Consider the following 57,671-nt stretch of genomic DNA (forward strand, 5'->3'; position numbering starts at 1 on the left):
GGCTGGTCAACAACAGTGACGCCGGTCGTATTGCCAGCGCCATGGCCCTGACCGCAGTGGTCACCGGCCTGAACCAGACCAACGATGGCCGGTTGTACGGCAACGGTGATGTCAGCCTGGACCTGAGCAACGGCCTGCTGACTAACCAAGGCGGCCTGATCAACGCGCCGGGCCAGTTACTGCTGAAAAACCTGAGCGTGGTCAACAACCAGAGCGGTGAAATCTCCAGTGCCAATGGCTTCACGCTGGCCGCGACCACGCTGGATAACACCGAAGGTTCGGTGATCAGCGACAAAGCCTTGATCGTGCGTGTCGCCCAGTTGCTGACCAACCTGCGCGGCCTGATTTCCGCCACCGGTGTCGAGCTGAGTGCCGCGACGCTGGACAACCGCAACGCGGAGCTCTCCAGCCTTGGAGAGCTGACCGCAACCGTCGGCCAGTTCGATAACAGTGGCAAGGGCCGTTTACTGGCCAATGGTGCGTTGCTGCTCAATGCCGACAGCCTGAACAACCAGAGCGCTGGTGCCGTTTCCGGCCAGCAGAGCGTGCAGTTGAACGTCGGGCAACTGATCAACACGGGCGGTGGCAGCGTCTATGCCAAAAACAGTCTGGGTCTGAAAGACACGGGCGTCCTCAGCAACGATCAAGGGACATTGCGCAGCGATGGCACGCTGGTGTTGAGCGCCACTTCTCTGGGCAATACTGCCGGTAGTATCACCAGCTCCGGCAACTCGTCCCTGACGGTCGATGGTGCCGTGGTGAACCGTGGCGGGCAGATTCTAAGTGATGCAACCCTGACGCTGACCAGCGCCAGCCTGGACAACAGCCAGAACGGTCGTATCGCCGGCAAGGGCGTGAAGCTCGTCACCGGTGCTTTTGACAACCAGCAAGGCGGCCGCCTGACCAGTACCGGAACCCTTCAGCTCGATGCCGGGTTGGTCAATAACAGTGACGCCGGTCGTATCGCCAGCGCCATGGCCCTGACTGCCGTGATCACCGGCCTGAACCAGACCAACGATGGCCGTCTGTACAGCAACAGCGATGTCAGCCTCGATTTAAGCACAGGCATGCTGAACAACGACGGCGGTCTGATTACCGCACCAGGCCAGTTGCTGCTGAAAAATCTCAATGCAGTCAGCAACCGCAGCGGTGAAATTTCCAGCGCCAACGGCTTCACTCTGGCCGCTACGTCGCTGGACAATACCGCTGGCTCGGTGCTCAGCGACAAAGCGCTGATCGTGCGTGTTGACCAACTGCTGACCAACCTGCGCGGTCTGGTGTCTGGCAACGGCATCGATCTGACGGCCAATGAGCTGAATAACAACAGTGGCAGCCTGAGCAGCGATGCCGACCTGCTGGTAAACGTCACTGGCCAGCTGTCGAGCCGCAGCGGCGAGCTGACCAGCGCCGGTAACACGACCCTGAATGCGCTGAGCCTCGATAACGCCGCTGGCCAGGTCATGGCTGACCGGTTCCTGAAACTGGTGATCACTGAAACCATCGACAATCAGGCCGGAACGCTGGGCGCAGGGCAGGGTATCGACATCGGTGCCGCGAGTCTGGACAACCGCCAGTCCGGTGTACTGGTCACAGATGGCCAACTGACTCTGAAACTGAGCGGAGCGCTGGACAATCGCGCGGGTGGCAGCCTGCAAGCCAAAGGCTTGATGGACCTGTCGAGCAAGACGCTGGACAACCGCGGCGGCCGTATTGCCGCGCAGAACCTGTTGATCGTGCATAGCGACAGCGTCGACAACCGTGGCGGTTCGATTCGTGCCGAGAAAGGCCTGCAGTTGTTCGTCGATGCCCTCGACAATAGCCAGACCGGCCTGAGCGCCACGCAAAAAGGCCTGATCAACAGCAATGCCGGTCTTGAACTGGTCGGCACGCATCTGGACAACCAGAACGGTCTGCTCAACGCCGCTGGCCTGATGCAGTTGCAGGTCGACAGCGTTGTCAACGGCAACGGTCGTATCGCCAGTCAGGCAGATATGGTCGCCAATATCGGCAGTCTGACCCAGCAGGGCGGCGAGCTGGTTGCGCAGGGCAATCTGACCCTGACCGGCAAAACCCTCGACAACCGGTCGGGCGGCCTGGTGGGCTCTACAAAAGCGCTGAAAATCGATGTTGCCGACATCGACAACAAGGCCGGTGAACTGTCCAGCCAGATCGGTGTGGACATCATTGGTCAGACGCTCGACAACAGTGACGGCGGCAAGGTCCTCGCCGGTACGGCGCTGGGGCTGAAAGTGGCGCGTGTGATCAACCTCAACAAAGGCCTATTGTTCGGTAACACCCTGCGTCTCGACGGTGCGCGGCTGGATAACGCAGGCGGTACGCTGGCCAGCCAGAAGGACATGAACATTGATGTGTCCGGTGCGCTGGACAACAGCGCTGGTCTGCTCAGCAGTGAAGCGGCGTTGACGATCAATGCCGCCTCGCTGCAAAACGCAGCAGGCAGCCTGTCCAGTGCCGATGCCTTGAGCGTCACCACCACCGGCGCTCTGGAGAACCAGGCGGGCTCCGTTACTACCGACGCCACGCTGACACTGACCAGCGCCAGTCTGAACAACAGTCAGGCGGGCAAACTGGCTGGCAAGGGCGCCACGCAGGTCACCACCGGCACGTTCGACAACAGCCAGGGCGGTCGCCTGACCAGCAGCGATACCCTGCAGTTGACGGCAGGCAAGGTCATTAACCAGAGCGCCGGACGTATTGCCAGTGCGCTGGCATTGACGGCCAGCGTCACCAGCCTCGACCAGCAGGGTGGTGAGCTGTTCAGCAACACCTCGCTGAGCCTCGACCTGAACAACGGCCAGTTGAACAATCAGGGCGGTTTGATCAACGCCCCCGGCGTGTTGCTGCTGAAGAATCTCAACGGCGTGGCCAACCAGAACGGCGAAATCTCCAGCGCAAAGGCCTTTACCCTGAACGCCAACAGTCTCGATAACAGTGGCGGCAAACTGCTCAGCAGTCAGGCTCTGACGCTGATCGTCAACAAGGCGCTGAGCAACGTCAAAGGTACGATTTCCGCTGCGGCCCTTAATACTCGCAGCGACAGCCTGGACAACACCGAAGGCTTGATAAGCAGCCGCGCAGCTCTGGACTTGATGGTCAATACCGCCCTGACCAACGTCAAGGGCACGCTGGTCGGCGACGCTGACATGACGCTGAACGCCGCGACCGTGGACAACCGCCTCGGCCAGATCGCCAGCAAACAGAACCTCAACGCACGGATCGGCAGCCTTCTACAGCAGAACGGCCAGATGCTTGCCCAAGGCACATTGACCTTGCGTGGCGACGCGCTGGACAACCGTCAGAACGGTTTCATCGGCGCAACCCAAGCCCTCGGTATCAATGTCACCAGCATCGATAATCGCGGCGGTGAACTGTCCAGTCAGGACGTGATTACCCTGACCGGCCAGCAACTGAACAACAGCGACAGCGGTCAGGTGCTGGCGCAGAAAGCCTTGAATCTGAACGTTGCGCAGATCACCAACCGAACCAACGGTCTGCTCTCCAGCCAAGGCGGCTTGACGCTGGTCGGTAGCACCCTGGACAACACCGGTGGTGCGCTCAGTGCCCTCAAAGCCTTGGGTATCGACCTGTCTGCAGCATTCGATAACACTCAAGGCCTGATCAGCAACGAAGATGTCCTGACGGTAAAGACCAGCAGTCTGACCAATACCGCAGGCAGCATTTCCAGCGCTGGAAAACTGACCCTCGACAGCACCGGGGCAATCAGCAACCAGGGCGGCAAGCTTTTGACCGACGGCGCACTGGACCTGAAAAGTGCCAGTCTTGATAACAGCCAGAAAGGCAACATCAGCGGCAAAGGCCTGCTGACCCTGAAGACCGGGGATTTCGACAACAGCCATAACGGTCGCGTCAGCAGTAGCAATCGCCTGGACTTGACGACCGCACGACTGACCAACAGCGATGGCGGCAGCATCGGCAGCAGCCAGGCACTGACCGCGAGTGTCAGCCGCCTGAGTCAGCAGGGCGGCAAGCTGTTCAGCAATACGTCCCTGAGCCTGGACCTGAACAACGGCCAGCTGGACAACCAGGGCGGTTTGATCAACGCGCCGGGCGCACTGCTGCTGAAAAACGTCAACGAGGTTCTAAACCAGAACGGCGAAATATCCAGCGCTCAGGCGTTCACCGTCAACGCGCAACAACTGGATAACAGCGGCGGCAAACTGCTCAGCAACCAATTGCTGACCCTGCGCATCGCCCGTGCGCTGACCAACGTCAAAGGCATGATCGCCGCAGCCGGTGTCGATGCCACCGCCAATACCCTCGATAACACAGGCGGTACACTGACCAGCCGCAACAACCTGGACCTGACGGTTACCGGTCTGCTCACCAACCGTGACAAAGGACTGATCAATGCTGCTCAGGCGCTCAAGGTGGGCACGGCCAGTCTCGATAACCAGAACGGCCAGGTGCTGGGCGGCACCAGCCTGATCCTCAACGCCACATCGATCAACAACATCGCCAAAGGCCTGATCAACAGTACCGGCACCCTGAACCTGACGGCGGGCAGCCTGGATGCTGGCAACAGCGGCGAAGTGTCGGCCACGCGTGACATGACTCTGGTCCTCAATGCACTGTCGCTCAATGGCGGACGCGTGATGGGCGACGCCGGTCTGTCCATCGACATGCAAGGCAACGACCTCAACAACCTCGGCGGTTTGATCACGGCAGACGGTTCGCTGACCCTTAACCGCATTCGCGACCTGAATAACCAGTCTGGGGAGGTCTCCAGCGCGCAGAGTTTCAGGTTCGATGGCCGCACCCTCAATAACAGTAGCGGCAAGCTGATCAGCAGCAACGTGCTGACAGTCAACGCGACCAACCTGCTCAACCAGAACGGCCTGATATCCGGCTGGCAGGGTCTGAACGTTTCCGGCAATCGACTCGATAACCGTACCAACGGCACCTTGTCCAGCCGCAATGGCAACCTCGTTACGACCCTGACCGGTGAATTGCTCAACGGCAGCAACGGTGCGTTGGTCAGCCAGAACACACTGAGCGTAACCGCTGACAGCCTCGACAACAGCGGCGGCATCCTCTCCAGCGGAACCGGCCAGACCCTGACCGTCGCGGGCCTGCTGAACAACAGCCAGAACGGCCTGATCGACAGTGGTGCAGGGCTGACCATCAACGCCGATGCCCTGAACAACGCGGCCGGTAACCTGACGGCGCAGCAGGGTTTCAGCTTCGAAGGCAGCAGCCTCGACAACAGCGTCGGTAACCTGAGCAGCAAGGCCGATATGACACTCGACCTGCTGGGCAGCCTGACCAACACCAGCGGCAAACTGGCCAGCGGCGGTAACTTGCTGTTGCGGCGCAGCGCGGCGATCAACAACCAGGCCGGGCAACTGATCAGCCAAAGCCTGATGACCCTCAATACGTCCGGGCAACTGGACAACCGTAACCGCGGCACTGTTGCTGCCAACAACACACTAAAAGTCGTCGCGGGTGGCAGTGTCCTCAACGATGCTGATGGCTTGATCTATAGCCAGAACGCCGATGCGCATTTGAATGCAGCGAGCCTCTCCAACGTTCGTGGCGCGGTCCAGAGCGTCGGCGCATTGGTTGTCGATGTCGCTGATACCGTCGACAACCAGAACGGCCGGATCATCGCCCAGGGCGGCGACCTGAACCTGACCGGCGCCAACCTCTACAGTCAGGGCGGAGTGCTGTCCAGCCTGCAAGGTCTGTTCACCGCGAAACTGGCCGGCGTGCTGAAAAATGGCTATGACGCCAACCGCCAGGGCGGTGTCATTCAGGCGCAACGCCTCAACCTGACCGCGCTGGGCGGCTTCGACAACTACGGCGGGCGAGTCTCCGCACGCACCGGCGAAGCGCTGATCACCACCCCGGGTTTCGACAACCGCAACGGCGGCCTGTACGCCAAAGGCCTGGTGCAGGTCAACGGTGGCAACTTCGACAACAGTGGCGACAACGACGGCCAGATCGCCGGTGGCCAGGTTGAGCTGAACCTGAGCGGCGCACTGAACAACCGCTTCGGCATCATCGAAAGTGACAGCACCCTGGCCGTGACCGCTGCCAGTTTGGACAACCAGACCGGACAACTGCGTGCGCTGGGCGGTGGCGGTGCCACAAACTTCCAGATCGGCAACCTGTTCGACAACCGCAACGGCACCCTGGAAAGCGCCAACAGCGATCTGACTCTCAACGCTGGCAACTTCCTCAATGGTGGCGGTTCGCTGCTGCATACGGGTAATGGCACGTTTAATATTTCTACGGTTAACGTCACCAATGCTGGCGGCAGCATTGTTACTCGCGGTGGTTTGACGCTTAGTGCCGATAGCTGGACCAACAGCAGCGTTATTCAGGCCGGGCGTCTGACGGTGAATGTCGGCACCTTGAATCAGACTGCGGGCGGGCAATTGCTGGCGTCGAATTCGTTTAGTGGGAGTGGCGGTAACTGGACGAATGATGGGTTGATTGCGAGTGATGGCGGGGTAGACATACGTATTGGCGGGACGTTTACCGGTAGTGGCAGGACTTCTAGTGTCGGTGGTATGTATCTGTCTGCTGGGCAACTGAATCTGAACGGCGCCTTGAGCATCACGAGTGGTGGTAACAGCGAAATCAATATTGGTGGCCAACTTACAAATAGCGGACGCCTGACCTCAGCAGGCGATTTAGTCGTGAATGCTGGCGGCATTGCCAACTACGGAACCCTAGGCGCCGCGCAAAACCTGACGCTTGCAGCGCCGTCCCTCACTAATGATCGAGGTTTGATTTTTAGCGGCGGCGATACAACGCTGAGTGTTAATAGCTTCACCAACCAGAACGGTGACCTTTACAGTCAGCGAGCGCTATTTATCAAAGGCTATGGTGGCGGAACTCAGGCTAATGATGTTTCGAATATATCCGGGTCAATAGAAAGTGGCGGGACCCTCACCATCAATTCAGGAAGCTTTACTAACCGTACCTCTGACGCAGGTGGCGCTCAAGGGTTTGCTGTAGGTCGTACGCTGGTTTCCGGATTTATCGCCGTACTTTGTAATGATTGCAGTGGCGATCATTACAATGTTGATTACATCGCTAGAGAGTTTTACGAGGGTGGGCAGGATAACGACACTTCTGCCTCCTCTCTGCTGACCGCTGGAGGCGATTTCGTTTTCAGAGGCGGTGATTTCCTCAACAGCAAAAGCACCATCAGCGCGACGGGAAACATCGACATTCAGGCCAATAGTGTCAAAAACCTGGGTGCTGTCAGTGGCAGTATCGAGCGCACACGTACCTATAATTCCGGCAGGGTAACGGACGGTACGGTCAACCGATTCATGCCTCAGGTCGTTGCCTATAACCAGCGCAATAACCCTGATTTTCCCTATGTTTATTATGTTGATGCGGCAGGTGGTTTGAGCTTGGGCATTGCCTCATCCGTGATGAAGCGTGAGCCAGGGCGCGATGGTGGCACGATTAAAACGGTTGTGGTCAATGATAAGGAAACCAAAGCAGCCGTTACCAACACCTTGACAGGTTATGGCTACGGCGGGACCAGCCCGCAGTCTCAATATGACCGTAACAATTTAGTTCAACTGCCTGCAGGTTTGGAAAGCTACGCACTTATCAGCGACGTTGAAGTCGCCAAAGACGGCAGCGGTAACGGCGGACGCAGTGCAGTCATTCAAGCGGGCGGAAACGTTTCCATCACTGCCAAACAGGACCTGCAAAATAGTGTCATCCACCAGGACTATGCAGGCAGCGCAGGCACCAGCAAGGTTCAGGACACGCGTACCTCCGGCACTGGCGCCACAGTTATCAGGATCAATGCCCAGCTCCCCCCAGACCTGGCCCAACAACAAGTCAACCCGTTAAGCCTGCCAGGCTTCAGCCTGCCCACCGGCCAGAACGGACTGTTCCGTCTGAGCGGCCAGACCGGCACCGCAGCCGCTGTCGCCCAACCCGTCGGCCTGCCACAAAGCTGGACCATGGGCGGCGCGGCCGTATCCGTCGCGCAACGCGAGCATACCGTTTCCGATGCGCAGGCAAGCACCATCCAGATCGGCTCGGTAGGCCAGATATCCAACGCCACCCGCCAGCTTGCTTCGGTGATACGACAAGGTGCTGGTGTGAGCGCCAACGCATCCTCCTTCGACGCCAGCGCACCAGGTGCCGCGCCCATAGGCGGATTTGTACTACCCGGTCATACCTCTGATTCCGTAGGTGTCACCAGTGTCGACAGCGTTACAGGCATTGCAACTGGCAATCAGGGTAGCGGCGCTTTGCTGCCTGTTCAGAACGCTGGCTCTACATCTGGCATTCCGCTCATCACTGCCGTTTCTTCCGGCAGCTCGGCTGCTCAGAATGCCGGAATGGTGCAAGGCGCTCAGGTCAACAAGGCCGGTCAGGTTGTAAATGGGACTCAGGGTAACCCGCTCAGTGCGGTCAATCAGGCTCCAACAGGTGCCCAGTCAGGCGCGACTGCCGCCGTTACCCAGGTTGTCGTAAATACTCAAGGTGGTCCGGTTATTGCCGCTGTTCGCGACCCTGTTGCTGCTCAGGGCAGCCCTGTCACTGCCGCTGTTCCGAGCACGGTGGTTACGCAGAATAGCCCCGTGAGCGTCTCCAGTACTCAGCCCGCCATAGTGGCGCAAGCCAGTGCAATCACGCCGCTCGTGTCTGCCGCAGCACAAACCGTTACCCGAGTGCAGGGCCTGCCCAGCAGTTCGTTTGTTTCCAAACCGCAAAAATACCTGATCGAAACCAACCCGGTCCTCACCGAACTCAAGCAGTTCATGAGCTCGGATTACCTGCTCGCAGGTCTGGGCTACGACCCGGAAGTCAGCGCCAAGCGCTTGGGCGACGGCTTGTATGAACAACGCCTCGTTCAGCAGGCAGTCGTGGCCCGTACCGGTCAGGCGTTCATTGACGGGCAAACCTCCAACGAGGCGCAGTTCAAGTACCTGATGAACAACGCCATCGCCAGCAAACAGCAGCTGAACCTGGCTGTCGGCGTATCGCTGAGTTCACAACAGGTCGCAGCGCTGACCCACGACATCGTCTGGCTCGAAGAGCATGAAGTGAATGGCGAGAAAGTGCTGGTGCCGGTGTTGTATCTGGCTCAGGCTGACAATCGCCTTGGTCCGACCGGGGCATTGATTGCGGGTAACGACGTCTCACTGATCGCAGGCCAGAACCTCGACAACGTCGGTACCTTGCACGCCGCCAACAATCTCTCGGCGGTCGCAGGTAACAACCTGATCAACACCGGTCTGATAGAAGCCGGCAACCGGCTCGATCTGCTCGCGGGTAATGATCTGATCAACACCGCTGGCGGCATCATCAAAGGTCGCGATGTATCACTGACCTCGATCAATGGCGATGTGATCAACGAACGCAGCGTCACCTCGATGGACAACAGTGCACGCGGTCAGCGCCACAACGAGTTCGCCGACAGCGCCGCGCGCATCGAAGCTGCCAACGACATGAGCATTTCGGCAGGCCGCGACGTCATCAACAAAGGCAGCGTGCTGGAAAGCGGTCGTGACATGAGCATCCAGGCCGGACGTGACGTCACCATCGCCCCGACCGAAGTCACCAACAGCCTGTTCTCGGACAGTAAACACAACAGCAGCGACATTACCCAACTGGGCTCCACCGCCAGTTCCGGGCGCGACCTGACCGTTCAGGCCGGACGCGACATCTCCGTCATTGCCAGCCAGATCGACGCCAAACGCGACATCGCCATGGCAGCGACCGAAAACCTCACCATCAGCTCTGCGGCGGACGAAGAGCACTCCCTGTCCAAAAGCAAAAAACTGACCCGTCAGGAAGACCACGTCAGCCAGGTTGCCGCCGATCTTGAAGCGGGAGGCAGCGTTGCCTTGCAGGCTGGCCAGAACCTCGCCGTGATTTCTAGCCGTATTACGGCCGGTAAGGAGGCGTATCTGGTAGCCGGTGAGAATCTGGATATTTTGGCTGCGCAGGACAGTGATTATTCGCTGTATGACAAAAAGAAGAAGGGGAGTTTTGGGGCGAAGAAAACCAAGCGTGACGAAATCACTGATGTGAAAAACATCGGCAGTGAAATTACCACGGGTGGTGATTTGCTGCTGTCGAGTGGGGGAGATCAGAAGTACCAAGCTGCGAAGCTGGAGAGTGGCAAGGACCTGACGATTGAAAGTGGTGGTGCGGTTACGTTTGAGGGCGTGAAGGACTCGCATCAGGAGAGTCACGAGAAGAGTGACAACAACGCCTTTTGGGTTTCCTCCAAAGGTAAAGGTAATACCGACGAGACCTTACGCCAGAGCGAACTGGTTGCCGCCGGTGAAGTAACCATTAAAGCCGTCAATGGATTGCAGATCGATATCAGGCAGGTTGATCAGCAAACGGTCACCCAGAGCATCGATGCAATGGTCAAAGCCGATCCACAACTGGCCTGGCTCAAGGATGCTGAAAAACGCGGTGACGTGGACTGGCGGCAAGTGAAGGAGATTCACGACTCCTTCAAGTACAGCAACTCGGGCCTTGGTCCAGCCTCGCAAATTATCATCGCGATTATCATGGCTGCTGTTGTGGGGCCTATGGCAATGGGCGCGGTAGGTGCATCCACAGGGGCAGCAGTCACGGCAGGTACTATGGGTGCCAACACTGCAGCGTTCCTCTCTGCGGGCGCAGGTGCTGTTGCAGCGGGTGCCGCTACCAACGCAACGGTCAGCGTTATTAATAACCGTGGAAACCTTGGGGCGGTATTTAAAGATGTAACTTCTTCCGATGCCATAAAAGGGTATGTCATCTCGGGAGTGACGGCGGGTCTGACGGCTGCGTACTTTGATGGTTTGACGGGTACGCATAGTGATATCGCTTCCGGGAAAATCATTGGCCCAGAGCTCTCTACCTTGACTGGCGTTGGACAATTCGCCGCGAATCAGATTCTCCAAAATGGAACCTCAGCCATTTTGGGTAAGGCGCTGGGTACGGGTGGAAGCGGCAGTGATGCACTCAAAACCGCGCTATTCAATACCTTGGCGGCGGCGAGTTTCAATGCAGTGGGCGACTATACCCGCGGCACATTCGCGGATGGCACGCCTTCCAAGGTCATTATTCACGCGATGGTAGGCGGTCTGCTTTCAAAGGCCACAGGCGGAGATTTCAGGACGGGTGCCTTGGCCGCAGGTGCCAATGAAGCATTGGTCGTACACCTGAATGGTCTAGTCAATGGTAATGAAACCTTACTGACCATGAGTTCTCAGATAGTAGGCGCTCTGGCTGCTGCGACTCAGAAAGACGCTTACGCCAGCTCGATTGAAAAGGGTAGCTGGATAGCCAAAAACTCTACGCAATACAATTTCTTGAATGACCATGACACCAAGGAAAGAAACAGCGCACGAGAGGCTTACGAAAAAGATCAGGGGATTGACGCTGCGAGAAAACTGGTATCACTCGAGAAGTCGGATCAGCGCAGCAATAATCTGCTGGACGCTTACAAAACCAACCCCGAGTCTTTGACCAAGGCCGATCTTTCGGAGCTGCAAGCCTACCTTCAGGTATACGCTTACGAATTGACGAAAAGTGTCGGCCAAGAGCAAGCACAGGCTAGGCTGACGAGTCTTCTGCAAAGCACGACGCCTGCCACGCAGGGTTATTCATACGCAGGCACGACCGAAGCCAAAAACGCCTACAGCGACGCTGCTCGAGCTGAGCTTGATGGCGTATTCGCCCAGTTGAGCTGGTCCCGGACAAAGACTGCCGAGGAGCAGATCTACGCTAACGCAAAAGGCACTCTGCTGGTCAACAATGAGCAGCAAGGGTTGGCTAATATTGGCGGCCCTGCTATATATGCCTTGTCAGGGCCGTTGGGTATTGGAATCCGGGGCATTGCTGCGATCAATGGCGCTGCGCAATTCAAATATGGCGTAGGGCAGGCGGTCGATGGCGATACGTGGAATGCGGTAGGCAACATGGTGGTCGGTTCCCTCGAAATGATGGGGGGCCTGAGTGCAAAAGCAGCGGTAGGTGGGCAAAGGAGCGAGCCATTAGGACAAGGTGCAAAAGGCAAAACCGCATTAAATGAACCAAACTCTCGGCCTGTTGCGGAAAATGGCGGTGCGCCGTCAACACAAACTGAAACTTATTTCAGGGTTGAATCAGGTGGTTCAGGATTCCAGACTAGTCAAAATCGAATTACTGTGAAATCTGATGGGACGGTATCGATTGACTCTGGATGCAGTGGTCAGTTATGTGTCAGTACAAATGGCCCCAGCCATGCTGCTTATTATCTGTCTAATAAAAGGCCTGACGGTAACGTGGTTGTTTTTGAGGTTGATCAATCGTTGCACCAGAAAATTATGTCCGAAGCTATTGATCAACGACCTCTGCCCGGTCAGATAAGGAACCCTAACGCCCCCAAGATTGTGGATCCAAATCAAGGGAAGCCAAGTGTTTCACTAGAACTCCCGAAAGTATGGGATTCCTTGCTTGAGAAACACTCATCAAATGCACGAGTATTGACGCAGGAGGAGTTTTTTCATGAGTTTGGACGCTAAGCTTAGCTCATTAGAAAGTGAGCTGTTTGAAGGGCGCAAATCAATTGCCCTGTTTGTTTTGAAAGAGCAGCATTATTACGTTGTGGATGATAAGTCCAATTACTGTATCGATGTCCGGCCGGATTATTTGTCGTATATTGAAACAGGCCGGCTAAAGCAGGAAGATTATGAAAAAGCTCTTGGGCTCTTTCGGGGTGGGATCTCAGTTCTAGGAGCTCATAATTTTTATCAGTACATCGATAGTGCCGAAGCAGAAGTGATAAGTTTTACGATGATGCGCGATTTCTTTTTCAAAGGCTTAACTTTGGAAAGTGCCAAGAGTTTTTATAAGGATGTAGAGCGGTTCTTGTCTTATGGAGGAGAAATGGAATTGCGAAAATGGAATTTTTTGCGTATGAAATTGCCGAGCTTTTACGTAAATTTCGACCGTGGGATTTACCGACATACCGACTATGGTCGGTTGCATGAGGAATTGGCGTTGCCAAAGACACTGTGGGATGCTCGTTGTAGTAGCGATTTTGGATTGCTTATCCCTGACGATGTTCAATACTGGATCGTAGATAGAATGAATTTTTTTAAGCTTTATGGCGGTTAAAATATTCAAGTGGAAAGGGTTTGGTTTTATTTAATTAAAGCATTTGCGTTCTAAATAAAACTGTTTCGCTTTTTTATTCGTTTTGGGGCTGATTTGATAGAACCATTTCGGTAAGCGGAATAAAATGGTGCAAAAGAGGCAGATGCGGCTGGAAAGGTAGTAGACGCTATTCCGGCAACATCTCCACTTCCAGCATCTGCATTACCGATAAATCCCACCAAATGTGCTCCGTTGACAGTGCTAGAGAAGCACTATAGCGCTAAGTTTAGCAGTGTGTCTTCACTCGAGACTATCACCCAACACATGGCCGGTGGCGGGGACGGCGCGCGCGGGATTGTGTTGGGTTCCTATGGTCGAGGTCAGCCAGACCATGTATTCAAAGTAGTTAATAAGAATGGGGTTATCTGATATCTAGATGGGCAAAATGGGAGGCCAACTAATATGAATAATTTTAAGACGCTACAGTTGCTGAGAACTAATAATCACCTATGAGAGTGCGCTGGAACGAGCTAATGCGTATTTAAAAGACTCAGATATTCCTCTGCAGTTAACGCATGAGGAAGAGTGTTCTGCGGGGTGGTTCTTTTGCTATCAATCTAAAGAGTATTTAGAAATACGGAGTTTTTCGGCTCAGCTGGCTGGAAATGGACCGTTACTAATTGATAAGGAAACAGGAGAGCTTCATGTTCTAGGGGCTGTCAAGCCTTTAGAAGAATGTCTAGATCAATATGTGATGAGCAAGTTAAAAAGATAAGGTTGATTTGTTTGTGAAAAGGGCACGGTTGATCTCAATGCACAGGCCCCAATTTCTGTAAGTAAAATAACTGCGTCGATTGATTTTGATTGTCATATTATAGCCAAATGGCAATGTCGTTGGCGGACATTCAACCGCGACGGGTGATGTTAAGATGATCCTTGGCCCAGCCTCTATAGCGAATGCGCAAGGTGTTTATAATGCTAAAATCCAGGTGGGAGATCCAGTCAATCCAGGATAGTTTTTGCCCAAGACGAACAATGGCGGTATGTCTACAATATTTCCAGGCTCTTGGACCGCAGATCGAATAAAAGTTGAAGTGGACGGAGCCTTTCAGAACAAGAAAATTGTGGGTAACAAATGGACGGGAACCAGACCTAGTGGCGTCCAAGTCGAGGGATATATAAGTCCGAAAACTGCTGTATATCCAAAGCTTTAGGGGGGGTAAAATGAAATTTCATTTTTCATGGGAGGAGTCTGCTGGAGCTCTTTCACCGAGTGTTAGTTCAAGTATTGTCAACAAAGACGGCGTCAGCCCACTTGCTTGTCTCCTAACTGATGATGGAGGGCAACTGTTTTTAGACACCGTGCCGTGGTTGGATGAAGGTGTTGAGCGAATAAGATCTGTTAAAGGTTCTAAGATTAAATTTTCAGATTGGAGTCGCGATGCTTGGGGGGCTGAGTTAACTAAGGGGCAGGTAAGAATTTATTCGCTCTATGATGAAAATTACTTTGAGCTAATTAATATCGACTCGTTTGAGGGGGCGCTATTGGCGTGGTTGAATTTTATTCAACTGAAACCAGAGGTAGGAGTGACTCAGGAAGTTGAAATCTAAACTACCATTTGGTGAAGTTGGAGAGTTGGTGCAAAAGCAACTGGCGGGGCGGTAGACCGTGCTACTACTGGGATTGAGTGGGGCAAGGGTATTCAAGGTCAAGGAATGCCTTGGGAGGATTACCTTGGGACGCAACTGCCAGCAGGCTCTCGACTACCGCCTCACTTCAAAACGTTTGACTTTTTTGACGAAACCACTGGTATAGCGACCAGCGTCAAGACACTTGATACGACGACTGCTGCCAAACTTGCTAATCCGAGCCAAGTATATTCATCGCTCAAAGGAAATATTGATGCCGCTGCTAATTTTTCTGAATCTGGCTTGAAAGGTGTGACAGTTACTTCAAGTCAAATTACCACTCGCGAATTACAAGTTGCCATTCCTGAAGCCACGACTAGCGCTCAATGGGAACAAATCAATAGAGTCATTGAATATGGTCAGAGCAAAGGCATTACGTTAAAAATTACCAAGGTGAAATAAGATGAACGATGTCGTGAAAACAACCTGGGCGGATGCAGGAGTCAATAAGGAATTCATTTACGTTAAAACTTATTCTGGCTATCGGAGTAGTCGAGCTGATCCACAGGGTGTCGAGCATCACGCCAGCCCTGAAATCAGTGATCAAGAGTTAGGTGTTGTGGTATTGGATGCGTTGGCCCATAGCCGATTTGTGCTTCCCGAGCCGCGTAAGGATGTTTGGATTCATCCTGAAGCTACGTTTGATATGGATTTATATGACCACGACTTGACCAGTCAACGATATGATCAATGGGTTAGCAGTACTTTGGAGCGCTATAGCTACAAGAATAAGCTTGCATTATTTAAAGATATGAAAAAATGCAGTATCGAAAGTAAGGGAGACCAGATAACTATTCGTCCTAGCCATCACGAAAAGCTAGAAGCCTGGAGTGGTAAGGGACTAAGTGAGAGTGACTATGTCATTATCCCCAGCGGTAGTAGTCCTTCCGATGTAGGTGCGGCCTTACGCTTGGCTTTTAGTCGGTGCACCTAATGTGTAGAGGTTTCGAGTTGATCTGACACCGGCCTCGTGCCGGTGTTGTTTTATCCGCTTACTGCAAAACCTCCCGTCCTTCGCTGCTCGCTTTAGTTGTGGCCTGAGCGATCAGGGCATCAAGCATCTGCGCAACGAATTTCTGTACCTGGCACAGGCCGACAATCGCCTAGGCCCGACCGGGGCTTTGATTGCGGGTAACGACGTCTCACTGATCGCCGGCCAGAACCTCGACAACGTCGGTACCTTGCACGCCGCCAACAATCTCTCGGCAGTCGCAGGCAACAACCTGATCAACACCGGCCTGATAGAGGCCGGCAACCGGCTCGATCTGCTCGCGGGCAATGACCTGATCAACACCGCTGGCGGCATCATCAAAGGTCGCGATGTTTCACTGACCGCGATCAACGGCGACGTGATCAACGAACGCAGCATCACCTCGATGGACAACAGCGCGCGCGGTCAGCGACATAACGAGTTCGCCGACAGTGCCGCGCGCATCGAAGCCGCCAACGACATGAGCCTCTCGGCAGGCCGCGACGTCATCAACAAAGGCAGCGTGCTGGAAAGCGGTCGTGACATGAGCATCCAGGCAGGACGCGACGTCACCATCGCCCCGACCGAAGTCACCAACAGCCTGTTCAGTGACAGCAAACACAACAGCAGCGACATCACCCAACTGGGTTCCACCGCCAGTTCCGGACGCGACCTGACCGTTCAGGCCGGACGCGACATCTCCGTCATCGCCAGCCAGATCGACGCCAAACGCGACATCGCCATGGCCGCGACCGAAAACCTCACCATCAGCTCTGCGGCAGACGAAGAACACTCCCTGTCCAAAAGCAAGAAACTGACCCGCCAGGAAGACCACGTCAGCCAGGTTGCCGCCGATCTTGAAGCGGGAGGCAGCGTTGCCTTGCAGGCTGGCCAGAACCTCGCCGTGATCTCCAGCCGTATTACAGCGGGTAAAGAGGCGTACCTGGTTGCCGGTGAAAACCTGGACATCTTGGCTGCGCAGGACAGTGATTATTCGCTGTATGACAAAAAGAAGAAGGGGAGTTTTGGGGCTAAGAAAACCAAGCGTGACGAAATCACTGATGTGAAAAACATTGGTAGTGAAATCACCACCGGTGGAGATCTTTTGCTGGCGAGCGGGGGCGATCAGAAGTATCAAGCTGCGAAGCTGGAGAGCGGTAAGGACCTGACGATTCAAAGTGGTGGTGCAGTTACGTTTGAGGGCGTGAAGGACCTGCACGACGAAAGTCATACTAAAAGTAATAATGACGCTTTCTGGACCTCTTCGAAGGGCAAAGGCAATACAGACGAAACACTTCGTCAGACGCAAATGTCTGCTGAAGGAAGCATTGCGATTAAGGCTGTTAATGGGCTGACAATCGACGTCAAGCAGATAGACCAACAGACGGTTAGCCAATCTATTGATGCGATGGTCAAGGCCGATCCACAAATGGCCTGGTTAAAACAGGCTGAGGCGAGAGGCGATGTGGATTGGCGACTCGTGAAGGAGGTTCATGAGTCATTTAAGTATCAAAGCTCCGGATTAGGCCCCGCTTCGCAATTGATCATTGCAATTGCCTTGGCAGCTGTAATGGGGCCAATGATGGCCGGTATGAACTCGATGTTACAGGCTGGCGCTATCAGTGTCGCGACAAAGGCCACCGTCAGTACGGTTGACAATAGAGGCAACCTCGGAAAAGTTCTGAAAGACGTCACATCAAAGGACAGCATTAAAGGCTATGCGGTGGCAGTTGCGACGGCGGGCGTGGCCGATGGTCTTGGATACAATCCGAGTGAGTTAGGGCTCGATTCTGCAAGCGCAAAAACCATTGCCGTAAAGATAACGGCTGACGCAGTAATCAAAACAGCCGTCTACGGCGGGAGCTTTGCGGACAACCTGGCCAGTTCGGCAGTGGCCACCGCGGCCAGCATTGGTGGCGCCAAGGGGGCGGTGGCTATAGGAGATATTGGGTTAACTGACGGAAGCATTACCAAGATTCTCTTGCACGCAGGCCTCGGTGGACTTCTAGCTGAAGCCATGGGCGGTGATTTCCGCGCCGGAGCTATTGCCGGTGGTGCAAACGACGTGTTGGTTGGATTGCTGGGGGATAAGTTACTTCCGTCAAACCTTGTCAAGGGAACGCCCGAGTATGAGCAGGCGCAGGCCAACCTTCTTGCTTTGTCGCAAATCGTCGGCGTAATAGGCGCTGCCGCTGGGAATTCAGATGTCAGCGTCTCTGCTGCCGTATCCGCTAATGCTACCCAGTACAACTGGTTATCACACGCTGAGATTCGGGATGCTGATAAGGCTCGGGCTGCCTGTGCGACGGCTGGTGTTGACGTTGGTGCTTGCCAAGCGAATGTCACTCGTGCAACGGATGAACTGGACAAGGCACGAGACTATGAACTGAAAGAGCGTAAACGTGCAATTCAGCTCCAATCTTTTAAAGATGGCGGCTGGACTCTGGGCGAATACAACAAGGCTTTGTTTGACGACTATTTTGCCAGCAAAGGCGTAGATCAGAGTCAGGTCACGTTTGACGGGTACGCTCCTGCAAAAAACGTTGGGCTATATGCTTTCCGAACGGGGCCTTGGCAGTGTCAATCAGGCCTTCGAATGGCCTACTAAGGCTGCTGCCAGCGCCGTAAATTTTGCCAGTCACCCGTACGACACGGTGGTAGGGATTGGTCAAAATATCTGGTCCGCAGCAAGCTCTGTGGTGGATTGGGCAACCAGCCCTATACTGGCTCAAGGACTTGAGCGTGCAGGGGATAAATTACTGGCGCAATCCGACCAGCAGGCAGGTGGGTTGATATTTGACGTCGCCAGTGGTTTGATCACCGCAGAAATTGGTGGGTTTGCGGTCAAGTGGGTTGGAGGGAAATGGGTTCAGTTTGGAGGTGGTGCAAAAGCTACCGTGGAGGTGCCAGCAAACCAGCCAGTTTCAAAACCGCCGTATCCTGTGTCGCAGGCAGATGGTGATTTTGGTTACTTAAATCAACCGGGGCCGAGTAAGCCAGCAGCCTTTTTTGATACACAGGCTTCAGCCAAAGCTTTTATCGATAACGGAAGGATTAATATTTCGGATTTAGAGCGATTGGTACCACCCGGGACTCCAAATAGTTTCCAGTCTTCGGCTACGATTGCAGCTGGTAGTAAGTTTCAGTATAAAGTCAATGGCCAGAATATCGAAGTGAAATGGCATGCGCCTGATGCAAACGCTGCTGAAAGATTTCCTGGTTCTAATTCGGGCTCTGGATGGACGGCACAACTAAAAGTAGGAGGTAAACTGCTGGGGCAAGACGGCTTGCTGTATAGAAAACCCTCCAATTCTACGCATATACCAGTGGATTTCTAGACATGAAAAATTTTGCTTACTACGCTGCGCTGCCAGAGACTATGACTAATAGCGAGCTTGATTCTGAATTTAGAGAGCTGTTAGAAGGTCTTGAGTCTGGCGATGTACATAGGTCTGATTTTGTAAAATCTTTATTGGAGCTAAGTGATAGGCAATGGCATGCTTATAGCGTTATAGAGGTTGGTCTTAGAGGGCGAGTCGAACGATGCTTGATATCATTATGGGATGGCTATGATCTAGATATGGCTGAAAATGTGATTAATATTATGGTGAGATTAGGGCTTGAGGAAGTAAGTAACTTCCTTGGCTCGCTTTCACCACAAGGGGTATCGTTGGAAGTTTTCAATGAGGTTTCACTTGCTCTATCCGAGCTAGGGCCTTCGGTTTCAGATCCATACAGTGGCATGCGTTAGCGATTTTCTAAGCGACGAAGAAAGCTGCTGCTAGTGTACTTTTTTCGAAATAGCTTATTTTTCTTTCGCAGCTTTAAGCACCTCACACACACGTTGGATTTTTCAAAATATTCTCTCCCTTTGCGTTCCAAACGTACCGGGTCGGCTGAGCATTGCGTAACGCCATGAACGTTGGCGTTCTAACTTGCCCACGGAGGCAAAGCTGCCGTCGCGCATGTACACGGTGATGTTTCGAAAGAAGCGCTCGACCATGTTCATTCAGGAGCTGGAGGTTAGTGTTAAATGAATATGAAAACGTGGGTGATTCGCCGTCTAGGCTTTCACTGCGGCATGCTTGTGGGTACCGATAATCAGATGAAGCTGGAGGTGCTTGGGCGTTTCTAATGCCATCGTCAGCAAGGAGAAACTGAACCAGGCAGGTGTCAGCAAGCTGATGACTGCCTCGCAGTTGATCGGTGCTCTGACTGCTGCTGCAATGGACGGGGATGCATCGGCAGCGGCGGTGGTGACGGCTAACAGTACGCAGTACAACTACCTTGCCCATAACCAGTTGAAAGAGGCAGCCGAAAAGTTAAGGAAATGTGCCCCTGCCGAGTGCGATTCGATTGTGGCCGCTTACAAAAAAGTAAACGAAGATCAAACGATTGAAGCGATCATCAATTGCAGGTTCGACGTTTCTCTGTGTAAATCGTCCTCAAGGGATTTTGCCAACACGATAGCCGATCTTTCGAGTGTCTACGATGCTTTGGGTGATGGTTCTAAGTACGCCAAGGACTCGCTGCAGATCCTGATCAATGAAAACCTGGAGTTTCAGGAAACCTTGGCAGTTGCGACGACCGGTGCTAGCGCGCAGGCCGTGGCAGAAACACTCCAGGCCACGTTTAAGCTCACGCCCGAAGAAACTGTTGCGTTGGCGGAGGTCATTGGGGGGGATTAGCAGTCGCTGCTGGGGGGGCGGTCGCATTCCGCAAGGTGCTTGCGAAAGCGTCAAACCGGCTTGAAAAAAGCGGTGAAGCACTGGTAGATAGACAGATTGATGCAGGTTCAAAGGCTTTAGATGATAATGTCGTAGTGCGCAGCGATGATGATTTCTCTTCGCAGATCGGAAGTAACGGTAAACCGAAGGCGCACATAAATGAAGATGCGGAATTGGTGCCTCCAAATCAAGATGGTGCCGGTAGTATTCAAACACATGTTTGCTTGATACGAGAATTTTGACAAATCGTGAAGTTGTAGCTGAGCTGCAAGCGAGAGTAAATGCGGGACGTGAAAAATATATTATTAACCCTTCGCCAAAAAATCAAACTCCTTTATCTAGAGCAGAGTCTGATCTGGGTAATGCTGTGCGCGATGGTAAGTGTCTGATCAAAGCTGCGTTCCAGCCACTTATATAAAATTTATCGATAAGTAGGTGTTTATTATGGACCATAAAACAAATTTTTTGCTTAGTAATATTCCGGAGGGCGCAGATTATGCTGCTGATGCAGGTGACTTGGATTTAGAAGATATCCCACAAGAAAGAATGGAGGCAGTAATTGATTTACTTCGTAACGCAGATGATGAAGTAGCGAAGTTCTTGGCTGCGAAGTTGTTAGCCAGTTGGGGGGTTTTTGAGGGGTTTAGTGTATTGAAGGAATTTGTCGAGAAAAAGTCTGCTATTATAGCTAATGTCTATCCTCATAGACTGCATGGGTACGATGATACTTTTCGCCAGGTTCTTATGGCCGTGGTTATGTTTTATGCCAATATGGCTGGCGCGGGGAAAAAAGACGTAGCAAGAGCGGAGGTTTATCCCCTGCTGTCCAAAATAATAGAGTTGGCAGCTAGCAATCCTTTCGAGATAATCGATGTGTTATCATTTATAAAGCGTGAGCAGTGTTTTGAATATCTCCCTCTTATTAAGGGTTATCTCATGTCGATAATTGATAACCCAGAAGTTCATCGATGGAAGATATATGACGCGATCGAATTTCTTGTGGAGTTTGATTCCCAGTTTGTTGTGTCTCTTTTGGAGGAGAAGAGAAAAAGTATTGAAGACTTTAAACCTTCCATACCGGGTTGAGCGTCTTGAGAATTTGTAGTGGTCTAATGAATTCGGACACTCATTTAGGCGAGAATATCGCCAGACAGGGGGGGGATGACCAAACAACGCTGTACCTCTCCGCTAATGCTACCCAGTACAACTGGCTATCACACGCTGAGATTCGGGATGCTGATAAGGCTCGGGCTGCCTATGCGACGGCTGGTGGTGACGTTGGTGCTTGCCAAGCGAATGTCACTCGTGAAACGGATGAACTGGACAAGGCACGAGACTACGAACTGAAAGAGCGTAAACGTGCAATTCAGCTCCAATCTTTTAAAGATGGCGGCTGGACTCTGGGCGAATACAACAAGGCTCTGTTCGACGATTATTTTGCCAGCAAAGGTGTAGATCAGAGTCAGGTCAAATTTGATGGGTACGCCCCTGCGAAAACTTTGGGTTATATGCTTTCCGAACGGGGCCTTGTCAGTGTCAATCAGGCCTTGGAATGGCCTACTAAGGCTGCTGCCAGCGCCGTAAATTTTGCTAGTCGCCCGTACGACACGGTGGTAGGGATTGGTCAAAATATTTAGTCCGCGGCAGGCTCTGGGGTAGATTGGGCGACCAGCCCTATACCGGCTCAAGGACTTGAGCGTGCAGGGGATAAATTACTGGCGCAATCCGACCAGCAGGCGGGTGGGTTGATATTTGACGTCGTCAGTGGTTTGATCACTGCAGAGATTGGTGGATTTGCGGTCAAGTGGGTTGGAGGGAAGTGGGTTCAGGCTAAAGGGAGCGTGAAAGGCAGTAGCAACCTTGGGCTAGCAGATAATCTTTTACCAGATGCAGATTTTGTTGGTCGTGGTGTTGTTCGAACTGACCTGAAAGATCATCTTGTAGATGCGACACGCTCAGGGAAATCGGGAAGACATAATATGGAAATTTTTATGAAGGAACTGACTGAGTCTTCAGGGGCTATTTCATCGAAAGTCGAAGTTGCACCTGGGATTTATAAAGTAGAATATCAGCTGCCAAAATCTACAAGGGACACAGTGAAGACGGTGTATGACCCGAAAGTATATCCTGATATGCCGAATATGGCTAATGAAGCCGCTTATAAAGCATTGCTCCAGTATCAGCTAACAGGCAATGTATTGCAGGAGGTTGTTGTGGGTAAAGTGAGATTTCAGTTTCCAGTAAATATTAGAGGTGAGCAAATGTATGTTCCGACGGCTTTTCCGATAGGTATCGTTAATTGAAGTGGGGGAGGCTTCCGGGAGATGAAAGAGACTTGTTGTTTTGGGTGCTATTTTTTGTTGTTGAATATTATTCTGATGTTGACTTGAATAAGTTCTTAAAAGATTTTCTTACCTCGGGCAACGGACTTACAGGGGATCCAGGTTGGGAGTTTGAGTGCCTGAGAGATGCAGACGGTAATGATTGCTACTGCTTCTCGGCTGATTTCAATTTTAGTGGAATAGAGCCTGTGACTAGATGCTATGAAGCTAAAGTTGTTCGCGAAGCCCTAAAGGAGTCCTTGCTTGCCTTTGCTGATAAAGAGCCAGATAAAGCTGATGAGGTGGTTGGACTGATAATTAAATATAGGCTTTGAGTTGATGAGGAGTATCTATCATCTCGTATTTCAGGACTTTTTGTTCTTCGGTGTCGAGGCGTTAGGTGCTTAACCTTGGCTTGCTAGGAATGAGCGTTCTTTATAAAGTAGCTACCACATATGCACAGATCTCTAAGTCGTATAAGTGGGTGAGTATGCTTTGATAAGTTAATGTGATCAATTTCAGTGCCTGAAATGATTCTGCCTTACCTATGTTTAAGAGTGTTCACCTAGCAAAAGCCCACTCCGGACACCCCCGTCCCAAAACATCCGACCCCCTCTCCGCAATACCCACCCGCTAATAATCTAAACTACCCAGCGGCACCCGCTCGCTGTCCGGGCCTGAGGAAGTTGTCAGCCTTATCCTTATCGTTCTAAGCACCTGCCAATACTCGGTTTAAAACATAACAAAACTACCTATTCGCACGAACCGCATAAGGATAAGGCTTGGATGACAATGACTCCAGTGGATGGATCAGTTTCCCTTGACGTTAACAACCTGTTCAGAAAACCCAGGATCTGTTTTGACTGGGAGGACCTGCGTTACTTCGTGATGTTTTCCACGGTCAGTTCCCTGAGTGGCGCTGCAAGGATGCTGGGTGTGGAGCACGCCACTGTGTCGCGTCGTATCGCTTCGCTGGAAAGGTCTCTGAATGTAAAGCTTGTCGACCGTCGCAAGCGTTTGTATGAACTGACTGATGAGGGACGGCGCGTGGCGGCGATCGGGCGGCAGATCGAGGCGCAGACTCAGGCTGTTGGCCGTCTCGCGGTTGCGGCTCAGGTGGTGCAGGGTGTGGAGGTGACCATCAGTGCGCCGCCGTCGGTGGCGGTCGAGAAGCTGGTACCGCGGTTGGGGGCGTTTCGGGCGATGCATCCCGGAATTGTGTTGCGCTTGTTGGGCGATCACCAGTATTCATCGTTATCCAGTTGCCAGTCTGACCTGTGTATACGGTTTTCCAAACCTGTTGAAAGCGGCATCGTCGCGCGCCGCATTGGCACAGCTTCCTTTTCATTTTATTGCGCACGTTTCTATCTGGAGCAACGCCCTCCGGAGCATTATGAGTTTATTGCTTATGACAATGAACTGATGAGTGACAATCAGAATGGTTGGCTGAGGGATATCGTCGGTGATCGACCCTTTGTGCTGGAGGCCAAAACGGTGGAGTTGCAAATTCGTGCTGCGGAAACCGGTGTGGGTATCGCGTTACTGCCCAGTTTTGCCGTAGAGGGTAATGATCGTCTGTGCCGGGTGGAATTGTCGGCTCCGCTGGAAGTCGATGTCTGGCTCGGTGTGCATGAAGACTTGCGCGCGGTGGCTTCCATCCAGGCTGCCATGAATTATGTGGAAAGCTGTTATCGCTAGCCAGGCCTGAGTTCGCGCTGGTTATGTTGTCGGCAAAACAGTCGTGCGGTGAAAAAATTCCCATCCCCTCATCAAATATCGACAGTTTACAAGTTCGGCTGTTTTGACGAGGATCAATACCGAGTGGAGCAGTTCATGACTCGAAACTCCGAGACGTTAAGGTGTCGGCTCGGCAAGGTTTGTTAGATGGCGCGCTGTTGGATAATTATAAAAACTCAAGCAGTGGCAAGATCATCTCAAGCACCCTGATGACACCCTAAGGACAGCCGGAGATTCTCATGGCCGACGTAAAAATTCTCGACGTTACCTTGCGTGACGGTGGTTATCGGAACAACTTCAACTTCACAGAAGATCAGGCGCAGATAGTGGTCGCTGGTTTGGCCAGTGCGGGTGTCGACCTCTGCGAAATTGGTTATTGCAAAGGATCCTTCGCCCCGAAAGGCGAGCACGGTCTGACCAGTGATGTAGGCGCAGGCTTCATTGAAAAGATTGCGCAGGCGGCCAACGGCCGTATCGAACTGGCCGTCATGGTTCACCCCAGAAACATCACCACGGATGACTTCGCCATGCTCAGGGAGCAGGGCGTTTCGATGATCCGCGTCTGTTTGAGGCGCGATCAATTGGATGAGGGGCTTGTGACCTTGTCGCTGGCTCGCGATCACGGCTTCAGTGTCAGCGCCAATGTGACGCATGTGACTTCGCAGACGCCAGGCAGTGTGCTTGATACGGCGGTACGCGCGGAGGGGGCTGGCGCGGATATCGTTTGCTGTGCGGATTCCAATGGCCATATGTTGCCAGCCGACGTAGATCGACTGTTCAGTCGTCTCTCAAGTCGACTGTTGGTGCCGCTGGGCTTTCACGCGCATAACAATATGTCGTTGGCGCTGGCGAATGCAGTGGCGGCTATAGAAGCCGGCGCTGAATACATCGACACGTCCATATGTGGCATGGGCAAGGGAGCCGGCAATCTTCACCTGAGTATGCTGGTTGCCTACCTGGAGCGTACCGGCGTCAGTCATGGCTATGACCTGGTGAAGGTGATGGAACTGTCGGAAGCCACGGCCCGCGCGGTACCGCACAACAATATGCCCAGCCCGCTGATGGATATCATTCTGGGCACTTACAACTTTCCCTACGACAGCAGTCAACGCGTACGGGACACCCTCGAGCGCTTTCAGCTGACTTCCGAGTATCGAGCGATCGAGGTCATGCATCAGCAGGACAAGGTGGCGCGTCTTGCGCCCCGAGCGGTGTTACCGACTATTGCCACCGGCTTGCCGAACAGCGTAAAGGGAGTCGCACTATGACCACTCAACCGCTCCGAAAGCGCATCTGTGTATTGCCCGGTGACGGGATCGGCATTGAAGTCATGGCGGCGGCACTGCCGGTGATTGCGGCGTTGAACCTGCCATTCGATCTGATTGCGGCTGACATCGGTTGGGAATGCTGGAGGGCCGAGGGGGAAACCGTTCCGGCCCGGACCTGGGAGATCATGGCCGGTTGCGATGCGACATTGCTTGGCGCAATCACCAGCAAGCCGCTGGCAGAGGCCGAAGCAGAGTTGCCACTGGCGCTTCAGGGCCAGAACCGCCGCTATGTCAGTCCGGTCATTCAGCTCAGGCAGAATCTCGACCTGTACGCCAATGTCCGCCCGGTCACTGACATGACTGGCGAACACAGATTTCGCTTTGTGGTGATCAGGGAAAACACCGAAGGGCTTTATGCGGGGCTGGACTTCGGTTGTATCCCGGATGCACTGGTGCCGCTGCTCGAAGAGCGAGAAGCCCTCGGCGCGGCGTGGCAGCGAGAAGGGCAGGATGATGCGACGGTGACGTTGCGCCTGCAGACGCGAAGTGGCCTGACGCGTATTTTCGAATACGCCTTCGAGTACGCCCGCAAAAACCACTTCACGCGGGTCACGTTTGTCGACAAACCCATGGTCCTGCGGCACAGCAGCGCCTTTGCACGGGGCATCTTCGAAGCAACAGCTCAGCGGTATCCGGACGTGACCGGGATCATCGAAAACGTCGACGCGGTTGCCCTGTGGATGGTGCAGCGTCCCGAGCGCTTCGGGGTGATCGTTGCCGAGAACATGTTCGGCGATATTCTTTCCGATCTCGGCGCTGGAGTCATGGGAGGCCTGGGGTTTGCGCCCAGTGGCAACTTCGGCAATTCAGGTGCCTATTTCGAACCGGTACACGGCAGCGCGCCTGTTCACGCGGGTTTGAACAAGGCCAACCCCGGCGCGATGTTCATGGCCATCGCGCTGATGCTGGAGCATTTGGGGTTCCCGGCCGAGTCGGCGTGTATCAGCCAGGCCGTCAGCCTGGTTTCTCGCACATCCACACGCACGTATGACCTTGGCGGTTCCCATACCACGGCTCAGGTGGGCGAAGCGATCGTTCAGCAGTGCATCGAGTTGCAGTCCCGCACGTTCGGGTATGGCAACGAACAGGTTGCAGCACAGGGAGAACGTCATGTCAGCGCACTTTGAAGCTGTACCCATTGCGCAAGCCGTGCTGGAGGCATGTGAACATCTCGACACGGCGTCCTTGTCCGACGCGCTGGACAGCCTGGGGATCGACGGCGGGCTTTCGGGGATTGCCTCGCAAGTACCTGGCACTCGTTGCGTGGGCATCGCGTTTACCGTGCAGTACGAGCCGGTCGATGCATCTGCGGTCTTCAAGGGTGCTGCCAACTATATCGATCATGTACCGGCCGGTGCGGTGATTGTTTCCTCAAACAACGGACGCCAGGACTGCACGGTATGGGGCGACATCATGACCCACTTCGCGCTGGCAAACGGTATCAAGGGCACTGTGATCGATGGCGTGGCACGCGATATCGATACGGTCATCGAGTGCAGTTACCCATTGTTCAGTCGCGGGCGTTTCATGCAGTCGGCAAAGAACCGCGCTCAACTCCAGGCTGTACAAGTGCCTCTGCTCATCAATGGCGTGACGGTCCGGCCCGGCGACCTTCTGGTGTGTGATGGAAGCGGCTGTGTTGTGATTCCCCAGCAACTGGCTGTCGAGGTCGTACGCCGTGCCCAGGCGGTCGAGCAGACAGAGCGCCGTATCATCGAAGCCATATCAGCCGGCTGGACGCTGGAAAAAGCCCGTAGCACTTATCGCTACGACCAGCCCTGGCTGACTGACGCTGAAAAAATCAGCGTCGCGATGCCTTCGCAGGCGTGAACCGAGCTGCCTTCCCACTTGAATGGAAATGATGATGAAAATGGAATTGTTCGACGCTCAATCCGTCACCGATGACAACGCGGTTTATCTGATCAATGTCGTACAGGTAAACGAGGGGGCTCAGGATCTGGCCATTCAGATTCTTGAAGAGACGGTCAGTTACGTGGCGCGCACTTACAGTGCCTTCAAATGGAGCCGGCTGATGAAAAGCATCGACGGCAAGACCGTCATCAATCAGGCGCAATGGAGCGATCGCAGCCAGTTCGAGTCGCTGTTTACCGACGCAGAGTTTCTGTCGCGCTACTCCCGGTTGAAAGAAACCGGCACCTGGGAATATCACCTGTACAACGTGGCCGAGTACATCACCCCTGAAATTGCCTTACAGAAGGCCGGCTGAGCCACGACCGGCAGAAGAGGGCGGTGCACAGGCCGCCTTCGTCTGATATTCACTCGGATTTGCACAGGGATTATGCGATGACCACGATCAATACAGCACTGACCTCACTTCTGGGCATTGACCACCCGCTGATTCTGGCGCCCATGGGCGGCGCGTCCGGTGGGCGTCTGGCGGCCGCGGTTTCCCGTGCCGGTGGCCTCGGCCTGGTGGGTGCCAGTTACGGCGACCCGCAATGGATGGCACGTGAACTGGAGATGATGCGAGAGGTGCAGCAGCCTTGGGGCGTCGGGCTAGTCATGTTTACCGTGGCCAAACAGTTCGAATTGCTTCATCTGGCGCTGGAGTATCGTCCGGCGGTGGTTGCCCTGTCGTTTGGTGATGTACGTCCTTTCGTCCGGCCCATTCAACAGGCCAGCGCCAAAGTCATCGTTCAGGTGCATGACGTTGACCAGGCGCTTGAAGCGCTGGACGCCGGTGCCGATGCATTGATCGTGCAGGGCGCCGAGGCGGGTGGTCACAGTTTGCGTCGCGCTTCACTGCCGCTGTTCCCGGCGGTCCGCGACGCGGTGGGTGAGCATGTCGTGCTGATCGGTGCCGGTGGGATCGCCGATGGGCGTGGCATGGCTGCTGCGCTGGCGTTGGGCATGGATGGCGTGATGATGGGCACGCGTTTTCTGGCTTCGCAGGAGGCACTGCCTTCCGAACGGGTAAAACAGCGACTGCTGCAGGCGGTCGCGAGCGATACGGTGCGAACCCGGATCTTTGATCAGGTACGCGGCATCGACTGGCCCGAGGGCTACAGCGGGCGCGTGATCGGCAATGACTTTTCCGCTAGCTGGGTGGGTGAGGAGCAGGCTTTCGCTGCCTCAGCCGGTCAACTGCGCCTGGACTATGAAGCCGCGCTGGCGGCCGACGATGTCAGTATCCGGGCCATCTGGGCGGGCGAAGTCGCGGACCTGATCAAGGAAGTGCTGCCCGCGCAACTGATCATCGAGTCGACCCTGCGCGGCTATGCCGCCAGTGTCGAACGCCTTCGCACGACCCGCTGAGCCTTCACGATGGAGCAACGACCGGACCCGCTCGACAAGGCGGGTCTTGTCATTTTTGCAGGAGCAAAAGCCATGAGTCATTGCATCACCTGCCAGACCTTCGGTGTCGGGCAATCAAGCGTATTCATTCTTTCACCGGTGATGCCGGTCTGGGACGAGGGCGGGTTTGCCCAACCGCTGATCGAGCATTTCACCGCGGCCGGTTTTCAGGTCACGGTGTTTGATTCCCTGTCGCTGGCCGTCGTGCCGGGTGAGGGTTTTGGCGCATTTGCCGAGCGCTGGGCCCGCGCGCTCGAGCCTTGGGGTGTGCCGGATGTACTGGTCGGCGTTGCCTTGGGCGGTGCTTTGGTACAGGCGTTGGCAGGCACTTCATCAATGCGGTCGACGCCTGCATTGTTGCTGCTTTCTTCTCCGGCCAAAGCCGATGCGTTGCTGGATTCCAGGCTGGGACGTATGGCGGATCTGGCAGAACAAGGGCATGTCGAGCAAGCCAAACGCCTGCTGGACGATCTGGTGTTGCCTGAAGGCCAGAAACACGAGCACTCGTCCGGCAGCGAAAATGACGCAACGCTTTCAACCCAGGGGCATCGTCTGACCCTGGGGTTCCGGCTACTGAGCGGTCTGGATGTCAGTGAGTGCCTGCTCGATTTCAAAGGGCGTGTGCTGAGCGTGTTTGGCGGGAAGTCGCAACTGGTTGGGGCGCGCCATGTGCTGCATACCAAAGGCCACAGACAACGCTCACTGTGTGTGCCTGATGGCGGGATGCGCCCGCTGGCAGATGATCTGGACCGGGTGCTGGAGAGCATCGATACATTTCTGATCGCCAGAGCGGAGTGTGTGCAATGAGCCAGGTCGACGCGCTGAACTTCATTGATGTGCATTACCACGCCAATCCTGACGCGTTCATTCGCCGTCATGGAGCGATAGAGGCGGGCAGACGCTACGCTGCGGTGCAGGGCCGGGTCGTATTGAAAAATCACTTGGGGTGCACGGCTGCCCAGGCATGGGAAGCACGCAATCAGGGTTTTCCGGTCAGCGGTTCTGTGGTTCTGAACGAGATTGCCGGCGGCATCGACTACCGTGTAGTCGAGCGCAGTCTCTGTTTGCGCGGCGATGAACCTGGACGTTTCATTGTTCACTTGCCAACCGTCACAGGCAGAACGCATACCAGCACGCTGGCCCGCAACCTGAGCCATCCACTGTTGCGGGACAAGCCCATCAAGCCTGCCAGAGTGACATCGGAGAACGGCCGCCTGACGCCACAGGCGCTGGATATTCTGAGAATGGCGCGTGACTATCCGCTGGTGATCTCGACCGGGCATGCTGATGCCAATGAAGTCAGGACGTTGATCGACGAAGCGCTGCGGATCGGTGTGCCGAGGTTGATGCTCAACCAGCCTGCCAATCCGTTGACCGGTCTAGACGCGGCCGAGCTTGCGCTGATCGGCAAAGAGCCATCGGTCTACATCGAGCAGACCGCACTGACGTACCTGCTGGGCTATCAGGACCGGCAGGATTTCAGCGATGTGTTGAGTCATGTCGGCAATGTGGTCTACAGCTCGGACCTGGGGCAGACCAGTCAGATCGATGTGCACGAGTGGCTGTCGCTGAGCGGGCAGTGGTTCGATGCGTTCGGCTTGAGCGGCGAGCGCCGCACCGAGGTGACGCTGTTGAACCCGCAACGCATGTTGGCCCTTTAAGCTGTCCGGATAAGGCCGCCCTGGCCAGCACTGCCAGGGCGGCCTGGCCATCAGGCTACTGCTGCGGACACCTTCGAAGTAATAGCCTCCACAACTCTGGATTCACGCAGGCCCGCGTCTTCCATCAGCGGCAGTGTTTCTCTCACGAAGTCCTTTATACCCTCATGGTAATCGAGCCACGTCAGGGCAATGCCGTCGATCCCCCAGTCAGAATACTTCCTGAACAGTTCCACGATCTTCTCGGGTGTGCCCACCAGTGGCACCCCGGCGAATCCGGCCTTGAAGTGGAAACGGAAACGCACGGCGTCTTCGGGGGTGAAAATGCCGGTCTGGATACCCAGCTCGCCGGTGATGATGTCGCAGCCCTCATCGTCACCGACCTGGTTGGCGTAATAGTCCAGGTAAGCGTCTGCTTGCTCCTGCGTGTCCTTCTGCACCACGTAGCCATAACACCATATCTTTATGTCACGACCGAATTTCTGTTTCGCCAGGTCTTTGTAAGAAGCGATCTGCTCACGCACGGCGTGTTCGCCGTCCAGATGTTTGACGATCAGGAATGCGGCATCGCAATGTTCTGCGCAGAACAGTTTGCCGCGCGGCGAGCCTCCTGCGTTGATCAGGTAGGGTTTATTCAGGGGTTGTGGCTGCGAGATTGCGCCGCAGATGTTGAAATACTCGCCTTTGAAGTCGAACGGGGTCTGCTGCTCCCAAGCATTTTTTGCAATGTGCAGCCACTCTTCTGCGTAGTCGTAGCGTTTGTCGTGCTCCATCATGTGGCCGCTGAACATGCGCATTTCCGCGCCATACCAGCCGCAAAGGATATTCAGCCCGAAGCGCCCGCTGCTGATGTGGTCGATGGTCACCGCCTGTTTGGCCGCGAACAGCGGGTGTACGGTGGGCAGGTGCGAGGTGGTGAAGACCGCGATCTGACTGGTCAGGGCTGCAATCCCGGCAGCCCAGGTATAGGTCTCGAAACAGACACCGCCCGTATTGTTGGTACCGCCGAAACCTTTCCAGCGGCCTACCGGTATGAAGGCTTCAAACCCCGCATCGTCGGCAATCCGTGCGATTTCCAGGTTGCCAGCCCAATCGTCTCCGCGCAGGCGTTCAGGCGCATTGGTGACGGTGCAGCCACCCTCGGTATTGGTGGAGAAAACACCCAGCTGTATCTTGTTCGGGCTGCTGCGCATCGGGTTGGTTTTTATCGGATAGGATTTTTCAGCGCGCATCGTGACCTCCCAGGTCGGTAGTTGAATCGTTCGTCCTTGCTACATCCTGAACCTGCGGTGGCCGTGCCGATGAAGTATTCGGTCAGGCATGATCACTCCGGCGGGTCGGGAAGTACGGCAGCACATACTCTTCCAGCTCTTGCAACACTTCTGTGGCCGGACGCCTCAGGGGCTTGAGGTTCAGCGCCACATGCGAAACCCCCTGTTCCCGCTGACGCTGCCACAGGGCGATGAGGGCGTTGCGCCCGGTACTGATTCCGCGTCCGACTTTCATCGGCGCGTCCTTGTTCTCGTCGAGGTCGAAGAACGTCGCATAGCCGTAGGGCTTGAAGTGTTTTTGCTCATTGGCACTGCGCCAATGATTGATCACTTCAGGCAAGGTGTCGAAGCCGCTCTGATGCCATATCCATCCATCCATGTGATTGGCCAGCCATTTGATGTCCTGCTGACAGCGGCCGACGGCAAGCATCGGCAGCCGCCTGAAAACCGGTTTCGGCAGTAGATCCAGCGTGCCATTGAGTTGCCCGTAATGGCGCGATCTGAACACTGGAAAAGACTGCTCGGTCACCGCGTGCAGCAGTTCGACGCCGTCTCTGAAGCGTTCCGCGCGGGTGTCGAAATGCTCGCCGAACGCAGGATATTCGCCGGGCCTGTCCCCCGTCGACACACCCAGCAGGAAGCGTCCCTCGAGCAACACGTCCACGCTGCACGCCTGTTTGGCGACCATCAGCGGATTACGCAGCGTCAATATGATGCCTGCCGTGCCGATGCAGATTTGCCGGGTGACGGCAGACAGCAGCGCGGCGTAGACAAAAGGATCGAACACCTGACCGGCGTCGCCGAACCCCGGGTCGAGAAGCGGTACGTCGCGCAGCCACAGCGCGGCGAAACCGGCCTTGTCGGCCTGAATGGCCAAGGCCAGATGGTCTTTCATGGTCGGTGCTGCGGAGTCGGGGTAGCCCTCCAGAGGCGCGATCAGCCCGAACGTGAGGTGACCTGGCGCGAACACCTTTGCAAAGGCGGGATGCCGCTTTGCGCCTGATATTTCATAGGGACTCACTTGATTTCGCCCGCCAGTTCAAGCGTGTCGGAGGCCTCTATGGGCGGTTCTTCATGAGCGCGTACGCGACCAAGCAGCGCAAAGACCGCCACGGCCGTCAGCACGGTGGCGGCGCTGAGAATGAACAGCAGATTGCGGAACGCGGCGGCGTACTGTTGGTGCAGCAGTTCTGCATGGCCGGGCAGTAGGCTGATCGCATTCTGTAAATCGCCCAATGCGGCGCGGTTGGCAGCGTTTGTCACCACATCAGGCGCGACACCCGTCAGGGCATCGAACAGGCCCCACTGAATGAACGTGGCGAGCAGTGCGCCTGCGATCGCAATGGCTATGCCGTCGGCAGAAACGCGTACGGCATTGAAGATGCCGGTAGCCATGCCGGCGCGTTCCTTTTCAACCACGCTGATCGCCATGCCATCCATCAATCCCCAGGGCAGACCGATGCCGATACCGATCAAGGCCATCGGCAGCAACGCTGTCCTGATCGCGCCACTGTCCAGTGCCAGCGCCAGCCACAGCAGGCCGACAGCCACCAGCAGCAGACCGATACCGGACAGCAGCCCGGAGGTAAAGCGACGTGCCAGTTGTGCGGCAAGCATCGGTACGATCAGCAGGGGCGCGGCCAGTGCGGTCATCATCTGTCCGGTTTCCAGCGCGCTGAGACCGTCGATACCAATGAAGCGCGCTGGCAACATGATGATCAGCACGACAAAGAAAAATGCCGGACTGGCTGCAAGAATCTGCACGCCGACAAAGCGCGCGCTATTGAACAGTGACAGGTCCAGCATGGGACGGGCAACGCGCCGCTCCACGGCGATGAATATCCAGAACAGCAGCAGTGAGCCAATGATGCCACCCATCACCAGTGGACCGCTCCAGCCCTCTTCAGGGGCGAGCAGGATTGCGTAAGTGAGCAGGGCCAATGCTGCGGTAAAACTGATTGCGCCCGCCCAGTCCATACCCGTGGCGTCGGGATCCTTTGATTCGGTGGCGCTGAACAGCACCAGCAGGAAACCCGCGACGCCGATGAGTGCAGTCGCATGAAATGACCATTTCCAGCCTGCCGAATCCACCAGCGAGCCGGCTGCGAGTGGGCCGAAGGCCAGACCTATGCCGAAGGTGGTGCCCAGCAGGCTGAAGACTCGGGTGCGCTCGGCGCCATGAAAGGTCTGGGCAAGCGACGACATCGCCCCGGCGAACGCTGCCGCACCGCCCAGGCCTTGAACCAGTCTGAGCAGGTCGATCTGGACGACGGAGGAGGCTGCCGGAATGGCGAAGGTGGAGAGCACGAAGATCGCCAGCCCGATCAGCCAGACGCGTTTTCTGCCGTAGATATCCGTCAGGCTCCCGGCGGCCATCATGGCGCTGCCGTAGGTCAGGATGTAGGCGTTGATGACCCAGGTCAGCTCGACCGCTGATCCGCCCAGCGCCTGGTTTATCGAAGGCAGAACCACGGCAGGGCCGGTGAAGCATAACGGGATCAGAATGCCGGTCAGGCAAGCCGCGAGCAGTTGCCCCCATCGTCCCGCAGTAGGTTGTGTTTGGACCCGATGTGCTGTGGTCATGTGCAATGTCCCTGTGAAGCGTGCCCGGGTTTTGCTGTGATGCACGCGTTTATCCAAGAGCGATTGCCCTGCCGGGAGATTAGGGGTTGCGCCCGCAAACAAAAACAGGCTTATGTTCCGAACGTATAGGACAGGGTTGTCCTGAATAGGAGTGGGTATTGGAATCGCTCGGAAGCATTGCCGTGTTCGTTCTGGTTGCCGAAACACGGAGTTTTACCCAGGCCGGAAAACGCCTGGGCATCTCTTCGTCGGGTATCGGCAAGAGCATTGGCCGTATGGAGGAGAGCCTCGGCGTTCGGCTTTTTCATCGCAGTACGCGCAGTATCGCCCTGACGCTGGAAGGCTCGATATTCCTGGAGCGTTGCCGACGCATTCTGTCGGAGCTGGAAGCGGCGGAAATGGAGTTGATCAATGCCAGGGATCTGCCCAGGGGCAGGTTGCGGATCAGTCTGCCGTTGGTCAGCGGACTGGTCATGCCGGTGATCATCGACTTCATGCGCACCTACCCCGATATCGAACTGGATATCGATTTCTCGGACCGGATGGTCGATATCATCGAGGAGGGCTTCGATGTCGTGTTACGCACCGGAGATCCCGCCGACTCGGGCCTGATGTCGAAGCGGATGGGCAGCTTCCAATTGCGCATTGTCGGCGCTCCGGACTATTTTGCCCGGCATGGTATACCCCGGCATCCTGGCGACCTGAGTCAGCACGCCTGCCTGTTGCACAAGTTTCCCTCCTCGGGAAAGTTCGAACACTGGCCGCTGCGTCGTGAGCCAGGCGTCGATGATCTCGAGTTACCTCAGGCCATGGTGTGTAACACCACCGAGATTCTGGTGGACGTTGCGCGGGCCGGGTTGGGCATTGCCTGTCTGCCGGACTTCATGATTTCATCGGCCGTCCGCGACGGCGAGCTGATACCTGTCCTGGCTGATTACACGGTGCACACCGGAACGTTCAGATTGCTCTGGCCGTCCAGCAAGCATCTTTCGCTGCGCCTGCGAGTCTTCATTGATTTCATGCACGCCCATTTGTTTGCTCCTCCATCAGTATGACTGTACGGAGCGAGCCTGCAGCACTTGGCAAGGAGCACTGGCATGTACACGCTTTTCGGCACGGAACGTTCGGGTTCAGCGGCTATAGAGATAGCGCTTCAGCGCTGCTCGGTACCTTTTACAGTGTGCAACGCCTGTGGATGGGAGGAGGGGCCAGGCAAGGAGGCGTTGAGGCGGGTCAACCCGTTGATGCAAGTTCCCACGTTGGTGCTCGCCGATGATTCGGTACTCACTGAAAGTGCTGCGATCCTGATCCATCTGGGCCTGGAGTACCCAGGTTCCGGGCTTCTGCCTGGCGATTCCGCCCAGCGTGCTCAAGCGCTTCGCGCGCTGGTTTACATGGCAGCCAACTGCTATGCCGCCATCGGGATCATTGATTACCCGCAGCGCTGGCTGACGAGTGCCGACGATGGGCTGGAGAGGCTGCTCGAAGCGGGCGCCCGGAGGCGGTTGCATCAAAACTGGGAGACGTTTGCCGACCTGTTTGCTGATGCCGGGGTTTGGCGTTGCGATTCACCCGGCGCAGTGGAGATTCTGGCCTCTGTCGTAACGCGATGGAGTGGCGCCCGGGAGCACCTGCATAACGCCCGACCGGATTTTCATGCGCTGTTGTTACGGGTTGACGCTGAGCCGTTGGTCAACGCGGTCATAAGACGCCATTGGCCATGAAACACCCGACGTTAATGATGAAGCAGGTTATAAAATTAAAAGGGCCGAACATTGAATGTTCGGCCCCTTTTAATTCAAAGCGTGCCTGAAGTAACCACGCCTCGCTGGCGATGAGCTGTTGTTAATGTTCGGTTATATGGGCTGGCGCGTTGGTTGCACTGATCGGCCCCAGTATTCTCAAATAGAGATGCACCGTAGTACCGCTTCCCGGTGCTGTTTCGACGCGTGCGCCTCCGCCGGCATTTACCGCGAACTCCTGCACCTGAACAAGGCCGAGCCCGGCACCCGGGTCGGCACTTCTGGTTGTGAAGAACGGTTCGAAGATCTGCTCCTTGAGCTCGGCTGTCATGCCAGGCCCGTTATCGTTCACGCTGAGTACCAGATAATCACCTTCCGGGAATAGCGGGTCTTCCTTGATGGACTCCAGCCGGGTCGAGATATGCACCTTGCCAGGGCCTGAAATTGCATCACGCGCATTGCTCAGCAGATTCAATAAGGTGGTATGCAATTGCGCTTCTGCGCACAACACGCCCCAGCCTCGGGCGGACAGGTCGAATGAAAGGTTTAGCGTGTCGCCTGCCGAACGCAACAGAAGATCACGCGCGGCATCGATCCGTTCGCTGACATCGATGCAGATCAGTTCGGGACCGTCATGGCGAACGCTGTTGAGCAGGCGAGTCACCAGTTGGCGACCGTGATCCACTGCTCGCAGTCCGGTATCGCTGAGCGTCTCGACGTCGGTAGGGCGGCGTGAGCGCATGCGGATCAGTTGCAGGCTTGCACTCAGTGCCTGGAGCAGGTTGTTGAAGTCATGAGCGATGCTTGCCGTGAGCATGCCCAGCGAAGACACCCGTTGCGACTGGCGCAAATTGCGCTCCAGAGCCAGGCTTTGGCTCTGTGCGCTTTCGAGCCCCAGCGCCAGTTCGGCGGCGTGCTGGTCACGTTGCTCCGAGACCAGGCGGTATTGCATCAGGGCTGCGGTTTGCCGCGCCAGTGCCAGCAGGGCACGACGTTGCTGTTCGCTCAGTACGCGCGGCCAGATGTCGATCACGCAGACGGTGCCCAGCGCATGACCGGCCTCGGTACGAATCGGCGCACCTGCATAAAAACGGATGTAGGGAGGCCCGAGCACCAGCGGACTCTCTCTGAAGCGAGGGTCAGTGGTTGCGTCTTCCACCACCAGCACATCGGAAGGCTGCAGGATGGCGTGGGCGCAGAATGCCAGGTCGCGATGCGTCTCCTGCACGTCCAGGCCGATGCAGGCCTTGAACCACTGGCGTTCTCGGTCAACCAGCGAAACCAGCGCGATGGGCGCGTCGCACAATGTGGTGGCGAGCAGCACAATGTCGTCGAAGTCTTGCTCGGGAGCACTGTCCAGTATCTTGAGATGCTCAAGAGACAGGACTCGTTCTTCCTCGCTGGCGGGGAGTGGCGCAGGGTGGTGGGTCATGGGGCGCACCGCGATCGGATGAAATTGGGTCTTATGATGCCTATGATCCATAGAGTGCAGCAAGGTATACGCCGCATAAATCAGCTCGGCGTGCGCAGGTTTGAACGATGTCCCCTTTATTCAGCCTCCCCCCTCGACACGCAGTGAAGCAATCCTGCGCAATCGAAGGGCGTTCCGATCGTGTTCGAATACCCTCGAAACAGTCACTTCTTACTGTCTTGGCTGGTGCTCCGAACCCTATATGGCGACGCGCTATTAAATGGCACTTGTAATAGAAGTTAAAGTTCACTCGTCATAAGAAGTTGGCAGGTATTGAGAGTAATGAACCGGCCGTTCTGAACGCTATTTTTGTAACTTATTATGTCCATATTATGTGTGCTGTGTAATAAACTGCTGTCCGGTTTTTGCGCTGGCAAAGATCGTTGGCCCATCACTAACGTCTGTTTTCTTCAGGAGCAACGCCGATGCCCGGCCCAAATGAATCAAGTCCTGCCGAACTCTTGCCCGAGGGGGCTGCCGACGACCGAGTTACCAGTCTGCTATGGGGGCCATTCTGGCTCGGGGATTCTTCCGGTACCCATCTGACTTACAGTTTTCATCGGGCCGACTCCGTGTACGCCACCGATTACAGTCGCTCTCAGGAGCCCGGTGATGCCTATTCGCTGACCGACGCCCAGGCGGCAGCCGCAAAAAGCGCACTGGATGCCTGGAGCGCGGTGGCTGATATCAAGTTCACCGAGGTTCAGGACACCCCCGATAATGTCGGAGACATTCGCTTCGGCGGCTTCAAGGGCCTGCAAGGCACCGAGTTTGGCCAGGCTTACGCGCCGGGCACGCTGGGCCGCTCCGGCGATGTCTGGATCGGACCGAACGTCAACGCGGCCGATCCAGCCAAGGGCACGGACGATTACCTCACGTTCATGCATGAAACCGGTCATGCACTGGGCTTGAAGCATTCGTTCGAAGGCTCGCAGTACAACGATGTCCTGCTCGATGCCAAATTCGAAGATGCGCGTTACACCATCATGAGCTACACCAACAATTACAGCTTCAAGCCCACCACGCCGATGCTGCTCGATGTCGCGGCCATGCAGTTTATATACGGTGCCAACACCCACTATCACACTGGCGACGACGTCTATAAGTGGGCGCCCGGGCAATCGGTATTCGAGACCATCTGGGACGCTGGCGGCAAAGACACCATCGATGCCAGCAATCAGGAAGCTTCGGTGAAAATCAACCTCAACGAGGGTGAGTTCAGCACTATCGGCAAGGCGTTTCTCGATTACAACGCTAACCCTGACGCACCCACGCTGATGAATTCCGGATTGGCGATTGCCTATGGTGCGCACATCGAAAACGCCATAGGTTCTGCCTTCAATGACACGTTGATCGGCAACGATCTGGATAACGTGCTCAATGGCCGCGGTGGTCTGGATACCATGATCGGCGGACTGGGCAACGATACCTACGTCATCGATCAGGCCGGCGAACTGGACCTTGTTCAGGAAAAGGCCGATCAAGGCGTCGATACGCTGAAGATCACTTACGACAATACCTCGCCCATTGCACAGGTGATCAACCTCAATGCCGGGACGCTGGCGAACTTCGAGAATGTGCATCTCAAAGGCGAGGGTGCATTCACCGTGCTGGGCAATGACCGCAACAACACCCTGACCGGTAATGATGCGGACAACGTTCTGTTCGGCGGTGCCGGCAATGACAAACTGGTGGGCGGTCAGGGCGCCGATATCATGACTGGTGGTAGCGGTGCTGACCGTTTCGTGTTCAACGATCTGTCGGAAATGGGCAAAGGCCACAACAGCGACGTGATCACCGACTTCAATAGCCAGCAAGGCGACAAACTGAGCTTCCTGAAAATGGATGCCAACGTGGACACCAAGGCCCTCGATGCTTTCAGCTTCATCGGCAGTGGCGAGTTCACTGGCGCTGGCCAGCTGCGTTTCGCTGATCATGTGCTGTCCGGCAACGTCAACGCTGACCTGCATGCTGACTTTGAAATCCAGCTGGTTGGCGTCACCGAGTTCCATGCTCACGATCTGGCGGTCTGATCGCTGATCTGAAAGACCGATCTCAATGACAGGACTGCGTCGCTGACAGGCGCAGTCCTTTCTCGCCGACTTTCCCCCTTCTTTTCTGGTTTTAATCGCGCACCGCAATTGGGCGAGGCAGCGTTTTGCGCATTTTTTGGCACCGTGACGGTGCTGTTACAAAATTTAAAACCACAAATTCAATATATCCAACAAAACCCACTTGACTCATAAGGGCCTGCTGAATGTAATGCCCCGACAGCCGTTGGTGCCGTGCATTGCGCATAAGTGTCTGAGAGGTATCTGCTTTGATTGAGTCCAAGCCATCTTCCATACCTAACGTGATTGAAGCTGCCACGCTTGTTCGCGAAGGGGGCCTGACGCCGATACGCTTGACCGAGTTGTGCCTTTCAGCGATCGAAACCCACAATTCCACACTGAATGCATTCGGTGATGTGTATGCCGAGGCGGCGCTTGAACAGGCCGCAAGCATGACCGCCGAACTGCAGCGCGGTGAGGTGCGCGGGCCGCTGCACGGCGTACCCTTTGGCATCAAGGATCTCTTTTCCACCGCAGGGCTGCGCACCACCCGGGGGTCGTTGACCGCTCTGGACTCGGTGCCGGCCCAGGACGCGCCAATCATTCGTCGCCTGAAGAACGCTGGCGCGATCATTCTCGGCAAGACAGCGACCACCGAGTTCGGCTGGACGGGCGCCAGTACGTCGCGGGTGTTCGGCAACGGGCGCAACCCGTGGGACCCGAACCTCACCAGCGGCGGCTCCAGCTCCGGTTCGGCCATTGCCGTGGCGGCGCGAATGGTGCCAGCCGCACTGGGCTCCGACGGTGGCGGCTCGGTACGTATTCCGGGCTCGTTCTGTGGCGCATTTGCTCTCAAGGGCACGCTGGGCCGTATTCCCACCTGGCCCTGGTCGGCCACCGAGATGCTCAGTCATGCAGGACCGATCACCCGCACCGTGCGCGACAGCGCATTGCTGTTCGACATTCTGTCGGGCCCCGATCCACTGGATCATCAGGCGCTGCCAGCCCCTGACGAGTCCTTTCTGGCCCGTTGCGACCAGCCGCTGAAACCCTTGCGCATCGGTTTCTGCCCGACGCTGTTCGACACGCCGGTCGATGCGCAAGTCGCTGCAGCGGTTGATGCCGCCGTGGGCAATATCGCCAGGTCGCTGCCCGTCACAGTCAGCATACTCAAACCGGATTGGCATGACCCGCTGGCGACCTTCGAAACCCTGTGGGTCGCCGGGCGCGGTATTGCCTATGGCAAGGCGCTTGCGCAGAAACTGGACCAGCTCGATCCCGGCTTTGCCGATCTGATCAAGCGGTCTACCCAGTACAGCCTGAGTGATTATCTGCAGGCTCTTCAACAGCGTGCGGCGTTCGCCAATCAGGTGCACGCGCTGTTTGAAAATTACGATCTGCTGCTCATGCCCACGCTGCCGATCCTGCCGTTTGCCGCAGACGATGTCGCCCCCGTGGGCTATGCCGGGCAGGACGGCGCTGTGCCGTGGGCGCGCTGGACGCCGTTCACTTACCCTTTCAACATCACCGGCAACCCGGCCGCCAACCTGCCTTGTGGCTGGAGTTCCGAGGGGTTGCCGATCGGCCTGCAAGTCGTAGGTCCACGCTTTGCCGATGCCCAGGTGCTGCAGTTCTGTGCCGCTGTAGAAGCCATTGCGCCCTGGGATCAGCACCTGCCACCGGTTTCGGGGCAATAGACATGTCGCTCTCGCACACGGATCAGGGGGCCAACGGCCCGGACACTGGAGTCATCACTTTGCAACGGAATGTCACCCCCATGCTCAATCAGCCGCGTCTGGACGAAATCATGCGCCTGCTCGCTCAACAGCAGCGGGTCAAGGCGTCGGACCTTGCACAATTGCTGTTTGTCTCCGAAGAGACCATCCGCCGCGACTTCAAGCATCTGGAGGAAGAGGGCAGGTTAAGGCGCATTCACGGTGGCGCGATTCTGCCCAGGTCCAGCGAAGAATTGCCGTTGCAGGAGCGCAGCAGGCTCAAGCCTCGCGCCAAGGCGGGCATCGCCGTGCGTGCTGCGCAGCTGGTCAGCGAAGGCATGGCCATCTTCCTCGACACCGGTACCTCGACGCTGGCGCTGGCCCAGCAACTGACCCGGTTCAGTCAGTTGAAGATCATCACCAATTCGCTGGACATCGCCCAGTTGATATCGCACCAGAGCGACAATCAGGTTCTGGTTGCGCCCGGTGATGTGCGGCGCACCGACAACGCCTTGATCGGTCCCCATACGCTGGAATTCGCCCGGCAGTTTCACTACGACATTGCCTTCATGGGCATCGGCGGCATTGACCTGGACTTCGGCCTGATGGATTACCAGGAGCCAGAAGCCATGTTGCGCAGAACGCTGGTGAGGCATTGCACGCGCAGCGTTGTGCTGGCTGACGATGGCAAGTTCGGTCATCGCACCTTTATCAACACCCTGCCATTTGCCGCGATCACGACCCTGGTCACCAATCGCGCGCTATCCGACGAGTTTGCGACACGCCTGGAGAAAGATCATGTCGACACCCTCTATTCCTGAACTGATCGAGCCGGGCGCAACTGATCTGGCAGCGTTCGAAGCATTGTTTCGGCAAAGCTCGGCGATCGGTGCCACGCCCGCCGGTGGTTTGCATCGGCTGGCGGCTTCGGTCGAAGACGGTCAGGTACGCGACCTGTTTCGGGACTGGCTCGACGCGCACGGCTTCGAAGTCCGTATCGATGCGGTGGGCAACCTGTTTGGCCTCATGACCTTTGATCCTGACGCGCCTTATCTGCTCTGCGGTTCGCACCTGGACAGCCAGCCGAGTGCCGGGCGTTTCGATGGCGTATACGGCGTGCTTGCCGGCGCCGTGGCGGTGTCCAGTCTGACGCGGCAATTGCTTGAGCGTGGCGAAGTCCCACGCTGTAATCTGGCGGTCGTCAACTGGACCAACGAGGAGGGCGCGCGCTTTCAGCCGAGCCTGATCGGCAGTGGCGTGTTCACCGGTGCCTTGAAGCTGGACGACGCCTGGGAAAGCCGCGATGGTGACGGCATCCGTCTCAAGGACGCCCTGCAGGCCATCGGGTATCTGGGCAACGATCAGGTTGATGTGAACATTGCCGGGTATGTCGAGATTCATGTCGAGCAGGGTGCTGGCCTGGAAAGCAGCCAGACGGCTATCGGCGTAGTGCGCGAGACATGGGCCGCGCTGAAACGGCGAGTGCGTTTCGATGGCGAGCAGAATCACACCGGCCCCACGCCCATGGCCGCGCGCCGGGATGCGTTGCTGGCTGCTGCACACACCATCACTGCGGTGCATGACGAAGCCTTGCAGCACGGCGTGCAGATGCACAGTTCGGTAGGACGTATCGAGGTCTACCCCAATTCGCCCAACGTCGTGCCTTCGCGGGTGTCGCTGCTCATCGAGTACCGCTCCCGCGACGTCGATCTGCTGAGCGCTGCCTCGGAACGCCTGGATGCAACGCTGCACGCGATCGCCGACAAGACCATGACCGCGTTTGAAGTGGAAAGCAGCGTCTTGCGCTCGCCTGCCAGGCTGCATGACGGGTTCGCTGCACTGGCGCATGGCGTAGGCGCCGAGCTGGGTTTGTCGACCACCGACAGCATGACCGTCGCCGGTCACGATGCGATCAGTCTGAACCGGCGCTATCCCGTGTGCCTGCTGTTCATCCCCAGCAGCAATGGCGTTTCTCATAATGAGGCCGAGTACACCAGCGATCAGGACATGCACAACGGTTTGCGCATGCTGACCGGTCTGTTGCATCGGGCTTGCACCTCATCCGCGTCATTTAACTGAGGGGCTGAGCATGTCATATGCCGACGACCTGACCACACGCCTGCGCAGCGCACTGGCACCTTGCGGGTTCGCTGAGGACGCCGAGATCGAGAACGTGACGCAGGGCGTGGCCTCGCCTTCGAGATTGTCGACCGAGTGGGCAGGCTTTCGGGTCAGTAGCGCGCAGGGCGGTTGCTACGCCAAGGTTCTGCATGCCGACATGGCGCAACTGATCGATTTCGACACGGTAGCCCAGGCCAGCGAATGTGCTGGCCGCAGCACGGCGGCACCGCGTCTGCTTGGCGCAGACCAGGCCAATGGCGTGCTGATCTTCGAGGACCTGGGTTCGAACTGGCGAGCTGCGCGGCTCGACGATCTGCTCGCACCCGGTCGGCTTGCAGCGCTATGGGCACTCAAGCGGCAGGTGCATGCCGGACCTGTGCCTGATGCTGTGCGCTCGCCGATGGCGGATATCGAGCGTCTTCGCACCTTGTGCGAGCGCGATAACGTTGCGCTGCCTGCCGAGCATCAATGGATCGACCGTTGCGTCGACATGGCCTGGCAGGCGCTGCAGAGCCACGCCGTGCAAGCAGTTCCACTGCACGGTGACGGAGTGTCCAGCAACGTCATGGTGTCCAGCGAAGGCCAGTTGCGTCTGGTGGATTTTGACTACGGTGGCTGCATGGACCCGTGGTACGACGTGGCGATTACCCTCAATGAGCTTTATTCGTTCGAGCGTCAGTGGCGCGAGGGGATCAGCGCTTGGGCCGGACAATGCCTGGAAATCGACTACGCCGTGTGCCGTCTGTATGCGCTGATCAACGACTGGTACTGGACATTGTGGGGGCTTTGGGCCGGTACCACGTCCTCGCGGCCACTGGAGTTTTCCAAGGTTGGGCAATGGACGCTGTTGCGCTGCCGACAGTGTGTTCAGGACCCGCGACTGGAAGGCTGGATGCGTCAGGTTCAGGAGGGTAGAGCATGAAAACGTTAGGGCAGTCGGTCAGTACCCAGGAACGACAACTGGAAGCCGCCGTGCGCAGCATCGACAGCTGGCAAGGCCGCCGCGTTGACTACGAGCCTGTCAGTGGCGGCATTTCCAATACCAACTGGCGGGTCGAGGTCGAGGGCGCCGACACGGCTTATTTCTTCAAGGTGCCAGGCGTCGGTACAGAGATGTTCATCGACCGTCACACCGCCCACGAGGCCAGTGTGAAGGCTGCGCAAACCGGGTATGGCGCGCCGGTTTTCGCTTTCCTCGAAGCCTTCGGTGTCGAGGTGTTCGAGTTCATGGAGGGCTGGCGGGCGTCGTCCAACCATGATTTCCTGCAACGCGACATACGCCACAGTGCCTTGCGCGGGCTCAAGGCGTTCAACGATCAGCCGCTGCTGCAACAGACCAAGACCGTGTTCGACATGATCACCGAGCACCAGAGCCAGGTGGCCGAGCTCAAGGGTATCAAGCCTCAGGATGACGACTGGCTGTGTCTGCAATATCAGCGCGCAAAGGCTGCGCTGCAGGCTTCCGGGATCGACTTGGCGCCGTGCATGAACGACACGCTGGCAGGCAACTTCATGCTTAATGCGGATCGCCAGATTCGCCTGGTGGATTTCGAGTACGCCTCCAACAACGACCGCCATTACGAATTGGCGCTGTGGTTCGGCGAGATGTTTTTCAGCGACGACATGGAGCTGGCGCTGATTGAGGACTACTTCGGCCAGGTCAGCGCGCAAACCGTCGCGCGGATCAAGCTCAACAAGGCCTTGGCCGACATCAAATGGTCGACCTGGGCGATGGTGCAGCACGCGGTGTCGCAACTGGACTTCGACTTTTACAAGTACGGCACCTGGAAGCACATGCGGGCGCGCAGCATCATCAATGATTCGCAATGGGAAACCTGGCTGCGGCAGGTCTGAGTCGATCTCGTCCTGTGAGCCTTCGAACACGTAAAACAAGTACTTCAATAATAAAAAAGTAGCGGGTAACCGCGTGTTTCTTTCACTGCTTGAGTTTTATCCGATCACTTATCCATAGCCAGATCCTGAAATTCAAGGAGCACTCCATGAGTAACGTTCCGTCCCTTTCTACCCCCGGCCGCCTGAAGAATCTGGTGTTTGGCCTGTACTTCTTCGCGCTGTTGATGATGGCGCTGTTTCCGCCGTTTTACCTCAAAGTCAGCGGCAGCAGCGTGCTGGTGCTCGGCATTCCGCTGCCGATCTTCTACTGGATTCTGATCGCGGTGCTCATGGGGCTGGGCCTGTGGATGCTCTACGTGGTCGAGTCGCTGCTGGGTGAAATTCCACAAGAGGGGGACGGGCAATGATCAGTACGATTACGGTTTCGGATCTTTACATCACCTTCGGCCTCATCGGTGTATTTCTGGCGGGCATGATTGCGGTGCTGTACGCGACGAACCGCAAGAGCGAGAGCTTTTCCGATTACGCCGTGGGTGGCCGCTCTTACGGGCCGTGGTTCATCGCCATGTGCTACACCAACTCCTGGTGGCCGGGCGCAACGTTCACAGCGTTTTTCGCCTTGTCGGTCGGTGGCGCGCTGGGCTTTTACGGCATGGTCTACGCCACGCTGGGCGTGACTGCGATGTACCTGATGGCCAACCGTGCCTGGACCTGGGGCAAGCGCTTCAACCTGACCACCCAACCGGATTTGCTGGGGATGCGCTTCAACAGTCCCGTGGTCAAACGCATTGCGTCGATCATCGGCATCATCTCGGTATTCCCCTGGGTGGTGATGGGGATTCAGGCCCTGGCGACGCTTTTTCAGTTCGCCAGCTTCGGCCGCTGGGGCGTGACCACCTGCCTGTTGGTCGGGGTGGTGGTGATCCTGATTCGTCAGTACTGGACGGTGAGCATGGGCATGCGCGGCCTGATCATGACCGACATGTATCAAGGTTTGATCGCCTACGTACTGTGCGCTGCGCTGTGCATCTTCCTGCTGTTCGGTGCGCAGGCGTCGTTCAGCAACCTGTCGCAGTTGCCCGCCAGCATGCTGGTGATTCCTGGCGGAGCAGGCAGTACCTATGGGCCGATGTACATGTTCAGCCTGATCTTTACCGGCGTGATCGGCTCGATGTGCTGGCCGATGAGTTTTCAGCGTATCTACACCGCCAGCGGCGTGCGCTCGGTGAAGAAGGGCACGCTGCTGACCATCCTGCTGGTAGGCGGCTTCTACGGGATTCTGATGCTCTTCGCCGCGGCGATCAGCCAGGACCCGAACGTTGCCGCTCATCCGCAACACGGCTGGTTCCTGTCCCTGTTCGACATCGGCGGGCCATGGCTGCTCGGCGTGGCAATCATGATCGTACTGGCAGCCAGTATCGGTCATGTCGACGGCTGCGTGCAGGTGTGTGGTACGCAGTTTGCCAATGACCTGGCGACCTGGAGCAAGCCGCGCAGTGATCGCGAGAAGACCATTCTCGCCAAGGTCGGCATGGTGGTGTTCATTGCGGCGGCCTCATTGCTGGCCTACCTGACCTTCGACTATGCCCGCCTGCAATTGCTGGCGCAGATTTCCTATCAGGGCATCATCCAGTTGGCCGTGCCGCTGTTTTTCGGCGTGTTCAGTCGTCATGGCAACAAGCAGGGCGCGATTGCCGGCATGCTGGTGGGGATCGTGATCGCCATCGTGCTGACCACGATCTACCCGGATGACATTCCGGCACTGGGCTCGTTGACCAGTGGCATCGTCGGTCTGATTTTCAATGCGGGCATCTTCGTTGCCTGTGCCGTTGCCATCAAACCGAGTGCGGATGAAGTCAGACGCGTCGATGAGTTGTTCGCCATGGCGGCGCCAGCTCGGCGTGGCGTGGGTCCGGTTGTGGCGATGAGCTGACGCTGCCTGTGGCTCAGCGCGCATTGATAAAGTCGATGAAAGCCCTCAGCGGCGAGGGCAGGTAGCGGCGCCCCGGGTAGTACAGATACGGCCCGGTAAAGCGCTGCCACCAAGGCTCGAACAGGAGGCTGCTTAATCAGAGCCTGCCTTCCTCGCGCAACAGTGCGCCAATGCGTTCTATCTCCAGCTCGCCCTGAATCAGCGCGGCTTTGCTGGTGTGTACCGAGTAGTAGCCTGTGACCAGGTCGTGCGGGTGCTTGACTGCCGATCCCAGCACGAAGTGGGCATCACCCTTGGCGACGATGTCGATGGGGCGATCCGATTCCTCGAAAATCACCAGCTCACCCGCGCCGATCGGGCCGCCTGCGTCCAGCTGTCCGGTGTGGACTGCCAGCCAGCCCACGCTATGGCCCGCGGGTGGTGTATAGCGCCAGTGCTCGCCATCCTTGAGCTGTACTGCCAGATAATTCATGCCTTCCGGTGCCGGCAGGCTGCTTTTTGCGCTGCCATAGCGTCCCAGAAGCACGTTTGCCGGGCCTTGTTGCGCAACCTGCGCTGCCGACAGGTATACGCTTTGTGCCGGGCCATTTTCCTGCGCGGCGGGCAGTGCGACCCATAGCTGAAAGCCCTTGACTGCCGAACCGCTGATTGGCTGGGCGTCATGCCAGACGCCATTGCCGGCGCTCATCCATTCCACACCGCCGCTGGGCAGTACTCCGGATTTGCCGGTGGTGTCTTCATAGGTGAGTTCGCCTTCGATCATGTAGGTCAGCGTCGCGATACCCGAATGCGGGTGCATGCCGAATCCTGTTTTCCCCGGCTCGGACGTGAAGCCGATTCGATCCAGAAACACGAAAGGCTTCAACAATTGACCCAGATCGCCCGGGCTCACCAGTCGGGTGATCGGCCCGCGGGTTTTGCCGGTAGTGCGATGGGTAATGGCGCGTGGCCGAATACTGGCGATGCTGTTCATGGCGTTCTCCTCTGGGCCTTGATGCCTGAGCGCCAAGAGTAAGCGTCAATGGATTGCTTGATTAGACGGTATAGTTGGCTTGGACTGATCCATAAATTGAAGGAATCCAGGCGTGGTGTTCGATCCCAATGACGTTGCCCTGTTTGTGCAGGTGGTGCGCAGCGGCAGTTTTGCCCAGGCAGCAAGGCACTTGGGCATGCCTTCCAATACGATCAGCCGCAGGGTTCAGCAACTGGAAATGCAGCTGGACACTCGCCTGTTGCAGCGATCGACGCGCAAGCTGGTGCTCACTCAGGCTGGAGAGGATTTCTACGGCCGCTGCGTCGGTGCGGTCGACGGAGTGATGGAGGCCGCAGAACAGCTTGCTTCAGGGCGTGATGAGCCGGGTGGTCTGGTACGTATCGCAGCGATGGCTGATTTCTTCGACTTTTTCTCGATGGACTGGGTGGCCGGTTTTCTTGCCCGCTACCCGCGCGTTCAACTGGAGTTCGTGCTCAGTGATGATCACGCCGACCTGATCGCTGACCGGCTGGACATCGCCTTTCGGGGCGGCCCCTTGCAGGACTCGGGATACGTTGGGCGGCAATTGATCGATGAAGGCCATGACACGATGGTCGCCAGTCCGACTTATATTGCCGCTTACGGCATGCCTGATTCCCTGCAGAGCCTGCACAGCCATTATTGTGTCAGCGCAGCGCATCGCGGCGGCGTCACAGCCTGGCGGTTGCTCGGGCCGGACGCGAAGATGCATGAGGTGCACATTGCCAGCCGGTTCAATGCCAACACCGCGCAGGCGTTGCGCAAGGCGACCCTTGCCGGGCTCGGTATCGCGTTGTTGCCAGCGACGCTGATCCGCTCGGATCTGCGGGATGGCCGACTGGTGCCGGTACTGGCGCAGTACCAGCGCACCAGCCATGGTTTGCATGTGCTTTACCCCAGTCGGCAACATCTGCCGCCAGCGGTGTCGGCATTTATTGCGTTGGTGATGGAGAAACTAAGGGACAAGGCGTTTGCGGCGCAATGAGCAGCCTTGGCGGCACGCGATACTTGCGCGTTACTTGATTCGTGACGTCATATAGATCAGCCGAACGGTGGCGACGGTGATCGCTTCGGCGTCGTTCTTGATGTTTTCCAGCTGATTGCTGTCCACATTGCCAACGCCTGGATTCGATTCGATCAGGCGGGTGAACAGGTAAAGGTTCTGGGTCACGTCGTGCAGGTTGCCGTGCAAGCGTTCGACGACGCGGTTGAGCGGGGCGCAGCTGGGGCTGTCCGACGTTATGACAGTGGGGACGTTATGCGTAGCGCTGAGGCCGGTGACCACATAGGCCACATCAACGCCGGCATTCGAAATGCTGGACAGATAATCCGCACGGGGAGAGCGGACGCCGTTCTCGTAATTGCCCTGAGCGTTGGTTTCCACGCCACCTATCGCGCCCAGTGCGCTTTGCGAAAGCTTGAGGCGCAAACGTTCCTTTTTCAGCCGTGGTCCGATCCCTGTCATCCGTTTGTCCTCTATAAACTGTGCATCGCTACAGCCAGGGTTAACAAGCGTTTCCGGCATTGACTGATCAGACATCCCGGCAAAGGCGAGAGGTTGCGTGTTCGGTCCGATCAGGTACTAACGTGCCAGACAGGCGGCAGAGTGTACGTAGGAATCAGTCAGGGTGATACATTTTTGTACGGAATTGAACGCTTCTGAGCTGCGACGTCCAGGCGGCTGGCAGAAGGGTTTCAGGCCGAATGCGGCGAAATCGGGAGGCCTTGTGCGCAGGCCTCCCGAGAGGTTTACAGGCAGCGAGAACCAGGCTGTGCGGTCCAGCGCGCTGCCGTGGTGGCGATCTTGTCCGCCAGTTGGGCAACCGCTTTCTGGTGAGCAATGATGAGATTTTCCATGCCTTCACCGGCCTGCTCGCGGATCACGCTGCTGCAGGTCAGGCTCTGCCGTTTGCTGCCCGCCGTGGCACCGGCGTCGCGAAGGCCGAGTGTCCACACCACATCAATGAGTGCGTAGTTGCCGGGCATCGACTCGAAGCGCCTGACGTCCGTACGGATCGACAGCGTTGGCTGATCGCTGTTCTTTGGCAAACCGGCCATGTCGCGGCTGCCGAAACGGCGCTCCAGCTGCGGGGTCAGCGCGTCATGAAACTCGTCGCCCAGCGGTGATCCCCAGCGTTCAGTGTCCAGAATGGCCAGGCTGCCGTTACCCTGACGAACCACCAGCGGCGGCTGGTCGACCTGCACCGGCATGATGACCGGCAGCATCTCGAACTGGAACGGCATGGGTTTGCTGGTGGCAGCGCTCGTCGCGCCCATTGGCGCGATCAGCGTGTAGTAGTGGGTCTGTGTCGATGTGCAGGCACCCAGGCCCAGTGCTGCGGCAAGTACCACCAGTTTCAGGCGCAAGGTCATTGTTTTGGCTCCGGATCAATGGCTCGGGACGAGGACGGGGCGTTGAACGAGCGTGGGGCAGCATCGCCCGTGCGGCCGCGAATCAACGACTCAGGATGGCGGCTGAGGAAGTCGGTCAGGACCCGCACCGAGCGCGCGGTACGTTGCACTTCATCCATGGCCTGGCCCAGTTGCTGACGCGCCGGTGAATCTTCGGCGAACGAGTCGTTGGCAGTGCCCAGGGTTTTCTCGGCCTGCTGCAAGGTGCCACGCATCTGCGGCAACACGCTGCTGTTGACCTGCTTGAGGGTTTTCTGCAACTCGCTGAGGGTGCCGTTGAGGTTGCCAGCCAGTTGGTCGATCGGCAAGTTGCTGAGCTTCTCGACGAATGCCTGCAGTTGCTCCTGCAGCTTGTCGAAGCTGCCCGGCACGGTAGGGATCTCCAGCGGTCGGGCCTTGGCGTTGAACGCGACCTTCGGCGCCTTCGGATCGAACTCCATGGCGATGTACAACTGGCCGGTCAGCAGGTTGCCGTTACGGACCTGGGCACGAAGACCATTGGCCACGAAGGCGCCCAATACCCGGGCAGACTGTTCTTCTTCATCACCCGAGCCGCCGAGTTCCTTGAGCTTGGACTCGGCCGCCCCCAGGCGCTTGGGGTAAATCACCGCGCCAACGATGCCGGGGAAGGTCTTGGTGGCCGGATCATAATCCAGGTCGACCGATACCACCTTGCCGATATTGACCCCGAGGAAGTCTACCGCGGCATTGACCGTAAGACCGCGCAGCGATTGATTGAAGCGCATGCGGATGTAGCGTGGCTCGCCATCGGGAGGTGCCATCGCCGTGGTCTGGTCATCGAATATCTTGAATTCTGCGTTCTCGTCCGCCGGCTTCGAGTCCGGGCTCCAGTTGGGCTCGCGAAAGGCGATGCCCCCGGAAATGATCGAGGTCAGGGACTGTGTATTGACCTTGACCCCTGATGCGCCGACGGTGATGTCCACACCGCTGGCGTTCCAGAAGCGTGTGTCAGTGGTGATGTACTGATCGTTCGGTGCGTTGATGAAAATCTGGATATCGACGCCGCGGCCGTCCTTGGACAGATCGTAAGCCACCACCTGACCGACCTGAATGCGTCGGAAGTAGATCGGTGAACCGATGTCCAGCGAGCCCAGATCGTCAGTGTGCAGGGTGAAGCGCTTGCCTTTTTCGCCAAAGGTCACTGGAGGCGGGGTTTCCAGGCCGGTGAAGCTGGTCTTGGTTTCCTCTGCGCTGCCGGCGTCGGCGCCGATGAAAGCACCCGAAAGCAGTGTGTCTACACCCGAAACACCGTGTGCGCCGATGCGTGGGCGCACCACCCAGAACTGGCTGTCGACCCGTGTGAACGGAGTAGCACTGGTGTTCAGCTCGATGTTGGCCAGCACATGCGTGCGGTCTTCACTGAGGCTGATATCCGTGACCATGCCGATGACCACGTTCTTGTATTTGACCTGGGTCTTGTTGGCTTCCAGGCCTTCGGCTGTCAGGAAGCTGACAGTGATTCTGGGGCCGATGTTCATCCAGTCATGGAAGGCCATGGATATGCCAATGATCGCAGCAACGATCGGCACCAGCCAGATCAGCGAGACACGCAGGCGACGACGTTTGACTTCAGGGCGTGGCACTGAAGCAGGCGGGGGGAGGGTACTGTCAGACATCTTCAACCTCTGCGTCCCAGATAAGCCGGGGATCGAAACTCATGGCGGCGAACATCGTCATCACCACTACCAAGCCAAAAAACAGAATACCGAGTCGCGGCTCGATGGTGCTGAGCTCACGAAACTGAACAAGAGACGCTACAAGGGCTACAACCAGCACATCGAGCATCGACCAGTAACCGATCAGTTCGATGAAACGGTACAGACGCGCGCGCTCGCGCATTGCCCAGGTGCTGCGACGCTGGCAGGTGATCAGCAGCATGCCGAGCACCAGAAACTTGATGCACGGCACCAGAACACTGGCGACGAAGATCAGGATGGCGATGTCCCAGGAGCCGCTTTCGAAAAACTCGATGACGCCGCTCATGATCGTGCTTTCGCTGCGGTTGCCCAGCAGGTTGGTGTACATCACCGGCAGTACATTGGCCGGGATATAGAAAATCAGCGCGGCAATCAGATACGCCCAGGTGCGGCTGATGCTGTTGGGCTTGCGCCTGTGCACCGGCGAATCACAGCGCGGACAGCGCGTAGCGCCCTCCTGGCAGGCATAGCCACAGGTGTGGCACAGGCAGAGCTTGTGTTCATGGGCGAAGGGGATGCCGTTCATTGCGGCTGCACTCCCAGTTCATCCCACAACCGGCGGATATCCTTGTTGGCGATCAGCAGGATCAGCACCATCAGCATTGCCATGGCCCAAAGGCCGACGCCGGGGTGTACGTCAAGCATCCCGGACAGTTTGATGATCGCCACCAGAATGCCGAGCATGCACACTTCGAGCATGCTCCATGGGCGCAAATGCTCAAGCGCACGCATACAGGTTCTGAAGCCGGGCGCAACGATGCCCTTGTGTGCATGTACCAGCACCCAGAACAGCAGGACGATTTGCAGCAGCGGCGCAAAAATGATCGACAGCCCGGCCACCAGTGCAATGATCGTGATTCGTCCTTGAGCAAGGGCTTCAACCGACTGCCAGAGCGTGACCTCGTTGGACAGGCCCTTCATGTTGATGCTGATGACCGGGAACAGATTGGCGAACAGGAAAAGCATGGCTGCGGCGATGGTCAACGCCAATAGCTGTTCTATGGTCACCCGATGGCCACGACCGAGCAGCGCTTCGCAGCGAAGGCAGAATGCCGCCTCGCCGGGTTGCAGAGGGTGAGCTTCGTAGAGCGAGTCGCAATGCTCGCAGATGATCAGGCCGGAAGAGTGTTCGATAGGATGCACAGTGCTCATCGACGCCATTGATGCAGAGGTAAGGAGGTAAGAACGCGCAGCACGAAAAGATACCTCGTTAATGGCAGTGTGAAGCGTTTTTTTTTGTACGGTCAGCGCTAGCGGGCTGGTACAAATCATTGACCGTCAGGGTGTCGGGTGGTTCACATGTCACTGCGCCATTATTCCATGCGCGGAGAATAGTGGCGAATCCGGTAGCAGCGATGCCCTCCATCTGTCGACGAAAGGACATCGCTGCTGCCAGAGTCCTTTGGCAAACGCCTGTCTCAGAGCTTGCCGGGTTTGACGCGCTGCTTGAGAAAGCCGAGCAACTGGCGGGCGGATGCAGGCACGTTGTGTTCGTCGAACGTCAGGCAGATTGCCCTGGCGTCATCCTCGATGGTGATTTCGTACTGATTCAGGTCCCGCGCTTCGTCATTGAAAGCACTGCTGGACTGGTTCAGGCCGCTGTCGCTCACCAGCCGCTGCAACTGCTCGGCTTCGGGCTGCTCAAGGGTCGCTGTATCGACTTCACAGCGTTTGACTGCACCTGCGAAACCGCCGGATTGCACTAGACAGACCTTCATTTCAAGCACCTTTTTGATGGTTATGCCTTGGCTGACCTTGGCTATACCTTGACGCCGACCTCTTTCCAGGCCGCTTGTACGGCTTTTTTGGCTTTGGGGCCGAAGCGCGGGTCGGAGGCGATTTTTATGCTGGCCTTGGCACAATCGACGAATTGACTGTCCGACGCCAGCTTCAGCATCGTTTCATACCAGATTCTGCCCGCCACTTCCCAGGCATTTCCGCCCAGCGCCTTGGCCACCAGTACGAATGCCCGGTTGGGAATGCCCGAGTTGATGTGTACACCGCCGCGATCCTTGGCTCCGGTGTACAGGTCGGCCATTGTCGCGGGTTGCGGATCATCACCCAGATCCGGATCGTTGGAATACGCCGTGCCGGGTTTTTCCATATCGCGAATGCCTCGTCGCGTCGGGGCAGGCACCAGTAGCTCCTTGCCCACCACCCAGTCCGACTCGGCGGCGCTGGTGCCTTGTTTCCACTGGCGCACCAGCATGCCGAATACGTCGGCAAAGTGCTCGTTCAAGGCCCCGGACTGTCCGCGGTAGTCAAGGTTCGACGTGAAACTCTGCACGCCGTGGGTCAGCTCATGACCGATCACTTCAAGGCTGCCGGTAAAGCGCTTGAAGACCAGGTCATCTCCATCGCCGTAAGCCATCTGGCTGCCATTCCAATAGGCATTGCTCAGCGGTACATGATCACCGTTGAAATCCACCTCGGCGACGTGCACCGTCGAGACCAGCGACATGCCACTGTCGTCCAGTGAGTTACGTTCGAACAGTTGCGCATAGAAGTCATAGACGTCACCTGAGCCATCGTAGGCTTCATCCGTCGCCTTGTCGCCCGTGGCTGCCTGGCCTTCCTTGCGCACCACGGCGCCGGGGAGATTGTCAGTGCCCTTGGCATCATGAATCACGCGGTGCTTTCGTCCGTCAGGCGATTTGATCGCATGCATGGAGGGCATGGTTCGGGCGGTCAGGCGGGATGCGAGGAACGCCGAACTGCTCGTCAGGTTGGCAATGGCCCGGGCGCTGACCAGGGTCTTGGGGGACTGCGCCATACGCTCGAGCATGTAAGGCGGAATGAAGCAATGCAGGGGATTTCGGTCGTCGCACATGATGAACTCCTGTACTAATGCACCGATGGCGGCAAGCCACCGATCAACATGGTCGCACTCGTGTGACACCTCCCGTGGCGTTTATATGCAACGAAATATCTGATTACATGATCAGTGGTTACTGCCAAACCTGACTGAAGTGGCAATAGCCCCGTATTGCGGGTACTTCAAGTCATTCCAGGGCCCATGCGACACCTCGACACAGGCGATCAACGGGCCGCGCGGCAATGTTAGACTCGCGCCACTTCAGACGAGGAGCAGACCTACGTGCGCATGACGGTAATGATGATAGCGGTACTGGCTCTGGCCGGATGCGATGGAGGCGGGCCCGCCAGGGATAAAGTCCAGGGGGCGGCAGCGACCGCTCCGGTCTCTACGCCACAGTGGTTCATTCAGATGAACTCGCGGGAGGCGGTCAGCGATTCCAGCGCCTGGTTACTCGAGCGCAGTTATGCCCCGATCATCGTGGACGTGGACGGCAAACAGCAGGTATTGATAGGGCCTTATGAAAGCCAGGCCAAGGCCGAGGAGGAGCGCGTGGCGTTACAGGCGAAGGTGACCAAGTCGCACCGTTTTGCCGAGCCTTCGGTGGTACAGCACACCCGATAGGGCGTTCGCCAGGTTTACATCTGCTTCATCACACTTCAGTGCATCGGCATCGCGGGTCAGCACTGGCCCGCGATGCCGTTCATCAGTCGATCAACGACGACCCAGCAGCAGGCCAACTACCAGGCCAAAGCCCGCAGAAATAGCCACGGTCTGCCATGGGTGACCACCGATGTAGGTTTCGGTTGCTTCGACAACCGGCTTGGTGCGCTCGCGGACGCTGGCCATCGAGTCCAGTGCCTGCTTGAGTTTGACACTCAACTGCGCGCGCAATGTCTCTGCTTCTTCACCCACCAGAGCAGCACTTTCCTTGAGCAGTTTGTCGGATTCTTCGATCAGTGCCTGCAGGTCACTGAATGCCTGATCCTTGATTTGATCGGCAGCTTGTTGAGCAGGGGTCTTACGAGCCATGGGTGTATTCCTTTCAAGTGGTGGCAACAGTGTTCAATGGAGTCTCGCGTATCCTTAAAAGTTGCAATTGCTTGAATGACCCGACGCAAGACTCTGCAAGCAATGGCCCTTACGGGTGTAAGATGCAGCCGTTTTTAGCCGTAGGTGACTGTGATGAGTTTCAATCTGGCCAATCGGCCGCTCCCTGAGCGTACCGCTCTCGAAGACGAAAAATCCCGTCTGTTCGAACTGTGGCAGAGCAATCTGGGCAAGGCCAAGGGCGAGGCGGCGCGCTTGATGGGCGAGCGCGCCAAGCGCAAGGGCAAGTGGTCTGAATGGGTTCGGTCCGAGCTGGACACCATGAGTCCGCCGGAATACGCCAACATGGTTCGCAGTGAAGTGAATCGTCTGATGGCGGCGAGCAGGTAGCAGCACAACCCGACAGCGCCCCGAAAATCCGCGCCGATCATTCTTCACGCTTCAGCGTGAGGGTGTCCTGGTGAGGGGGTCTTGCCTTCCTGACCCGTCAGGCCTTTTGAGAACATTGATGGCCCAAGCCAGTGCAAGATTTACCCAGGGCAGCGTAGCGCGCCATATCGTCGTTACCGCCAGTGCCAGTGCCTTGAGTCTGTTCGCCGTCTTTCTGGTCGACATTCTCACGCTGGTCTACGTATCGATGCTGCATGACCCCGTGCTTCTGGCGGCTGTCGGCATTGCCAAGGTCCTGATGTTTTTCAACGGCGCGCTGGCAACCGGCCTGATTATCGCCGGGGCCTCGGTGCTTGCCGCACGCATCGGCCATCGGGCAGCCAGATCGATACCCAGGCTCACCGCCAGCCTGATGCTCATGGTGATCATGGTCAGCGGTCTGGCCGCCGCCGCGCAATTGACGTTTATCGTGCCGATCATGCGATGGCTGGGGGCCGAGGCGGCCACTTACGAGGCAGCGCGCAGTTTTATCTGGCTGACCCTGCCTTTTACCGCGTTGCAGGCGGTGATGCAGATGTCGGCGCAAATGCTCAGAACCATTGGTGACAACCGTAGGGCCATGGGCGTCGTGCTGTCCGCTGCCGCCACACTGGCAGTGGCGGACCCGTTTTTCATCTTTGG

The 57,671-nt window shown here is 56.7% G+C and carries 52 protein-coding genes and 1 pseudogene (2 of these 53 running past the window's edge); 39 read left to right on the forward strand and 14 right to left on the reverse strand.

Features of this window, described 5'->3' with window-relative positions:
• The 11 genes from ACW55A_RS19345 to ACW55A_RS19395 all read left to right on the forward strand — a co-directional run.
• Positions 1-12,533 carry the 3' portion of a two-partner secretion domain-containing protein gene (locus ACW55A_RS19345; protein ID WP_498811137.1) on the forward strand. It extends 4,894 nt beyond the left edge of the window, so 12,533 of the gene's 17,427 nt are visible here — the last part of the coding sequence; its start codon lies off the left edge, out of view; its stop codon occupies positions 12,531-12,533.
• Positions 12,517-13,128: a hypothetical protein gene (locus ACW55A_RS19350; protein WP_498811138.1), complete on the forward strand. Its 612-nt coding sequence runs from the start codon at positions 12,517-12,519 to the stop codon at positions 13,126-13,128. Before ACW55A_RS19345 ends, ACW55A_RS19350 begins: the two co-directional genes overlap by 17 nt.
• Positions 13,129-13,365: 237 nt before the next feature.
• Positions 13,366-13,536 carry a toxin glutamine deamidase domain-containing protein gene (locus ACW55A_RS19355; protein ID WP_498811244.1) on the forward strand — a complete coding sequence of 57 codons (171 nt, stop codon included), beginning with the start codon at positions 13,366-13,368 and terminating at the stop codon, positions 13,534-13,536.
• A 91-nt stretch (positions 13,537-13,627) separates the two neighbouring features.
• A complete protein-coding gene (locus ACW55A_RS19360; RefSeq protein ID WP_498811245.1) occupies positions 13,628-13,882 on the forward strand; it encodes a YrhB domain-containing protein in 255 nt (84 codons plus the stop codon).
• Between the two features lie 268 nt (positions 13,883-14,150).
• Positions 14,151-14,321, forward strand: coding sequence for an EndoU domain-containing protein (locus ACW55A_RS19365; protein ID WP_232922996.1), 171 nt, complete (start codon positions 14,151-14,153; stop codon positions 14,319-14,321).
• Between the two features lie 10 nt (positions 14,322-14,331).
• Positions 14,332-14,718 carry a hypothetical protein gene (locus tag ACW55A_RS19370; protein ID WP_003429561.1) on the forward strand — a complete coding sequence of 129 codons (387 nt, stop codon included), beginning with the start codon at positions 14,332-14,334 and terminating at the stop codon, positions 14,716-14,718.
• A 105-nt stretch (positions 14,719-14,823) separates the two neighbouring features.
• Entirely contained in the window at positions 14,824-15,198 is a 375-nt protein-coding gene (locus ACW55A_RS19375) for an endonuclease toxin domain-containing protein (RefSeq protein WP_032632172.1), read from the forward strand.
• A 1-nt stretch (position 15,199) separates the two neighbouring features.
• Positions 15,200-15,730, forward strand: a complete 531-nt coding sequence (locus ACW55A_RS19380; RefSeq protein ID WP_003425638.1) for a contact-dependent growth inhibition system immunity protein — start codon at positions 15,200-15,202, stop codon at positions 15,728-15,730.
• A gap of 187 nt (positions 15,731-15,917) precedes the next feature.
• The gene (locus tag ACW55A_RS19385; protein ID WP_498811139.1) at positions 15,918-18,374 is read left to right on the forward strand and encodes a DUF637 domain-containing protein; all 2,457 of its coding nucleotides are present in this window, start codon (positions 15,918-15,920) and stop codon (positions 18,372-18,374) included.
• Positions 18,319-19,104, forward strand: coding sequence for a hypothetical protein (locus ACW55A_RS19390; RefSeq protein ID WP_455808678.1), 786 nt, complete (start codon positions 18,319-18,321; stop codon positions 19,102-19,104). The genes ACW55A_RS19385 and ACW55A_RS19390 overlap by 56 nt, the downstream gene beginning before the upstream one ends.
• 2 nt (positions 19,105-19,106) lie before the next feature.
• On the forward strand, positions 19,107-19,517 hold the full coding sequence (locus ACW55A_RS19395; protein WP_134816282.1) for a hypothetical protein: 411 nt from the start codon (positions 19,107-19,109) through the stop codon (positions 19,515-19,517).
• A 54-nt stretch (positions 19,518-19,571) separates the two neighbouring features.
• On the opposite strand, the pseudogene ACW55A_RS19400 reads toward ACW55A_RS19395, so the two are convergent.
• A pseudogene (locus ACW55A_RS19400) lies at positions 19,572-19,931 on the reverse strand (IS630 family transposase); the annotation flags it as partial.
• Between ACW55A_RS19400 and ACW55A_RS19405 the strand changes: the two are divergent.
• The 14 genes from ACW55A_RS19405 to ACW55A_RS19470 all read left to right on the forward strand — a co-directional run bounded on the left by ACW55A_RS19405 (position 19,888) and on the right by ACW55A_RS19470 (position 30,855).
• Positions 19,888-20,454, forward strand: a complete 567-nt coding sequence (locus tag ACW55A_RS19405) for a hypothetical protein (protein ID WP_498811252.1) — start codon at positions 19,888-19,890, stop codon at positions 20,452-20,454. The pseudogene ACW55A_RS19400 and the gene ACW55A_RS19405 overlap by 44 nt on opposite strands.
• 35 nt (positions 20,455-20,489) lie before the next feature.
• Entirely contained in the window at positions 20,490-20,735 is a 246-nt protein-coding gene (locus ACW55A_RS19410; RefSeq protein WP_154598116.1) for a hypothetical protein, read from the forward strand.
• A gap of 202 nt (positions 20,736-20,937) precedes the next feature.
• On the forward strand, positions 20,938-21,579 hold the full coding sequence (locus ACW55A_RS19415; protein ID WP_455808679.1) for a hypothetical protein: 642 nt from the start codon (positions 20,938-20,940) through the stop codon (positions 21,577-21,579).
• A gap of 26 nt (positions 21,580-21,605) precedes the next feature.
• A complete protein-coding gene (locus tag ACW55A_RS19420) occupies positions 21,606-22,130 on the forward strand; it encodes a hypothetical protein (RefSeq protein ID WP_455808680.1) in 525 nt (174 codons plus the stop codon).
• 108 nt (positions 22,131-22,238) lie between these two features.
• Positions 22,239-22,796 carry a CdiA family toxin C-terminal domain-containing protein gene (locus ACW55A_RS19425; RefSeq protein WP_498811140.1) on the forward strand — a complete coding sequence of 186 codons (558 nt, stop codon included), beginning with the start codon at positions 22,239-22,241 and terminating at the stop codon, positions 22,794-22,796.
• Entirely contained in the window at positions 22,793-23,149 is a 357-nt protein-coding gene (locus tag ACW55A_RS19430) for a hypothetical protein (protein WP_058408205.1), read from the forward strand. The genes ACW55A_RS19425 and ACW55A_RS19430 overlap by 4 nt, the downstream gene beginning before the upstream one ends.
• 457 nt (positions 23,150-23,606) lie before the next feature.
• Positions 23,607-24,512 carry a LysR family transcriptional regulator gene (locus ACW55A_RS19435; protein ID WP_230081975.1) on the forward strand — a complete coding sequence of 302 codons (906 nt, stop codon included), beginning with the start codon at positions 23,607-23,609 and terminating at the stop codon, positions 24,510-24,512.
• 278 nt (positions 24,513-24,790) lie between these two features.
• Complete coding sequence (locus ACW55A_RS19440; RefSeq protein WP_065349638.1) at positions 24,791-25,819, forward strand: aldolase catalytic domain-containing protein; 1,029 nt, start codon at positions 24,791-24,793, stop codon at positions 25,817-25,819.
• Positions 25,816-27,006, forward strand: coding sequence for an isocitrate/isopropylmalate dehydrogenase family protein (locus ACW55A_RS19445; protein ID WP_498811141.1), 1,191 nt, complete (start codon positions 25,816-25,818; stop codon positions 27,004-27,006). Before ACW55A_RS19440 ends, ACW55A_RS19445 begins: the two co-directional genes overlap by 4 nt.
• Positions 26,990-27,709: an RraA family protein gene (locus ACW55A_RS19450; RefSeq protein ID WP_065349640.1), complete on the forward strand. Its 720-nt coding sequence runs from the start codon at positions 26,990-26,992 to the stop codon at positions 27,707-27,709. Before ACW55A_RS19445 ends, ACW55A_RS19450 begins: the two co-directional genes overlap by 17 nt.
• A 34-nt stretch (positions 27,710-27,743) precedes the next feature.
• Positions 27,744-28,106 carry an antibiotic biosynthesis monooxygenase gene (locus tag ACW55A_RS19455; RefSeq protein ID WP_003315407.1) on the forward strand — a complete coding sequence of 121 codons (363 nt, stop codon included), beginning with the start codon at positions 27,744-27,746 and terminating at the stop codon, positions 28,104-28,106.
• Between the two features lie 77 nt (positions 28,107-28,183).
• Positions 28,184-29,155 carry an NAD(P)H-dependent flavin oxidoreductase gene (locus tag ACW55A_RS19460; protein WP_455808952.1) on the forward strand — a complete coding sequence of 324 codons (972 nt, stop codon included), beginning with the start codon at positions 28,184-28,186 and terminating at the stop codon, positions 29,153-29,155.
• 72 nt (positions 29,156-29,227) lie between these two features.
• Positions 29,228-30,001, forward strand: a complete 774-nt coding sequence (locus ACW55A_RS19465; RefSeq protein WP_004417379.1) for a hypothetical protein — start codon at positions 29,228-29,230, stop codon at positions 29,999-30,001.
• Positions 29,998-30,855: a DUF6282 family protein gene (locus ACW55A_RS19470; RefSeq protein WP_455808953.1), complete on the forward strand. Its 858-nt coding sequence runs from the start codon at positions 29,998-30,000 to the stop codon at positions 30,853-30,855. The genes ACW55A_RS19465 and ACW55A_RS19470 overlap by 4 nt, the downstream gene beginning before the upstream one ends.
• 50 nt (positions 30,856-30,905) lie before the next feature.
• Here ACW55A_RS19470 and ACW55A_RS19475 read toward each other — a convergent pair whose 3' ends face one another.
• From ACW55A_RS19475 to ACW55A_RS19485, 3 genes are all read right to left on the reverse strand, one after another.
• The gene (locus tag ACW55A_RS19475) at positions 30,906-32,084 is read right to left on the reverse strand and encodes an LLM class flavin-dependent oxidoreductase (RefSeq protein ID WP_455808954.1); all 1,179 of its coding nucleotides are present in this window, start codon (positions 32,082-32,084) and stop codon (positions 30,906-30,908) included.
• An 82-nt stretch (positions 32,085-32,166) separates the two neighbouring features.
• The gene (locus tag ACW55A_RS19480; RefSeq protein ID WP_498811142.1) at positions 32,167-33,144 is read right to left on the reverse strand and encodes an LLM class oxidoreductase; all 978 of its coding nucleotides are present in this window, start codon (positions 33,142-33,144) and stop codon (positions 32,167-32,169) included.
• Positions 33,141-34,706 (reverse strand): MFS transporter, encoded by a 1,566-nt coding sequence (locus ACW55A_RS19485; protein ID WP_455808956.1) that lies wholly within the window; start codon positions 34,704-34,706, stop codon positions 33,141-33,143. The genes ACW55A_RS19480 and ACW55A_RS19485 overlap by 4 nt, the downstream gene beginning before the upstream one ends.
• Before the next feature lie 158 nt (positions 34,707-34,864).
• Here ACW55A_RS19485 and ACW55A_RS19490 point away from each other — a divergent pair, with 158 nt between their 5' ends.
• Together ACW55A_RS19490 and ACW55A_RS19495 are read left to right on the forward strand one after the other, a co-directional pair.
• Positions 34,865-35,761 (forward strand): LysR family transcriptional regulator, encoded by an 897-nt coding sequence (locus ACW55A_RS19490; RefSeq protein WP_003364628.1) that lies wholly within the window; start codon positions 34,865-34,867, stop codon positions 35,759-35,761.
• A gap of 42 nt (positions 35,762-35,803) precedes the next feature.
• Complete coding sequence (locus ACW55A_RS19495) at positions 35,804-36,430, forward strand: glutathione S-transferase N-terminal domain-containing protein (RefSeq protein WP_060707921.1); 627 nt, start codon at positions 35,804-35,806, stop codon at positions 36,428-36,430.
• 121 nt (positions 36,431-36,551) lie between these two features.
• On the opposite strand, the gene ACW55A_RS19500 is transcribed toward ACW55A_RS19495, so the two are convergent.
• Positions 36,552-37,880: a sensor histidine kinase gene (locus ACW55A_RS19500; protein ID WP_498811143.1), complete on the reverse strand. Its 1,329-nt coding sequence runs from the start codon at positions 37,878-37,880 to the stop codon at positions 36,552-36,554.
• 464 nt (positions 37,881-38,344) lie between these two features.
• Here ACW55A_RS19500 and ACW55A_RS19505 point away from each other — a divergent pair, with 464 nt between their 5' ends.
• The 8 genes from ACW55A_RS19505 (at position 38,345) to ACW55A_RS19540 (ending at position 47,593) form a co-directional block, all read left to right on the forward strand.
• The gene (locus tag ACW55A_RS19505; RefSeq protein WP_004413859.1) at positions 38,345-39,952 is read left to right on the forward strand and encodes a M10 family metallopeptidase; all 1,608 of its coding nucleotides are present in this window, start codon (positions 38,345-38,347) and stop codon (positions 39,950-39,952) included.
• Positions 39,953-40,239: 287 nt separating this feature from the next.
• A complete protein-coding gene (locus tag ACW55A_RS19510; RefSeq protein WP_455808958.1) occupies positions 40,240-41,667 on the forward strand; it encodes an amidase in 1,428 nt (475 codons plus the stop codon).
• Positions 41,668-41,669: 2 nt separating this feature from the next.
• Positions 41,670-42,506 carry a DeoR/GlpR family DNA-binding transcription regulator gene (locus tag ACW55A_RS19515; RefSeq protein WP_498811144.1) on the forward strand — a complete coding sequence of 279 codons (837 nt, stop codon included), beginning with the start codon at positions 41,670-41,672 and terminating at the stop codon, positions 42,504-42,506.
• Complete coding sequence (locus tag ACW55A_RS19520; protein WP_455808959.1) at positions 42,484-43,764, forward strand: Zn-dependent hydrolase; 1,281 nt, start codon at positions 42,484-42,486, stop codon at positions 43,762-43,764. The genes ACW55A_RS19515 and ACW55A_RS19520 overlap by 23 nt, the downstream gene beginning before the upstream one ends.
• Before the next feature lie 10 nt (positions 43,765-43,774).
• Positions 43,775-44,728: a phosphotransferase family protein gene (locus ACW55A_RS19525; protein ID WP_060707918.1), complete on the forward strand. Its 954-nt coding sequence runs from the start codon at positions 43,775-43,777 to the stop codon at positions 44,726-44,728.
• Positions 44,725-45,660: a choline kinase family protein gene (locus tag ACW55A_RS19530; RefSeq protein ID WP_003364609.1), complete on the forward strand. Its 936-nt coding sequence runs from the start codon at positions 44,725-44,727 to the stop codon at positions 45,658-45,660. Before ACW55A_RS19525 ends, ACW55A_RS19530 begins: the two co-directional genes overlap by 4 nt.
• Before the next feature lie 146 nt (positions 45,661-45,806).
• Positions 45,807-46,067, forward strand: coding sequence for a hypothetical protein (locus ACW55A_RS19535; protein ID WP_003364607.1), 261 nt, complete (start codon positions 45,807-45,809; stop codon positions 46,065-46,067).
• The gene (locus ACW55A_RS19540; RefSeq protein ID WP_080479740.1) at positions 46,064-47,593 is read left to right on the forward strand and encodes a sodium:solute symporter family protein; all 1,530 of its coding nucleotides are present in this window, start codon (positions 46,064-46,066) and stop codon (positions 47,591-47,593) included. Before ACW55A_RS19535 ends, ACW55A_RS19540 begins: the two co-directional genes overlap by 4 nt.
• 136 nt (positions 47,594-47,729) lie before the next feature.
• On the opposite strand, the gene ACW55A_RS19545 is transcribed toward ACW55A_RS19540, so the two are convergent.
• Positions 47,730-48,566 carry a pirin family protein gene (locus tag ACW55A_RS19545; RefSeq protein WP_455808961.1) on the reverse strand — a complete coding sequence of 279 codons (837 nt, stop codon included), beginning with the start codon at positions 48,564-48,566 and terminating at the stop codon, positions 47,730-47,732.
• A gap of 115 nt (positions 48,567-48,681) precedes the next feature.
• Between ACW55A_RS19545 and ACW55A_RS19550 the strand changes: the two genes are divergently transcribed.
• Positions 48,682-49,590 (forward strand): LysR family transcriptional regulator, encoded by a 909-nt coding sequence (locus tag ACW55A_RS19550; RefSeq protein WP_498811145.1) that lies wholly within the window; start codon positions 48,682-48,684, stop codon positions 49,588-49,590.
• Positions 49,591-49,620: 30 nt separating this feature from the next.
• Here ACW55A_RS19550 and ACW55A_RS19555 read toward each other — a convergent pair whose 3' ends face one another.
• The 7 genes from ACW55A_RS19555 to ACW55A_RS19585 all read right to left on the reverse strand — a co-directional run bounded on the left by ACW55A_RS19555 (position 49,621) and on the right by ACW55A_RS19585 (position 55,565).
• A complete protein-coding gene (locus tag ACW55A_RS19555) occupies positions 49,621-50,070 on the reverse strand; it encodes a helix-turn-helix domain-containing protein (protein WP_054081032.1) in 450 nt (149 codons plus the stop codon).
• A 284-nt stretch (positions 50,071-50,354) separates the two neighbouring features.
• Positions 50,355-50,978, reverse strand: a complete 624-nt coding sequence (locus tag ACW55A_RS19560; protein WP_044309353.1) for a PqiC family protein — start codon at positions 50,976-50,978, stop codon at positions 50,355-50,357.
• Positions 50,975-52,654 carry a PqiB family protein gene (locus ACW55A_RS19565; RefSeq protein ID WP_003364592.1) on the reverse strand — a complete coding sequence of 560 codons (1,680 nt, stop codon included), beginning with the start codon at positions 52,652-52,654 and terminating at the stop codon, positions 50,975-50,977. The genes ACW55A_RS19560 and ACW55A_RS19565 overlap by 4 nt, the downstream gene beginning before the upstream one ends.
• Positions 52,647-53,261: a paraquat-inducible protein A gene (locus ACW55A_RS19570; RefSeq protein ID WP_096121475.1), complete on the reverse strand. Its 615-nt coding sequence runs from the start codon at positions 53,259-53,261 to the stop codon at positions 52,647-52,649. Before ACW55A_RS19570 ends, ACW55A_RS19565 begins: the two co-directional genes overlap by 8 nt.
• A complete protein-coding gene (locus tag ACW55A_RS19575; RefSeq protein WP_044309352.1) occupies positions 53,258-53,887 on the reverse strand; it encodes a paraquat-inducible protein A in 630 nt (209 codons plus the stop codon). The genes ACW55A_RS19570 and ACW55A_RS19575 overlap by 4 nt, the downstream gene beginning before the upstream one ends.
• 266 nt (positions 53,888-54,153) lie before the next feature.
• On the reverse strand, positions 54,154-54,453 hold the full coding sequence (locus ACW55A_RS19580; protein WP_003364583.1) for a protealysin inhibitor emfourin: 300 nt from the start codon (positions 54,451-54,453) through the stop codon (positions 54,154-54,156).
• Between the two features lie 41 nt (positions 54,454-54,494).
• Entirely contained in the window at positions 54,495-55,565 is a 1,071-nt protein-coding gene (locus ACW55A_RS19585; protein WP_004413842.1) for a M4 family metallopeptidase, read from the reverse strand.
• A 267-nt stretch (positions 55,566-55,832) separates the two neighbouring features.
• Between ACW55A_RS19585 and ACW55A_RS19590 the strand changes: the two genes are divergently transcribed.
• Positions 55,833-56,174 carry a hypothetical protein gene (locus tag ACW55A_RS19590; RefSeq protein WP_498811146.1) on the forward strand — a complete coding sequence of 114 codons (342 nt, stop codon included), beginning with the start codon at positions 55,833-55,835 and terminating at the stop codon, positions 56,172-56,174.
• A gap of 90 nt (positions 56,175-56,264) precedes the next feature.
• Here the strand turns inward: ACW55A_RS19590 and ACW55A_RS19595 are convergent, their stop codons facing one another.
• A complete protein-coding gene (locus tag ACW55A_RS19595) occupies positions 56,265-56,582 on the reverse strand; it encodes an ElaB/YgaM/YqjD family protein (protein ID WP_003364576.1) in 318 nt (105 codons plus the stop codon).
• A 153-nt stretch (positions 56,583-56,735) separates the two neighbouring features.
• On the opposite strand from ACW55A_RS19595, the gene ACW55A_RS19600 reads away from it, so the two are divergent.
• The gene (locus ACW55A_RS19600) at positions 56,736-56,990 is read left to right on the forward strand and encodes a hypothetical protein (RefSeq protein WP_003315380.1); all 255 of its coding nucleotides are present in this window, start codon (positions 56,736-56,738) and stop codon (positions 56,988-56,990) included.
• 118 nt (positions 56,991-57,108) lie between these two features.
• Positions 57,109-57,671: the start of an MATE family efflux transporter gene (locus ACW55A_RS19605; protein ID WP_455808963.1), read on the forward strand. 799 nt of this gene lie beyond the right edge of the window; only the first 563 of its 1,362 coding nucleotides appear in the window; the start codon lies at positions 57,109-57,111; its stop codon lies off the right edge, out of view.

Source organism: Plantibacter cousiniae (nom. nud.), from assembly GCF_977070315.1.

Excerpts from the sequence above, each read along its gene's own strand:
- ACW55A_RS19350 (WP_498811138.1), top strand. The coding sequence starts at position 12,517 with ATGAGTTTGGACGCTAAGCTTAGCTCATTAGAAAGTGAGCTGTTTGAA.
- ACW55A_RS19365 (WP_232922996.1), top strand. The coding sequence starts at position 14,151 with ATGTCTACAATATTTCCAGGCTCTTGGACCGCAGATCGAATAAAAGTT.
- ACW55A_RS19370 (WP_003429561.1), top strand. The coding sequence starts at position 14,332 with ATGAAATTTCATTTTTCATGGGAGGAGTCTGCTGGAGCTCTTTCACCG.
- ACW55A_RS19375 (WP_032632172.1), top strand. The coding sequence starts at position 14,824 with ATGCCTTGGGAGGATTACCTTGGGACGCAACTGCCAGCAGGCTCTCGA.
- ACW55A_RS19380 (WP_003425638.1), top strand. The coding sequence starts at position 15,200 with ATGAACGATGTCGTGAAAACAACCTGGGCGGATGCAGGAGTCAATAAG.
- ACW55A_RS19390 (WP_455808678.1), top strand. The coding sequence starts at position 18,319 with ATGCTTTCCGAACGGGGCCTTGGCAGTGTCAATCAGGCCTTCGAATGG.
- ACW55A_RS19395 (WP_134816282.1), top strand. The coding sequence starts at position 19,107 with ATGAAAAATTTTGCTTACTACGCTGCGCTGCCAGAGACTATGACTAAT.
- ACW55A_RS19415 (WP_455808679.1), top strand. The coding sequence starts at position 20,938 with ATGGACCATAAAACAAATTTTTTGCTTAGTAATATTCCGGAGGGCGCA.
- ACW55A_RS19420 (WP_455808680.1), top strand. The coding sequence starts at position 21,606 with ATGAATTCGGACACTCATTTAGGCGAGAATATCGCCAGACAGGGGGGG.
- ACW55A_RS19435 (WP_230081975.1), top strand. The coding sequence starts at position 23,607 with ATGACTCCAGTGGATGGATCAGTTTCCCTTGACGTTAACAACCTGTTC.
- ACW55A_RS19440 (WP_065349638.1), top strand. The coding sequence starts at position 24,791 with ATGGCCGACGTAAAAATTCTCGACGTTACCTTGCGTGACGGTGGTTAT.
- ACW55A_RS19445 (WP_498811141.1), top strand. The coding sequence starts at position 25,816 with ATGACCACTCAACCGCTCCGAAAGCGCATCTGTGTATTGCCCGGTGAC.
- ACW55A_RS19450 (WP_065349640.1), top strand. The coding sequence starts at position 26,990 with ATGTCAGCGCACTTTGAAGCTGTACCCATTGCGCAAGCCGTGCTGGAG.
- ACW55A_RS19455 (WP_003315407.1), top strand. The coding sequence starts at position 27,744 with ATGAAAATGGAATTGTTCGACGCTCAATCCGTCACCGATGACAACGCG.
- ACW55A_RS19460 (WP_455808952.1), top strand. The coding sequence starts at position 28,184 with ATGACCACGATCAATACAGCACTGACCTCACTTCTGGGCATTGACCAC.
- ACW55A_RS19465 (WP_004417379.1), top strand. The coding sequence starts at position 29,228 with ATGAGTCATTGCATCACCTGCCAGACCTTCGGTGTCGGGCAATCAAGC.
- ACW55A_RS19470 (WP_455808953.1), top strand. The coding sequence starts at position 29,998 with ATGAGCCAGGTCGACGCGCTGAACTTCATTGATGTGCATTACCACGCC.
- ACW55A_RS19475 (WP_455808954.1), bottom strand. The coding sequence starts at position 32,084 with ATGCGCGCTGAAAAATCCTATCCGATAAAAACCAACCCGATGCGCAGC.
- ACW55A_RS19485 (WP_455808956.1), bottom strand. The coding sequence starts at position 34,706 with ATGACCACAGCACATCGGGTCCAAACACAACCTACTGCGGGACGATGG.
- ACW55A_RS19495 (WP_060707921.1), top strand. The coding sequence starts at position 35,804 with ATGTACACGCTTTTCGGCACGGAACGTTCGGGTTCAGCGGCTATAGAG.
- ACW55A_RS19500 (WP_498811143.1), bottom strand. The coding sequence starts at position 37,880 with ATGACCCACCACCCTGCGCCACTCCCCGCCAGCGAGGAAGAACGAGTC.
- ACW55A_RS19505 (WP_004413859.1), top strand. The coding sequence starts at position 38,345 with ATGCCCGGCCCAAATGAATCAAGTCCTGCCGAACTCTTGCCCGAGGGG.
- ACW55A_RS19515 (WP_498811144.1), top strand. The coding sequence starts at position 41,670 with ATGTCGCTCTCGCACACGGATCAGGGGGCCAACGGCCCGGACACTGGA.
- ACW55A_RS19520 (WP_455808959.1), top strand. The coding sequence starts at position 42,484 with ATGTCGACACCCTCTATTCCTGAACTGATCGAGCCGGGCGCAACTGAT.
- ACW55A_RS19525 (WP_060707918.1), top strand. The coding sequence starts at position 43,775 with ATGTCATATGCCGACGACCTGACCACACGCCTGCGCAGCGCACTGGCA.
- ACW55A_RS19530 (WP_003364609.1), top strand. The coding sequence starts at position 44,725 with ATGAAAACGTTAGGGCAGTCGGTCAGTACCCAGGAACGACAACTGGAA.
- ACW55A_RS19535 (WP_003364607.1), top strand. The coding sequence starts at position 45,807 with ATGAGTAACGTTCCGTCCCTTTCTACCCCCGGCCGCCTGAAGAATCTG.
- ACW55A_RS19540 (WP_080479740.1), top strand. The coding sequence starts at position 46,064 with ATGATCAGTACGATTACGGTTTCGGATCTTTACATCACCTTCGGCCTC.
- ACW55A_RS19545 (WP_455808961.1), bottom strand. The coding sequence starts at position 48,566 with ATGAACAGCATCGCCAGTATTCGGCCACGCGCCATTACCCATCGCACT.
- ACW55A_RS19555 (WP_054081032.1), bottom strand. The coding sequence starts at position 50,070 with ATGACAGGGATCGGACCACGGCTGAAAAAGGAACGTTTGCGCCTCAAG.
- ACW55A_RS19560 (WP_044309353.1), bottom strand. The coding sequence starts at position 50,978 with ATGACCTTGCGCCTGAAACTGGTGGTACTTGCCGCAGCACTGGGCCTG.
- ACW55A_RS19565 (WP_003364592.1), bottom strand. The coding sequence starts at position 52,654 with ATGTCTGACAGTACCCTCCCCCCGCCTGCTTCAGTGCCACGCCCTGAA.
- ACW55A_RS19570 (WP_096121475.1), bottom strand. The coding sequence starts at position 53,261 with ATGAACGGCATCCCCTTCGCCCATGAACACAAGCTCTGCCTGTGCCAC.
- ACW55A_RS19575 (WP_044309352.1), bottom strand. The coding sequence starts at position 53,887 with ATGAGCACTGTGCATCCTATCGAACACTCTTCCGGCCTGATCATCTGC.
- ACW55A_RS19580 (WP_003364583.1), bottom strand. The coding sequence starts at position 54,453 with ATGAAGGTCTGTCTAGTGCAATCCGGCGGTTTCGCAGGTGCAGTCAAA.
- ACW55A_RS19585 (WP_004413842.1), bottom strand. The coding sequence starts at position 55,565 with ATGTGCGACGACCGAAATCCCCTGCATTGCTTCATTCCGCCTTACATG.
- ACW55A_RS19595 (WP_003364576.1), bottom strand. The coding sequence starts at position 56,582 with ATGGCTCGTAAGACCCCTGCTCAACAAGCTGCCGATCAAATCAAGGAT.
- ACW55A_RS19600 (WP_003315380.1), top strand. The coding sequence starts at position 56,736 with ATGAGTTTCAATCTGGCCAATCGGCCGCTCCCTGAGCGTACCGCTCTC.